We start from the raw sequence: 57671 nt of genomic DNA, 5'->3' as shown, positions 1-57671 counted from the left end.
CGGGTGTCCTCCGGGAATGGAACTCAGCGCGGAGGATATTCAGAAGCAGCTGGATCGAAGACGCCCCGGACAATCGCGGCACGTGACGCAGAGAAAAGAGAGCGACACGGTGGAAATTCTCTCGGGTCTCTACAAAGGCGTTACAACAGGGACGCCGATCGCGCTTTTGATCCGCAATGAAGATCAGCGCAGCAAGGATTATTCTGCGATTGAGAATGTGTTCAGACCGGCGCATGCCGACTATACGTATTACCGTAAGTTCGGCATCCGCGATCCGAGGGGCGGCGGAAGAAGTTCGGCAAGACTGACTGCGCCGACCGTTGCCGCCGGCGCTGTCGCCCGCAAGTGGCTGGAAAAGAACTTAGGTATTCAAATTCGGGCGTGCCTGACTAATTTAGGAGGAATACCGCTTGCTATTAAAGATTGGTCGGCGGTTGACGAAAATCCCTTTTTTACCGCGGATCCGCAGAAGGTTCCTGAGCTTGAAGCTTTTATGGACGCTTTAAGGAAGTCAGGCGATTCAGCGGGCAGTGAGGTTTACGCTGAAGCGCTTGGTGCTCCCGCGGGTCTTGGTGATCCGATCTATCGCAGGCTGGACGCCTGTCTGGCGTACGCCTTTATGGGACTGAACGCGGTCAAGGGAGTATCCATCGGAGACGGTTTTGACGTGATCGGAGCCAGAGGCACGGAAAACGCGGATCAAATGAATACCCGCTGGGAGAATGATTTTGGTTCCAACCACGCTGGCGGCATTCTCGGCGGAATTTCAAACGGTCAGCCGATAACCGCGAGAATCGCAATTAAGCCGACTCCGTCGGTTCGTACGGAACTTGATTCGATGACCGTCGACGGAGAGAACGTGCGCGTGTCGACAAAAGGACGTCATGATCCGTGTGTCGGTATTCGTGCTGCTCCGATTATTGAAGCACTTTTTGCACTGGTGCTGATGGATCAAGTTCTTGCTCAGCGCGGTCAATGCGGAAGAATAGGATGATTCGCTCGGTGAATCAGCTTCAGGCTATTTGGCAAAAGGCCGGTGATCACATTCAATCTCTGCCTCAGAGGAGGTTGTGAAAGGAACCGTTTGGTTTGTTTCGAGTCAAAAGATGCCAAGTAAGCCGGGGTTCCTTCATGCCCAAAGCGCTGAAGGAACCTCTCCGCAAAATATAGATAAGGGCTTCAGGTAATAACACAGGCCTCCGTTGAAGGTCAGTGCAAAGGAGGAGAGGGCCAAGGGATTTTGTAGATTGATTCTCGGCTGAATACCTTCTGAATCAGAGGCGTTAGAAGAGAATATTTTTTGTATTTTTGAGTTGCCCGTGCCGGTATGGCTGCAGGATGTATCAACGAAGTTTGTTGTAGTTGAGAGCGGCGCAAAGAAACAAGAGTTTGACCGGAGAAACTTTAGTCAGACACTTGCCTCTCTTCCAAAAGAAGCGGATTAGGTAAGATTGGTGATGTTGCTCTTAATCTTTTCTAACTCTTCTAAAGAGAGACAGCAGACCTTTGAGATTGTTTCCAAAGGTAGAAGGTTTGCAGCAATGAGTTTTTTGGCACAAGACAATCTCACTTCTCTTCTGCCTTCTTCTATTCCTATAGCTCTGCCTCTTGCGACAGAGCGGGCGTCAACTTCGGATAATTCATCTAGACTATCTCTATCCTTAAAGAGGCGCAGGCGTTCACCTAAAACTTCGTTTTTCATCTCGTCAGCTCCCTTACTGAAAAAATCATTCATTAATCTTCCGATCGGATCATCTCCTCGGAACCGGCCGTTGACAAAGATAATGCGAGTATCGTCTGTTAGTTGGGCTGGTCTGTTTACGGCGCCTTGAGCACGTTTGTTAACGGTTTTTCAGAAGGGTCGCGAACATTGCTGTTAGGAATGACTCTACTCGGTCTCTTTGATTTTCAGAAGTTCTTCGATAGGTAGCCCGCTGACTTCAGAGATCCTTTCTAGGGACATTTGGCCAAGCCGAATCAGTTTAGTTACGATTTCAAGTCTTTCTTCCGCTCTGCCTCTTGCGACGGATCGGGCATCAACCTCGGATAATTCTTCCAGACCTTTTTCGCTTTCCATGAACTACCTCGCACTCACGTGCGAGGTTTCATGGGAGCGTGCTCCCATTTCTAGCGTTTCTATCGCATTTTAGAGATTCGGATAATCCTCCGCATTAGGAGGCAGCTCAATAATAAAAAGCTCCGGGGTATGGCTAACAAGCTGTATATGCGGACACGCCTACAGATCGAACCGGATTAAGGCGTGTCAGTCGCATCGTTCACAATACCTGTTTGCTCTCTCCAAATTTATGAGTTTAATTTTTCATTGAAGGTCCGTTTGCTTACTTTTTTCTCGGCCAGCAGCTGACGCCTTTTGTGTTCGAAAGAACAGCAGGGTCAAATTCCGGATCCGTGATGCCATTGGCTTTCTGCGCGTTGTAATCTCTGAGCGCTGCAATTGCATACTTCCCGAGGAGAACAATCGCGATTAAGTTGACAATTGCCATAAGCGCCATGAAGAGGTCGGCCAAATCCCAAACAATGGAAAGGGATGCGATGGAGCCGACAAATACCATGACTACGACGCAGGCTCTGAAGATCGGAAGCGCTGCTTTGCTCTTAGAGATAAAGGGCATATTCATTTCGCCGTAGAAATAATTGCCGATAATGGAGCTGAAGGCAAAGAAAAGAACGACAATTGTCATGAAGAAATTTGTCCAGGTGCCGAGCTGACCGGCAACGGATTTCTGAACCAATTCAATACCGGTAATTTTTGCGCTTTCCCATTCCGGCGAGAGCAGAACCAGCATCGCAGAAGCGGTGCAGACGAATAGGGTGTCGAAGTAAACGCCCATGGACTGAATGAGACCCTGTTTGACCGGGTGAGTCGCGTCCGCAGCAGCAGCGGCATTCGGAACAGCACCCATACCGGCTTCGTTGGAGAAGAGACCGCGTTTAATGCCGGTCATCATGGCAGTACCGATTGCGGCGCCGGTCACTGACTCAAAATTGAAGGCTTTGGTGACAATCATGAGAAGCACGCGAGGTACTTCCGTGATGTTCATTAAGGTAATCACAAGCGCGAGCAGAAGATAAGCCCCCGCCATAAAAGGCACAATGTAGCTTGCGACCTTCGCGATGCGTGTCATGCCTCCGAAAATTACAAGTGAAGTCAGAATGGCAACGCCGATGCCGGTGTAGAGCGGGTCAATCTGGAAAGTTGTCGCAATTGAAAGCGACATTGTGTTAGCCTGCACAGAGTTAAAGATCAGACCATATGTGACGGAAATCAGGACCGCAAATACACCCGCGAAGAAAGGGGAACCCAGCGCGTTCTTGATGTAATAAGCGGGGCCTCCGAGAAAGCCTCCGCCCGGTTTGCGAATTTTATAGATCTGCGCAAGGGTAGATTCGATAAAGCCGCTTGCCGCACCGATTGTCGCGATAACCCACATCCAGAAAATAGCGCCGGGACCACCCGTGACAACGGCAATCGCGATACCGGCAATATTGCCGACACCGACTCGGGACGCTGTAGAAATGCAGAAAGCCTGGAAAGGAGAAATATGTCCGTTGGGCGGAGGCGTTCTGGATCCTTCGAGCACGCAGCGGAACATCTCCCGAATATTAGTGATTTGGACAAAACGCGAGGTAAAAGTAAACCAAAGTCCGATGCCAATCAGCATGATGATCAGAACATAAGACCAAAGAACGTCATTAATAGACGCGACAGCAGAAGCGAACCAATTCATTGACTATTAAAAAGGATAAGTATCAGGATTAACCACTAATTGTAGCAATCGCAAATTAGTGATACCGCAAATACGAACAATTTTTGTTCAGCTTTTTGTTTTCAGGGGGATTAATTTTTAAGGGATTGTGTCCTGTTCGATTTTCTTATAGTCCAATTTTCCGTGACGAGGCTCCGGATTTTTTCGACAAAAAACTTCTCGTAATAGAGCAGGTTGGTTTGAGGAGCAGATATCGAAAAAGTTCCGGGCATGCCTGAGCTTTTGAGGTTCCCTAAACATCCTGTGAGCTTTAAGTCGATAAAGAAGTAAGTCTCGGTTATAGCGTTAGGTATAGATAAATTTGCCGCGGTTTTCTATGACGGAATTTCCAACCTCATAAGCTTTAACAATGCTGATTCGACGTACGGATTTAGCGTTTACAGTAATTCTGATCACTTCGGAGTCCATCCTGCCTGCACAGCTGAATATGCGCAGGAGATAAATGTTGTAGAGCTTTTCGCCTTTCGGGCTCTTGCCGTCTTCGCTGAAAAACGGAAGTTCTTCGGATTTGGCGCCGAGGTTATGGAGGAATTCGGAGATATTGAAGCGGACAATGTCAATGAGGCACGTTTGCTGAGGCAGTTCGCTGACCGACAATGAAACTTCACGACTGTAACGAAATACGGAGTCAGGCCGGAAAGCAGAAAGTTCAAACCTGCGTGAAGCGTCTCGGATTAAATCCTCAGCGCGCAATGGCAGCTCCTCTGAACGCACAAAGCCGAAATTTTCTTTGGCCGAACCGACGCGCTGATTATTCATGAAAATAAAAAGCCGTCTGTCCGGTATCCATCTTCTAAAAATAACGTTTGAGAGCCAGTCTCTAAAAATTTCTTTGAAGCGATCTTTAAAGATGTAGGCGATTACAAGCGCAAAGAATAGGTTGCGGCTCAGCGAGCCGTAGAGATCCTGGTAGAAGAAGGCGACGATCGTCGCAAACAGCATGGAGAGAGCGGCCGCTGATCCGTAGATGGAATGAGTCAGCAGGGGCGCTCCTGCCTTATATCGGATGTCAAGATAAAGACAGCTGTGCACAAATTTCTTCAGATGAGACCAGCGCAGAAGAAATGCGGATTCTTTGCTTTCTCCTTCAGGAATTTCATAAGGGAAATGCATTTGACGATAGTCTTCGATGTCTCGCCAGTGAGAGAGTATCTTTGTTCGGTTTTCTCCGACGAAGACAGCGCTCAGATCTCTGAGGCAGAAAGCGGTTTCCACCGTGAGAAATTCGTCAAGGCAGTCAAGCAGATGCCCTACATCCTTGTCATGCGTCTGAGAGGATTTAACTTTACGAAATTCTTCAAGGAGCTGCCCGACAGTGCGCAGACAGTCATCAACTTCGTCAGCTGTCGGTTCCGAGGTTCCCATTAAAGCCCGGCATCTTTCCTGCAGAGCGGATTTAAATCTCAGACCGAACCTTTTATAAGCGGTGCTGAGCTGATTGATGTCGGAGCAGGACTGCAGCGGTTCGGAAAGTTCGTCAAAGAGCGTCTCCAAGCTGGGACTGGTTTCAGAGAGGCTCAGGTAGCACTTCAGATTGCGCTTGAATTCTTCCTTTTTGAAATTGTTTTCTGTGATCTGAAGCGCACCCGGAAAGATAAAGAAATTGTCGACTCGGTATTTGAGCTTCTTGGATTGAGCGGCGATACGGATTTTTTGTTTGATTTCGATTTGTTTTCTGCCGTGCAGTTTGATCGCGTCTGTCAGCATGGCGTGCTCCTTGGCGAGTTGACTGAAGGAGAAGAAAAGCGCCGCAAAGCTTTCTTCGGCTTTGCGGCGCGATCGGGGATTACCTCGTTAGAAGAATCCGGGCGTGATGCCGAGCCATTTGAAGTAGGTAGCTCCTGCGAGCAATAGGCCCAGCCAGTAGAGAATCGACATTACGAAGCCGTAATAGAAGGATTCTCCCATCGTGTATTTGTTGGTGCCGTAAAGCATCGCGTTAGGCTTTGCGTTAAACGGAAGACTCCAGCAGACGTTGATGCAGAGCGCGACCGGGATTGCGAGCGAAAGGATGTCGATCTTTAATTCCTGAGCAATACCGATGACGATCGGCATGAAAATAATGGTTCTCATGTTCTTGCTTTGGAAGATGAAATGACTCGCGATAAAGATGCCGGTCAGGAGCGCATACAGGCTGAAGTAGCTCATTGAAGCCAAACCGAGTCCGTCCATCATCGCCTTGGTGAGCGTGTCCATCAGTTTGGTCGCGGTCAGACCTGCACCCAGCGCATAGGCGCCCGCCGAGAAGATCATCAGGTGCCACGGAATATCCACGTCGTTCCAGTTCAGCAGCTTAAACTGCGGCGCGAGCATGATGACGGCGCCGGTCATGGCAACAACCGTTGCATTGATGCCGTGGATCTTATCGGTTGCCCAAACGAGGAGCACCAGTCCGAAGATCGCGATGGCTTTAAGTTCATTGGCTTTGAAGGGACCGAGCTCATCGTAGGCTTTTTGGAGCGACTCCATGCCGCCCTGAAGTTTGGGCTGCGAGTCTTCCTTTGAGACCGGGAAGATGAAGCGCACGCCAAGCGCGTAGCCGATGATGCCGAATCCGATGACAAGCGGCAGACCGGCCATCAGCCAGTCAAAGTAATAAATGGTGCAGCCTGCGCCCGCGAGCAGCGCGATTGCAAGAAGGTTGGCGCCGGATCCGGTCATAAACGCGTTGCAGCTCGCATTGATCATGACGAGGTTATAGAGCACCAGATTACGGGAGAAATTGTTGGTGGAATCGGTGCCGGACGCTCCGTAAACCGCAGAGATCACCATAAAGAGAGGCATCATGAGTGCGGCTTTTGCGGCTGTCGCGTTTACAAAGGCCGCCAGCAGGACGTTAATGCCGAGGAATGTCAAAAAGATTGCCGAGGCGTTTCGGCCGAATCTCAGAATCAGCCAAAGCGCGACGCGTTTCACGAGCTGCGTCTTAACCAGAGCGCTCGCAAGCACGAACGCGGAAACGTTCAGCCAAATGACCGGATCGCCTAGAGTGGCCATGGCCGGCTTTGCTTTTAAAATCCCGGTCAGCACGAGTCCGCAGATTAAAAGCATTGAGGTCACGTAGTTCGGAAGCGCTTCGCTGATCCAGAGGAAAAGCGCAGTCGCAAAAAGCGCGAACATCACCTGCTGTTTCGCGTTCAGGATAGGAATTTGGAAGACGTACGCGAGAAGGACGAACAGAATCGCGGCGATCGGCAGTCCCCATGTTCTGAAGAAAGCTCCGGTCTTTGTGAGCTTTTTCTTGGGGAGTCGGTTTAGCGAATAACTGTTCAGATCCAACGGATCGAATTTGGTCTGGACGGTGTTCGTTGTCATAGTTTTTGCGGCGGTCGTTCAAGACCGCCGTTCCGGTTAAATCTGGTAAATCTTTAGTTCATGCCGAGAACTTGTTTGGCCGCCTTTAAGTAATTTGTGTTGGGCAGGTCGGCGATGCCAAGTGCTTCGGTGGCTTTCTTCATGCCTTCATAGTTTTCGCTTTCGCAGCAGGCAGTTTCAACCATAGCGCCGTTGAACCAAACCTGGGCGTATTCGCAGATGATGCCTTCAACGGAGAATCCGTAGCGTTTCTTTTCTACGCGCACAACCGCAAGTTCGGGGTTGTCTTTAGCCATAGCGATGAACTCTTCAAGCGTGTAAACGTCCTTGGTCAGTTCAAGCGGTACCTGCAGATGCTTGAGAATTTCCGCAAGTTCTGCCTGCTTGACCGGGAACTGGAACTTTCCTCTCGGCTGGAAGATTTCGTAGCCTTCGGGTGTTTCACCGACTTTGGTCTTGATGTCGAGCAGTTCGTCACGAACTTTGACGTTGGCTTCGTTGGTGCGGCGGGAGAGGAAATAGACTTCGGTCGGCATTATGCGGGCAGCGTAAAGTGTGGCTTTGCATTTCCACATGTGTTCCTGAACGCCGGAGATGATGTCTTTACCAAAGACACGGAATTCAGCGCGGGGGATGATTTTGGCGGCTTCGTCAGCGCTGATGGCTTTGTTTTTGTCGTAAGGATTTGTCATTTTGAGGCCTACTTGTTCCAGGTGGTGAAAGGATGAGCAACGAGGTTGGAATTGAAATAACGGGGATCAGAAGAAACTTCTTCACCGATCCATTCTGGTTTGACAAACGCAGTGTCTTCTGAAGGGATTTCAATTTCAGCAACAACCAAACCTTCGTTAACGCCGTGGAATTCATCGATTTCCCAAGTCAGACCGTTTCCGGCGGGAATCTTGTAGCGGGTCTTTTCAATGATGGGTTTTTCAGCAAGTTCGTCGAGCATCTTGACGCAGTCGTCATACGGGATCGCATATTCGAACTCGAGACGAGTGCAGCCGACCGTCAGTCCTTTGACTGTGAGGAATGCTTTGTCATTGATGGTGCGGATGCGGACAGTGCGTTCCTTAACGCTGTTCAGATAGCCCTGACGATAATGTGTACCGACAGCGCCCTTACGCCATTCGTCGCCGACGACGAGGAATTTTCTCTCAATTTCTTTTGCCACTTTATGCTCCTTGCTAAATGAATAAGTCATTGGTTAATAACGATGAGTACATTCTGAGCTTGCGGCAGAAAAATAAAAAATTATCAAATCATATACGTCTTATAAGCAATTCTTATGAGTGAATCGATTCACTTTGTTCTTTCGGCTTCATATGGTCCGAGAGAAGAGAAATGAATTCAAACGCGGCGGGCGAGAGTTCACGTTTATCGTTGTAGCCGAGGAAATAATCGGCGGTGACGGAAAAGTTTTCAACGCTGAGAAGGCTCAAAGCCTCTCGTTTGAGTTCGTGACTGACGGCAACGAGCGGGAAGGCTGCGGCGCCGAAGCCGCACGCAATCAGGCGTTTTGAACTTTCAAGACTGTTGACTTCAATGGCAGGCGCCGTGAGAAACTCATAGACGCCGACGCTCTTAAACCACTCTTCAAGTTTGGAGCGCATACGGCTTCCTCTTTGCCGCATAACGAGATAGTTTTCTGCGAATTCTTTTGGGGACAGCGGTCTTTTCAGGGCTGCGAGCGGCGACGAGGGGCTGCAGACGCAGACATAAGGCTCCTTCATAAGCAGCTTCTGCCGACAGTGTTTAAGGCCGCTGACATGACGGCTTAAAGCAACGTCAGCGACACCTTCTTCGACAAGGTGCGTGACATAGGCGGAGTCTCCCATTTCCAAGCGAATGGAAATCAGCGGGTATTTTTTGTAGAACTCGTTAATGACCGAAGAGAGGAAATAGTTGCCCATGACTGCGCTTGCAGCGATTGTCAGTTCACCGGTAAGAAGGTGGTTCAGGTCATTAAAAACGTTTTCGATTTCTCGGAAGATGCCGAAGAGTTTCTGCGTATAGCTAAAAAGGATTTTTCCTTTAGCCGTCAGTCTGATCTGGCGTTTGCTTCGATCAAAAAGCGGGTTGCGCAGTGCGTGTTCAATGCCCTGAATCTGCTGAGAAACCGCGGGCTGAGTCATGTAAAGGGCTTTGGCGGCCTCAGTGAAACTGCCTAAACTTGCGACCACATGAAACGTCTTGAGGTGTTCAAGATTCATTCGGGAAATGCTGACCTGTTTATTGTGCATATGGACAACCTTTTGCAGTAGGGAAACTCAATTAAGGAAGAGGTCGGTCATAAGTTTAATTGATCAGCAGTATCGATTTTCAATCGACAGAAGCCAAGAGGCTAGGATAGGAGTGGAAACCATATCCGAATTTGAGTCCGCTATTTCTTCGGACTGGAGCCGCACTTAATTTCGTGTCTAATGAAGTCGCCAGGTTTTTAACCGGCTCACTTCATCAGCGTGTCACTTTTGAGTGATTTATCATGAAAAATGAAATTAAAAAGCCTCCGACAGAATCCCAAACCTTTGCTGAGTACTACGAATCGTGGTTACGTATCTACAAAAAAGGTGCCGTCAGGGAAGTTACATTTAATAGGTATCAAATGACGCTTTTGTGGGTTAAGCGATTGATCCCGAATCTCGTTCTTAGGGATTTGACCCGACTTAACTATCAGGATCTCCTGAATCGGTATGCGGAATGTCATGAAAAACAGACGACCATTGATTTTCATCATCAGCTTAAAGGCGCTATTTTGGATGCGGTCGACGATGGATTAATTGACCGTGATCCTACGCGTAAAGCCATTATCAAGGGTCGTGCGCCTCGTTCAAAAAAGGCGAAATTTTTAAATCAGTTTGAGCTGCATAAGCTTCTTTCCGCACTTGATTTATCCGGGTCTCTTAATTGGGACTGGTTTATCCTCCTAGTCGCAAAAACCGGAATGCGTTTTTCAGAAGCTTTGGCGCTGACGCCCTCTGATTTTGACTTTTCCAGACAAACGGTATCAGTAGGGAAGACCTGGGATTACAAACACGGGAAAGGGTTTGTTCCCACAAAAAACAAGACATTCAGCCGAAAAATTCAGATTGACTGGCAGTTAGCGACCCAATTTGCGGCGATGGTTAAGGATATGCCTGAGAACAAGCCGATTTTTATTCATAAACGCATTTTCAACTCCACTGTAAACGGTCGTCTTAAAAAGCTTTGTGTTGTTTCCGGTATTCCGGTTATATCGATTCACAGCTTGAGACATACACATGCCTCACTGCTTTTATTTGCCGGAGTGTCGATTGCGAGTGTTGCCAGAAGGCTTGGGCACGCCAGTATCAATACGACGCAGAAGACTTATTTACACATTATTAAGGAACTTGAGAATAAGGATGTTGACCTTGTTGAATGTAAGCTAAAATCTAAATCCTATTTGTTTTACTACTGTTACGAGCTAGCAGTCCCAGTCTATGGGGTTAGTTCATGTATGTGACGAGTTACTAAACCTGTCGTTTGACACAAAATGGGTCTAACACAGTAAAATTATTATAAAAATATTGGAGAAAATTGCATTGAAGTACTGGGCTAAATATAAGAAAGAAGGGCATTCCGGTTCAGTTCATTTATTGGCTTATCACTCCCTAGATGTCGCAGCGGTAGGTCACACGATCGTTCAGCGAAATCTTTTCAACATAGCAGATAACTTGAGAGAGCTTGGTCTTCAAGGGGAGGGCGCGGCAGATTTTTTGGCTGGCTTTTGAGTTGTCATGATTTGGGAAAATTTGCATTTTCCTTTCAACAGTTGGTTCATTTTGAGGATCAGCCTAAGGACTGGGAGAAAATTGTGTTCCAGTCTCACCGGCACGACACATTAGGATTTTGTTTATGGAAACAATTAGTCAATCTACCCGATGATCTAAAGCAAATTCTTCCTCCCTCGGACTTGGATGTTTGCAAGACTTTAAGGGTACTTGAGCCTTGGATGGCCATAACGACAGGACATCACGGAGTTCCTCCGAATTTTGATCCTTATTTAACGAATTTTACTTCGGACAATAAACAGGCAGCGCTTGATTTTCTGAAGCAAAGCTTGAAAATTTTTCCACATTGTCTCATACCGCTTTCATTTGGCAGCAGAGAAAATAAAGAAAAAATTAAACGTTTTTCCTGGATCATTTCCGGGGTGGTTGTACTTTGCGATTGGATCGGGTCAAATAGTCGATACTTTTCTTGGAGTAGTGAGCCGATGCCGCTTGAGGACTACTGGCAGATAGCTCTACAGGAAGCGGAACAAGCAGTTCAGAAAATTCCAACAGCTCCACAGCCAGAAAAATACCAAGGTGTTAACTTCTTGTTCCCGTTTATTTGTCGCCCTTCTCCTTTACAGCAGGCTGTAGAGAAAATTGAAATTAATGATGTCGAAGGCCCAAAACTATTTATTTTAGAAGACTTGACAGGCTCAGGAAAGACAGAGGCAGCTCTTATCTTAGCAAATCGATTGATAAGTGCAGGAGAGGCTCAGGGGATCTTTTACGGATTGCCAACTATGGCTACAGCGAATGCTATGTATTCTCGTTTGATCGATGTTGTTCCTAAATTGTATGAAAGGGGTGAAGTTCCGAGTCTCATTTTGGCTCATAGTCGAAATAAGCTTATGAACACGTTTACATCCTCAGTTTTTACAGATCAATTTGCTAAATCAGATGAGTGCAACGGAGAGATCGATAATCATGCAGGGTGTTCTGCGTGGTTTACTGACAGCAAAAAAAAGAGTTTATTGGCGGATATAGGGGTTGGAACGGTTGATCAGATTTTAATGTCGGTTTTGCAATTTAGGCATAACAATCTCAGATTATTAGGACTTAGAAATAAAGTAGTTATTGTCGATGAGCTGCATGCGTATGACGCGTACATGGCAAAGGTGTTGGAGGAATTAATAAAGGTTTTAGCTTTTCTTGGCAGTCACATTATTCTGTTGTCAGCCACGCTTTCAATTCAGCAGAGGGCTGGCTATATAAAAGCATTTAAATCAGCTTTTCCAAAAGATACGAAGTACGGCTCTAACCAATTAACTCCTCACTATCCCTGGCTAACATACATTTCTTCGAATACAGAAAAATCGCTTCCTATTGCTTCAGCGCGTTCGCTACGATTCGAAATTTCTTGGCTGTACGAGTTGTCTCAGTGTATTCGTTTTATTCATGAAACAGTTCGGGCGGGAAAGTGTATTGTATGGATACGAAATACTATTGACGATGCTCTAAGTGCGTATCGAGAATTAATTCACGATCCTGAAATCAACGCCGAAGACGTTCTTCTGTTTCATAGTCGCTTTGCCTTCGTTGATCGTCAGCGGATAGAGAACCAGGCCCTTGAGTCACTGGGGAAGAGGAGTTGTGCAGAACAGAGGAGCGGAAAAATTATTATCTCGACACAGGTCATTGAGCAGTCATTGGATATTGATGCAGATGAAATGATTTCCGACTTGGCTCCCATCGATTTACTGATTCAGCGCTCAGGTCGACTCCATAGGCATATTAGAGATAGAGAAGGGAGAGTCGTATCAACAGGAGCGGATACAAGAAGTTCTCCCATTCTGCATATATTCGCGCCGAGATGGAATGAAAATCCGTGTGAAGATTGGTACTCTTCTACGTTCAGGGGGGCGTCATATGTCTATCCTAATCATGGAAAGCTGTGGCTGTCACAAAAAATTCTGAGAGAAAATAGCGTGGTCAAACTTCCGGAACAGGCGAGAGAATTAATTGAATCAGTGTATGGATGTGACGTTCAATATCCGGAAGGTCTTAGAGAATCTGAAGAAAAGGAGCTTGGCAAATATTTTGGGGATAGGGCATTTGCTGCTCAGAATTTAATTCGTTTTGGAGCGGGTTATAGAGCTGGAGAGAATGTCGGAATGGACGATCCAACGGATTTAGTTGCGTCGGATGATAATTATTTTTCAGGTCATGTTTCCACACGCAACTCGGAAAGATCTATAAATCTATGGTTGGCCAGGATAGATGACGGAGAAATTGTTTCTTATGCTGGAGGTGTTAGCCCTCAGGATTGGGAGGCGAGTCGGCTGACAGTCAGAGAAGGATGGCTTAAAAACAATATCAATCATGAAGATTTTGTTTCGGATGAATTGCTGGAGCAATGGTGTCAGAAATATAAACAGAGAAAACAGACGAGTCAAATTCTTCTCATTAGTGATTCATGCGTGTTTTACAGCCCTAAAGAAGGGTTAATCGGGAAGAGTAACAAATAGCGAGGAGATTGCAGTGATCGGATTTTCATTGATTACAGATAAATGGCTGCCGGTAGTGTATGTGGATGGCAGCAGGGGAAAGATTTCCCCGTTGGAACTGTGCGACGAACGAATCGAGAATATCGACTGTACTCGAGCCGATTTGCAGGGTGCAGCTTGGCAGTTTTTAATAGGATTGATGCAGAGCACCATTGCACCGGAAGACGCTGATGAATGGCTGGATGTGTGGGATGAAGGCATAACCGAAACCCAGCTTCAAGAATTTGAGAAAGTTTCTCCTTATTTTATTTTTAGAGAACAGTCGCCTTCCTTTATGCAGGATTTTGATGATTTGGAAGGAAATATTCTACCTCTTGCGTCCCTTTTACCGGAAACTCCTAGGGAGAACACGGTAAAGCTTAATAAAGATTTTTTTATTAAGGACGGAAGTTATAAAAACTTTTGCCCTCATTGTGCGGCGCTTTCGCTTTTTTCTCTGCAACTGAATGCGCCTTCCGGTGGTCAGGGACATAGAACGGGGCTGCGTGGAGGAGGACCGTTGACGACTTTGATGGAACTTCATGAAGTTAATGGGAGTTCAAGAATTCCGCTTTGGCGTAAGTTATGGGCAAATGTCATACCTCAGGATTCATCAGGTCTTTCAATTCCGGAGGAGTTTGACGAAAAAGTTTTCCCCTGGTTAGCGAAAACTAGAATAAGTAAATCTGTATCAGCCGAGACGACTCCAGAGCAATGTCATCCTCTTCAAAGTTATTGGGGTATGCCTCGTCGTATTAAAGTTGATTTTAATCATTGTGAGAGCGGCTGCTGCGATATTTGCGGACAAGATAGCTCAGAGCTTCTCAATCAAATGATTGTCCAAAACTATGGGACTAACTATGTCGGTTGGATACATCCCTTAACGCCGTATAGACGCAACACTAAAACTCAAGATGTCAGCAACTCAGTCAAGCCGCAGCGCGGTGGTTTGGTATGGAAGGATTGGCTGGGACTTAGCGTAACAAATTCTGAAAAAGATCGAACAGAAATACCCGCTGCAGTAATTCGCATATCGGTAGTAAGTTCAGTTGTTAATCATGTTGGAGTTTGGGCATTTGGCTATGACTTCGATAACATGAAGGTCCGAGGCTGGTATGAACATCGCTTGCCTATGCTATTGAAGCAAGAATTGGTTGTTCCAATTCGTTTGGTTATTGAGCAAGCGATGCTGGCCCTTTCAGCGCTGAAGAAATCTCTTTCAATGATTAATCGCCAGTGTAATTACTTGGATTCAGAATTTTGGAGCGGTACGGAAAATCAATTTGTTTCTTTGGTCAAAGAGCTTGAGAATAGTTCGGAACAAAAGCAAGCGATCGATAGATTCAATGCATCAATTAAGCAATTTACTTTAAATTATTTCGATCAGAAGACTTTTACTCTGCAAATGAACCCTGCGGAATATAAGAGTTCGATGGATGGTCGTAAATTTTTAGTGTCTTTGCTTTATAAAAAAGCAAATTCGAAAAAGAAGGGAAAATAAATGAAGGAATATAAGGAAGGCAGCCGGTTTTATGACGATTTGCGACGTTGGCATAAAAAATTGGAAGATCAGAGAGATCTTAGGGCTAGTCTGAGACGAAGCTCTTCTCTTGTCGATGTGTATATGTCGGTAGGATTTAGAGATTTACTGAAAACTGTTAAATACATGGATGCGAGGAATTCCGAGTCGGTGTTTCAGTCTTTGGCCGTGATAGCGGGGCTTGCTTCATATGTAAAGAATAACGATGAAAGCCAGTCTTTTGCCTCGCAGATGGGAAGGGCAAAACAAGGTCAGCGCCCGATAATGAGTGAATTACGTTTTCGCCGTTTGATGTCGATAGAAACACCGGAAGCTCTGTACAGAGAGCTTAGGCGGGCAATCAAGCTTGCAGATGGATCGATTAATCTTAATTCTTTGGCGAATGACGTCCTGCAGTGGTTTAAGGAACAGAATTTCAAACGATTAGGACGGGTTCCAGCTACCGGAGTGAAATCGACTTTACCTGTTCGATGGAGCATCGAATATTATGACGCTATTGCGCCGAATGAAACAAATGCATCAGAGGAGAAATGAAATGACAAAATTTATTCAACTGCACTTATTAACAGCTTTTCCTGCTGGAAATTTAAATCGCGACGACGTTGGAGCGCCTAAAACAGTTGTGTTTGGCGGTGCAACACGGCTTCGCATCTCTTCTCAGAGTTTGAAGCGTGCTTGGAGAACGTCGGATATTGTCGAGAAAGAAGTTGGTGATTTTCTTGGAACCAGAACTGTGCGAGCCGGTACAGAAGCTGCCAACGTTATGATTAAAAACGGTGCAGACCAAGATTCGGCAATAAAATTTGGCGAACAGGTGGCCAATCAATTAGGAAAGGCTAAAAAAGAAAATAAAACAAAAGAGAAGGAATCTCCCTTCATTAGGACAGAGACTGAGCAACTTGTTCATCTTAGCCCTAGGGAGTTGGATAATATTGCAGAACTTGCCAAGCGCAAAGCTTCAGGGCATGAAGTAACAGATAAAGACTTGGCCGCCATATTGACCTCGGAGAATATGGCTGTAGATATTGCAATGTTTGGTCGAATGTTAGCAAGCAGCCCGAAGGAAAATGTCGAGGCAGCGTGTCAGGTTGCTCATGCTATTGGCGTTTCTGCCAGTGTTGTTGAAGATGATTTTTTCACAGCTGTAGACGATCTCAAGCAATTATCGAATGAAGATGCAGGTGCGGGACATCTGGGCGAAACAGCTTTCGGCTCAGCAATTTTCTATTCTTATATATGCATTGATTATGAGTTGTTATTAAAAAATCTGAACGGAGACGAAGAACTGGCCAGAAAGGCGGTTCGAGCATTTGCTCAAGCGGCGATGGAAGTTCCTCCGACAGGAAAACAGAATAGTTTTGCTACTCGAGCATACGCTTCATGGGTTCTGGCAGAAAAGGGAGAAGCTCAGCCGCGATCTCTGGCCGCCGCATTTTGCCGCCCCATTTATGGCGAAAACATGCTGTCGGACGCAATCGAGAGGGTTGAAACTTTCCGCGACAATATGAATTCCGTTTATGGCCAAACGATCCCATCGAAGAGTTTCAATGTTCTCACGAATTCAGGAAGTATGGAGTCTGTTCTTAACTTCATTACTGAGTGATGTCTATGAAAAAATATTTGTTTTTTCAGTTGATTGGACCGATGGTCTCATGGGGAGAAGCAGCTCCGGGAGGAGATCGGCATTCGCTAAACACGCCGACAAAATCCGCACTTTTGGGATTTATGCAGTCGTGTTTAGGAATCCCCCGTGAGCAAACAGACAACGTCGAAAAATTTTGGAGCAGTTATAACTTTATCGTCTGCGGGAGTGAAAACCCTGTATGGTCATCTGATTACCACACTATTCAGGTTCCTAGGTTTGATAAGAAAAAGCAATATCCAACTCGAAAAGCTGAACTCGAAAATGATCAGTTGGAGACAATTTTGTCACAAAGGGATTTTTATAGTGATGTATGGTATGTAGTGGCCGTGCATGCACATTCCGAAGCGCCGTATAAACTGGAGGATTTGAAACTAGCCATGGAGTGTCCGAGATTTATCCCATATCTTGGACGAAAAGCAAATCCAACAGGACTTTATCTCAATCCGACTATAGCTGAGGGCGATATTAAGTCGCAGTTCAGTTTGTATGTAAATGGGTGCCGTAAGGACTTTGAAAAATTAGGTCTGCGCATTCCTGCGCTTCAGAGAATCGGTTATTGGGAGGGGGAAGTGGAAGGGCTGACTCCAAAAAGGGTTATGAAAAGACGAGATGTACCTGTGAGCAGAAAACAATGGCTTTTCAGGGAGCGGAGTATCAATTGCGGAGAAGTTTTTCCTGAGGAGAAAATGTAATGTATTTCTCTAAAATGACATTAGATCTTCGGGATGCCGATTCAAATATCATTACGAATCTGGTTGAAAGAGGAGATTATTTTTTTCACCAGGCGTTATGGGACGTCTTCCAAGATGCTCCCGTTAGATCTTTTTTGTATCGCAGAGAAGATCGCAACGGGCAGATTTGTCTGTATGTTCTTTCCGAGGCATATCCAAAAGGATCAAATGTTTTCACTGTTCAGACAAAGGAATTTTTGCTGAACATGAAGGCTGGTACAAAACTGTCTTTTTCACTTAGGGCAAATCCAACGGTTTCCCGTCAGGGTAAACGGTGCGATGTTTTCATGGATGCTAAACACAGAATGAGGCTAGAAGGCATGTCAAATTATCGTACCGATTGTGAAGAGGCTGCTAAAGGCTGGCTTAAAAGGCAGGCACAAAATTCTGGTTTTAAGTTGTTCACAGTCAGTGTTGATCGATATTGTCAAAAAAGGGTGGTAGGAAAGCAGCAGCTAATCCAGTTCTCAACAATAGACTATAGCGGTAGTTTGATTGTGACGGATCCGGGCCTCTTTCTTGCAAAACTCAGAAAAGGTTTTGGAAGAGAAAAAGCATTTGGATGTGGTTTAATGCTGGTCAGACGGAGCTGATATGGAAGTCCCTCCTCTTTCTCCAATTATGTTGAAGGACCGTGTTTCTATGATCTTTTTGAGATACGGACAATTAGATGTAATTGACGGAGCATTTGTATTGGTTGATCAAAACGGCGTACGAACCCATATACCTGTGGGTTCGGTTGCCTGCATTATGCTGGAACCCGGTACGAGGGTTTCTCACGCAGCGATTAAGTTGGCTGCTTTAGTGGGTACATTGCTGATTTGGGTAGGCGAGGCAGGAGTTCGACTTTATTCTTCCGGTCAACCAGGCGGAGCGCGAGCTGATAAGCTCTTATATCAAGCGAAGTTAGCTCTGGATAGTGATCTGCGATTGAAGGTTGCTAGAAAGATGTATGAAATGCGTTTTCAGGAACCATTGGATAACAAATTATCAATAACGCAGTTAATGGGAATAGAAGGTTTTCGGGTTAAAGAAATTTACCGAAGTCTTGCTAGAAAATATAATATAGCGTGGCATGGCAGACGTTATGACCCCAAGGATTGGAATAAAGGAGATTTAGTAAACCGATGTTTAAGTGCGGCCACTTCATGTCTTTATGGAGTAACAGAAGCGGCTGTTCTTGCAGCGGGATATGCGCCCGCCATCGGTTTTATCCACACCGGGAAGCCTCTTTCCTTTGTCTACGATATAGCCGATATTGTTAAGTTTAATGAGATTGTACCTAAAGCATTTGAGATAGCGTCTCAAAATCCCTCTGAACCGGATAGGGTAGTCCGCTTAGCGTGTCGGGACATATTTAGACAAAGAAAATTAACAGAAAGATTAATTCCATTGATTGAGGAGGTATTATCAGCGGGCGGTGTTCCACTTCCTGTTGCAGACGACAATATGCGGCAGCCCGCGATTGCACTTCCTAAATCATTAGGTGATCCCGGTCACAGGGGAAAACTTTAATGACGATGGTTGTCGTGGTTACAGAAAATGTACCCCCAAGATTAAGGGGGAGATTAGCAATTTGGTTGTTGGAAGTAAGAGCCGGCGTGTATGTAGGCAGTGTATCTCAGAAAGTTAGAGATATGATTTGGAAGCAGTCGCAGCAGTTGTGCGGTGATGGAAATGTTGTAATGGCATGGCAAACAAATCATGAATCTGGCTTTGAGTTTAAGACTTTTGGAGAGAATTCCAGGCAGCCCATAGAGATGGATGGGATTCGGCTAGTAAGTTTTAAACCCAAAATTTAAAAAAGTTCTTTAAAAATTAGTCTTAAAATCTGATACCATACTTAAGTGAGTTCCCCGCGCAAGCGGGGTTGAACCGAAAAAGGAATCCATATAAACATTGTCCATAAACGAGTTCCCCGCGCAAGCGGGGTTGAACCGGTTTTACTAAATCATTTGTTGAGCATGGCTATGAGTTCCCCGCGCAAGCGGGGTTGAACCGCACTAAGGTTGCTCTGAGGAGATGTGGAATCGGAGTTCCCCGCGCAAGCGGGGTTGAACCGACATCTCATCAGAATCAGGCACAGTCTCAAAAGAGTTCCCCGCGCAAGCGGGGTTGAACCACCACGCAGATTAGTAGCAATAGTCTCGCCATTGAGTTCCCCGCGCAAGCGGGGTTGAACCGAACTGAACAGGGGCGCACTGGAAACTCGCCCCGAGTTCCCCGCGCAAGCGGGGTTGAACCGCAATCTAAAATTACTCATATCATCCGGACCGTCGAGTTCCCCGCGCAAGCGGGGTTGAACCGCAATAACAAACTGATCCTCGAGGGGTTGATCATGAGTTCCCCGCGCAAGCGGGGTTGAACCGAATAGCAAATTCCTCAGGATGTTCCTGAGATAGAGTTCCCCGCGCAAGCGGGGTTGAACCGCTCCCGCAATACGTCATTGACGCAGGCGTCGAGAGTTCCCCGCGCAAGCGGGGTTGAACCGTTCGGATTAAGTCCTGCGGCTATTACTAAGTGGGAGTTCCCCGCGCAAGCGGGGTTGAACCGACAGGGACGGTCGCCGCTTAGTGCTGAAATTCGAGTTCCCCGCGCAAGCGGGGTTGAACCGGATGTATCCGGCTAATCAACCCCTCCCTTTCCGAGTTCCCCGCGCAAGCGGGGTTGAACCGGGCACGTTCAGCTACATGGGCATCGATCAGTAGAGTTCCCCGCGCAAGCGGGGTTGAACCAATAGCGTGATAATGAGGGCGGGAGTAATTAGAGAGTTCCCCGCGCAAGCGGGGTTGAACCTCCCCTAATGCAGTGATGATTTTGATGTCTCTAGAGTTCCCCGCGCAAGCGGGGTTGAACCGTTAGTTTTGAGACGTGCGCCTATGTGGCCCGCGAGTTCCCCGCGCAAGCGGGGTTGAACCGTTGCTATCTCAGGAACATCCTGAAGAATTTGCGAGTTCCCCGCGCAAGCGGGGTTGAACCGTCTGGCATCTGGCTCAGAAATTCGACGGTCTGCGAGTTCCCCGCGCAAGCGGGGTTGAACCGCGCAATTTCAAGATGGGTGTTGCTCAAAATCAAGAGTTCCCCGCGCAAGCGGGGTTGAACCGCGCTTTACCGACGACACCGATAGAAATCGTCAGAGTTCCCCGCGCAAGCGGGGTTGAACCGGAGGGATTGAACAGGGGCGCACTGGAAACTCGCGAGTTCCCCGCGCAAGCGGGGTTGAACCGGACTAATCATGTTGACACGTATGCACATTCAGGAGTTCCCCGCGCAAGCGGGGTTGAACCGTCGTTGCGCTGATTAAAAAACGCGTCAAGGAGAGTTCCCCGCGCAAGCGGGGTTGAACCGCATCCGCTATATGGCTTGCGGAGAATATGGAAGAGTTCCCCGCGCAAGCGGGGTTGAACCGGTCCAGCGGAACCTAATGGCCTATCAGTCTCAGAGTTCCCCGCGCAAGCGGGGTTGAACCGAGTTTTCACGTTGGTCAAGTAAACCCGGTATAGAGTTCCCCGCGCAAGCGGGGTTGAACCGCTGGGCACTCCCGCTATCACTTTTAATCCTCTGAGTTCCCCGCGCAAGCGGGGTTGAACCTCCTATTAACTCGCTGCCGTTCCGTGCCTACAACGAGTTCCCCGCGCAAGCGGGGTTGAACCGGCAGAATTCAAATAACGGAATGGCAAGGGCTGGAGTTCCCCGCGCAAGCGGGGTTGAACCGAGTTTTCGCGTTGGTCCTCTAAACCCGGTATAGAGTTCCCCGCGCAAGCGGGGTTGAACCGAATCCAAACTGGTGACCGCATATTTGACGAATGAGTTCCCCGCGCAAGCGGGGTTGAACCGGCGTCGGCTGATTAGCAGGATACAAACGTTCAGAGTTCCCCGCGCAAGCGGGGTTGAACCGCGATTCTGGTGTCGGTGATGTCCTAGGTTTCGGAGTTCCCCGCGCAAGCGGGGTTGAACCGAAATTTTTACGCAGGGTAATGCGCAGGATGATGAGTTCCCCGCGCAAGCGGGGTTGAACCGGACAGGGCCGAGTAACGAGCGCAGAGTTTCAACGAGTTCCCCGCGCAAGCGGGGTTGAACCGTTGACACCCGACGCAAAAAGAGATAGACTTGGGAGTTCCCCGCGCAAGCGGGGTTGAACCGCAGTTTGAAATTACTCATATCATCCGGACCGTCGAGTTCCCCGCGCAAGCGGGGTTGAACCGGCATGTATAACGATGTGACTGGTAATTCTGCCGAGTTCCCCGCGCAAGCGGGGTTGAACCGGAATTTTCGCGTTGGTCTAGTAAACCCGGTATGAGTTCCCCGCGCAAGCGGGGTTGAACCGTTGACACCCGACGCAAAACGCGGTAGACTTGCGAGTTCCCCGCGCAAGCGGGGTTGAACCGTTACGCTTAGCAACCTCAACATTAGGTTCGACCGAGTTCCCCGCGCAAGCGGGGTTGAACCGCGGCCAGACAGATAGAACGAATCAAAGAAGGAGAGTTCCCCGCGCAAGCGGGGTTGAACCGGATTCAAGTACAACGCCGGAAAAGACGAACTCAGAGTTCCCCGCGCAAGCGGGGTTGAACCGAAAACGTCGCGGCCTAATGGCGATCAAAGGATGAGTTCCCCGCGCAAGCGGGGTTGAACCGCGAAGTGGTATTACAACCGAGTGAATAAGACCGAGTTCCCCGCGCAAGCGGGGTTGAACCGCCAAAAACCTGCACGTTGACCTTCCCTTTGAAGAGTTCCCCGCGCAAGCGGGGTTGAACCGTACCACTCCCGCAGCCACATCCTGAGCCGCGTAAGAGTTCCCCGCGCAAGCGGGGTTGAACCGCGTTTCATTGCGCTCACCGGAACTCCGTCGCCGAGTTCCCCGCGCAAGCGGGGTTGAACCGGCGCTTTTGTTTATGAACTGTCTTTGCTTGAAGAGTTCCCCGCGCAAGCGGGGTTGAACCGCCTTCGCCGCTTCCGTCGATAAAGCACTTGCAGAGTTCCCCGCGCAAGCGGGGTTGAACCGGACTAAAGAAGCTGGCATCAGAGGACGCTCCCGGAGTTCCCCGCGCAAGCGGGGTTGAACCTTACTCCGGCTCATGCGGTTTTGGTGTTATGAAGAGTTCCCCGCGCAAGCGGGGTTGAACCGGTGTTTTACTTAGGTAAAAATATAGGTTAATAGAGTTCCCCGCGCAAGCGGGGTTGAACCGAATTGCAAATTCCTCAGGATGTTCCAGAAATAGAGTTCCCCGCGCAAGCGGGGTTGAACCGCGCCTCAGAAAGCGCCGCCCAGGTGAACGCATCGAGTTCCCCGCGCAAGCGGGGTTGAACCGTCTAATCCTATGCTTGGTATTCCGTCTCGTTTCGAGTTCCCCGCGCAAGCGGGGTTGAACCGGATTTTTAAGATGAAAAAAGTTTTGATTTCTGTGAGTTCCCCGCGCAAGCGGGGTTGAACCTTTACCTCTCAGTGATTGATACAACAACAAAATGAGTTCCCCGCGCAAGCGGGGTTGAACCGTTTTAATTTCTGTTTATGACAGGGTTGCCGATGAGTTCCCCGCGCAAGCGGGGTTGAACCGCCAGAAGGCAATGCATTCTGATGCGGTTTCTAGAGTTCCCCGCGCAAGCGGGGTTGAACCGCTTGGATCGCCTACAAAGAACGTTGGATAGTGGGAGTTCCCCGCGCAAGCGGGGTTGAACCGATCAAGGCGCATTTTATTGAAGGAAAAAATGTGAGTTCCCCGCGCAAGCGGGGTTGAACCTGGCGTTGGAGCATCCTGAGGAATTTGCAATCCGAGTTCCCCGCGCAAGCGGGGTTGAACCGCATTTCCAGGTAGACCATACCGCCGATCGAAAGAGTTCCCCGCGCAAGCGGGGTTGAACCGACTCAGGTTCCCAGTTTTGTTGCGGCTATGGAGAGTTCCCCGCGCAAGCGGGGTTGAACCGCATTAAATAACATCCGAATTTACGGACGTGTGAGAGTTCCCCGCGTGAGCGGGGTTGAACCGTTTTTGTCAAAGACAAACTGCCCGGAGATCGTGAGTTCCCCGCGTGAGCGGGGTTGAACCGAGAGGCATAAGGATATGCGCCGCATATTTGATGAGTTCCCCGCGTGAGCGGGGTTGAACCGCCATTCGTTGCCGCTCTGCTCAAAATGCGTTCGGAGTTCCCTGAGCGACCGGGGTTGAACCGGCAAATTGGAGCCGGAAGCATCTTTCACGAGTTTTATCGTTAAATTTTGAATAAAGTTCGACCCACATTGGCTTAACCGCTAATTTTTACCGTTTAAGTAGCACTAATACTTGGGTAATTGAAAACCACCGCAGGCTCGACACTACTTTGGAAAAAGCCCTGCAGTTTCTTGACAAGCTCAAGGCTCGTGTTGCTGAAGAGAACCGCCTGGAACAATTGGCTAAAGACCGGGAGCTCGAATTGCAGGCTCGTAAAAGGATGGACAAACTTTCTGAATTGGCTCGATCAAGTAATGATTTGCCGGGTTGTTTCCATCTCTACAATGTTGGAGCCGCACTTATCCGTAAAGTTTGGTGCGACTTAAAGATGCCGGAGTTTTTTCGGTATCTTCAAAAGGATCGTAATGTTGGCCATTCGTACGACAAAGCGGCTTATCTACTCACCGAGCAGCGATTGTTGGCTCCGGCCAGTAAGCTTCAGAATTTCAAGAACAAGGACTCAAGCATTATTGATCACTCCGAGATTGATCATCTTCAGGATTTATATTGAGTTCTTGATCTATTGAAAGAGGACAAAGAGAGCGTTGTCAGCCATCTCAACCGAGAAATTCAAAAGAGGATAAAAAGGAAGATCACTGCCGCCTTCTATGATGTAACCACCTACAGTTTTGAAAGCCGCAACATTGCTGATTACAAAGACTTTGGCCAGAGCAAGGATCATAAGGTCAATGAAGTCCAACTGATGCTTGGACTGGTTATGGATGAGAATGGCATCCCCATTGATTATGAACTCTTCAACGGAAGCACTAATGAATTCGGAACCATGGTACCGTTGATTAAGAAGATCAAAACGACTTACGGCATCGATCAATTGATAGCAGTTGCTGACCGAGGGTTAAATTCAAGTGAGAACCTTTTTGCGCTCAGACAAATAGGCTGTGATTTTGTAGTTGCACAAAAGTTTAAGAATGCCTCAGCCGATGAGAAAAAGACAATCCTAGACCAAAACAATTGGCAGCAGAGTACATGCGACGAAAATGGAGAGATACTTTACCACTATAAGACGATAGAGGTTAATAAGCCGCTATACGAAACCAGAATCAGCCCTACGACAAAACTAAACTACAAGACAAAAAAAGTAATTGACACTATGAATTTGCATTGGATCGTCTCTTACAGTCCGCGCAGAGCAAAAAAAGATAGGGCAGACAGAGATAGAGCGATTGATGAGGCGCTAGATGCGATTAAGAATCCGGGCAAACTACGTCTAACCGGCTATAAGTCATTGGTTAAAGTGCCAAGAAAAGACGGTACACCGCAATTAGATACCGAAAAAATAGAAGAACAATCTCAATGGGATGGGTATTACGTTATTTGCACAAATCTTGAAATATCACCCGAAAGAGCCACTGAGATTTACCGAAAGCTCAGGCAAATTGAAGATTGTTTCCGCGTCAGCAAATCTCAATTGGAGACTCGGCCATGCTTTATATGGACAGATTCTCACATATATGGCTATTTCTTGAGTTGCTTCATAAGCTTGGTGTTAGAAAAATATATGCTTTACAGTCTCAAGCAGGAACTAGGAGATCAAGTCACTCATGGGAAGATGTGTTCTGCCTTACGTCAATCCCAAGTCGTCTACGATGATATCAATCCACAGCAGCCGCTATTTCTTAGGTTATACGAACTGGGGCTGTTTGATGAAATGAGTAAGCACTTTGGTCTGCAGGTCCTAAGTCGCGTAGAGAAGCCCGTAGGCCTAAAAAAGAAACTTCATTTACCCGGACTGAAAGTTGCAGCGACCACGTCGTAAAAATCGTAAGCTCGGAGAAGTCCCGCTGCACGGGGATTCCAGGGATTTTATGCGGTCGTAAACTGTAAAACTCGGGAAGATATCTTGTTTGCGTTTAAGACAGCGATACGCGCGTTGTTAATTTGTCGTGCTTGACTGCTTCATGCAGACGAGGATTGGAAACTCTCGGAGAGCAGTCTGAATTTAGTCTGAGAATAAAAACCTTTCGGAAAGGAATGCATGCAAAACGTCGGCTCGTATGCGGAGCTTTAGGCAATTCATGCATAAAAACGCATTAATATCGATAAAAAACCGGTATTAGACTTCCTGAAGTCCAGCTCGTAAACTCAGTTAAGCACAACAAAAATTCCTTCGGAGAATCAGTATGAAACGCAGAAGTTTGATGCTGGGCGCCGCGGCAGGGTTCGGCGGTTTGTTTTTTCCTCTGCAGGGCTTTGCCTCGGGCAGGGGGCCTGCAGACACTCCAATCGCAGACATTACGCTTCCAAATTTAACCGCGGATGCGGCAGCTCCGGTGGTTTACTATTCACCGGTGGTCAACTCCGATGCCTTGCTCCGCCTTCTCAAGGCGATCGATCCGGATTTCAAAGGAAAAGTCGGTATCAAACTGACATTTGAGAACTATCGGGATCGAGCGGTCAAGATCAATCCTGACTTGATCAAGCCGCTTGTCAGTGAGGTTAAGGGAACGCTGATTGACAGCAATTATTTTGATTCTGCAAGAAACGACGCCACTTCACACTTAGAAACCGCCAAACAGAACGGATTTGATAAGGTCGGGCCGATCGATATCTTGGACGCTGAAGGAGAAATCGCGCTACCGGTTCATGACGGCCTCCATCTTAAAACCTTCATTACCGGCGCTCATCTTTCCAATTACGACACTTTGATTTCGATTGTTCGGTTCAAAGGTCATAACCTGCTTCGGTACGGCGGAACGATGAAAAATCTTTCCATATGTCTGGGTACGCCGCGCGGTGCGGCACAAATTCACAGCGGCGGCAAGGTGACCGAGTATTACTCTTCTGCCGGCGAAAAGACGACGAGCGAAGCCATGGCTGACGCTGTGAAAGCGGCTCTTGACTATAAGCCCGGAAGATGGATCTTTTTCAATATTATTGATGGGTTGGACCCGCAGAGAAGAGACAGTTGCAAAGAAGCCAAGAATATCGGCGATATCGGTATCTTAGTGAGTCGTGACCCTGTCGCCTGCGATCAGGCAGCCGTCGATATGGTGTACGGTTTTGCGCCGAACGAAGAAGTTCGCAGGAAATGGGAGAAGGAACACTACACCGATACGCTTTCGGCGGCTGAGAAAATCGGTGTCGGCTCTACAACGTACCGACTTCAGGTTGTGAAGTAGCTCAATTTTTCAGATAGCTCGAGGTCCTATAATTTGGGACCTTTTTCTATTTATACGAGGTCTCGGATTAAGTTTTTCCCGAACAGTCGGAAAAAGTTCGGTAAAAATATCTAATCAGTCGTTAAACGGTGGCATACTCAAAAGATTACTTCAAAACAATCTAAACCAAGAGAAAAATGACAGACTCATCGCCTAAGACTCTTTATGACAAGATTTTTGACGAACACGTTGTCCGAACCGAAGAAGACGGAACAGCAACGCTTTATATTGACCGCCATCTGGTCCATGAAGTGACCAGCGCTCAGGCCTTCGAAGGTCTGAGAATGAATGACCGCAAGCTGTGGCGCTCGAGTTCGGTGGTTGCGACGGCGGATCACAATACGCCGACGACCGGCTGGGAGCAGGGTCTGGAAGGAATTACCGACCCGGTTGCCAAACTGCAGGTTACGACTCTGGATCAAAATATTCGAAATAACGGCTGCGCCGCGTATTTTCCATTCCTCTCGAGAGGTCAGGGTGTGATTCATGTCATGGGCCCCGAAGAAGGCGCGATTCTTCCCGGTATGACAGTCGTTTGTGGAGACTCTCACACCAGTACTCATGGCGCCTGCGCTGCGGTGGCGTTTGGCATTGGTACGAGTGAAGTAGAGCACGTTATGGCGACCCAAACGCTTCTGACCAAGAAGATGAAGAATATGCGAGTGTACGTTTCCGGAAAACTCTCACCGGGCGTTTTCGCTAAAGACCTTGCGCTTTACATTATTGGCAAAATCGGTACCGCCGGAGGCACCGGCTGCGCAATTGAATTCGCGGGCCCCGCAATTGAAGCCCTCTCGATGGAAGGCCGTATGACGCTCTGCAATATGGCGATTGAAGCGGGTGCTCGCTGCGGTCTTGTCGCGGTTGACGATAAAACCGTTGAATACATGCGCGGACGTACGCTTGCGCCCGAAGGAGAACTCTTTAAACAAGCCGAAGAATACTGGCGGACATTGAAGAGCGACGAGGGGGCTCACTTTGACATTGAAGTGGAAATCGATGGAAACGCCGTTCCTCCGGTTGTCACGTGGGGTACTTCTCCGGAAATGGTCGCGCAGATTACCGACAGAACTCCGGAACCCTCCGAGCAGCCTGATCCTGTTAAACGTGAAGGTTGGGAACGCGCTTATGTGTACATGGGACTTGAACCCAAGCAACCTGTGACCTCCATTGCGCCCGACCATGTCTTTATCGGCTCCTGCACCAACGGACGAATTGAGGATATTCGCGCGGCGGCCTACGTGGTGAAGAAATTGGGCAGGAAGGTTGCGCCGACCATTAAGCAGGCGCTCGTGGTTCCCGGCTCCGGCCTCGTGCGTGAGCAGGCGGAAAAAGAGGGACTGGATCAGATCTTTATTAACGCAGGCTTTGAATGGAGACGCCCGGGCTGCTCCATGTGCCTTGCGATGAACGCCGATAAACTCAATCCGGAAGATCGCTGCGCCTCAACGAGCAACAGAAACTTCGAAGGCCGCCAAGGCAACCGCAGCCGTACACACTTGTGCTCACCCGCGATGGCAGCGGCTGCCGCTATCGAAGGCCGTTTTGTCGATATCCGCAAAATCTTCTAAGGAGCTATCAGCATGAACAAATTCGTTACTTTTACCGGTATTGTCGCTCCGCTTGACCGCTCCAACGTGGATACCGACGCGATTATTCCGAAGCAGTTTTTAAAATCAATTTACAGAACCGGCTACGGCCCGAATCTGTTTGATGAATGGCGTTATCTGGATAAAGGCGAAGTCGGCAAGGATCCGTCGGAACGTACGCCGAACCCTGACTTTGTTCTGAATCAGCCCAGATACAAAGGGGCCGATATCCTGCTTGCCAGAAAAAATTTCGGCTGCGGATCTTCCCGTGAACATGCGGCTTGGGCGCTTTCTCAGTACGGATTCAAAGTCATTATTGCGCCGAGCTTTGCCGATATTTTCTACAACAACTCATTTAAGAACGGACTTCTTCCGCTTCCGCTTCCCGAATTTGTGGTGGATCATCTTTTCAACGAAGTGCAGGCCAATAACGGCTATCGCCTGACAGTTGATTTGGAAAAGCAGGTTGTGATTGAGCCTAACGGCACCGCCCACAGCTTTGACGTTCCTGAGTTCCGCCGCTACTGTTTGCTGAACGGTTTGGACGATATCGGCATTACGCTTCAGCATAAGGACGAAATCGCCGCTTTCGAAAGAGCGCGCCTCAAAGCCAAACCCTGGCTCGTCAAAACTATCTACTAAACAATGATCGATGCGCCGCCGATCGCGGCGCGGCTTAATAGGAAAAACAAATGAAAAAAATCGCAGTATTGGCCGGTGACGGCATCGGCCCGGAGATCATGGCACAGGCCCTGAAGGTGCTGACCGCAATGAAGCTTCCTTTCGAATATGAAGAAGCGCTTGTCGGCGGAGCGGCTTATGCGGCTTTCGGTCATCCGCTTCCCAAGGAAGTCGTGGAGCTCGCTAAGAGAAGCGACGCTGTGCTTTTCGGCGCTGTCGGCGACTTCAAATACGACACGCTGCCGCGTCACTTAAGACCCGAGCAGGCGATTTTGGGACTCAGAAAGGCGCTCGGTCTTTTTGTCAATCTTCGTCCTGCGGTTTGCTTCCCTGAGCTGACTGCGGCTTCCTCTTTGAAGCCTGAATTGGTTTCCGGTCTGGATATTCTGCTTGTCCGCGAACTGACGGGCGACGTTTACTTCGGTCAGCCCCGCGGCAAACGCATCAGCCCTGACGGCGCATTTGCCGGCGCAGAAGAAGGCTTTGATACGATGCGCTACGCCGTTCCGGAGGTAGAACGCATCGCTCATGTCGCGTTTAAAGCGGCAATGGGACGCAATAAACATCTTGTCAGCGTGGATAAGGCCAACGTGCTCGAAACCAGCCAAGTTTGGCGTGACACTATGATCCGCGTTTCTAAGGAATATCCGGAAGTCACACTCGAACATATGTACGTGGACAACGCGGCTATGCAGCTCGTGAAAGCGCCTAAGAAGATCGACGTGATGGTTACCGGCAACCTCTTTGGCGACATTCTTTCCGATGAGGCCGCGATGCTGACGGGTTCCATCGGCATGCTGGCTTCTGCGGCGCTGAATGAAAAAGGTCAGGGCCTTTTTGAACCGTCTCACGGTTCCGCTCCGGACATCGCCGGCCTGAACATCGCAAATCCTTTAGCGCAAATTCTGTCAGCGGCCATGATGCTCCGCTATTCTTTAGGAATGGAGGAAGAAGCAGTACGCATTGAGAATGCGGTTAAGACGGTACTTGCGCAAGGCTATAGAACCGGTGACATTTGGAGCGAAGGCTGCAAAAAAGTTTCCTGTTCTGAAATGGGCGACGCGGTTGTCGCGGCTTTGTAATTAACAATACCTAACGAGACAAAGGGGAAAAATAATGCTGAAACTAGGCATGGTTGGTTGGCGCGGAATGGTGGGCTCCGTTTTAATGGACCGCATGAAAGCCGAGGGTGATTTTGAATTTGTACAGACGACTTTCTTTTCGACCAGCAACGCCGGTGGAAAAGCTCCGGAAGTCGTAAATGCCGATCCGGTTCTGAAAGACGCCGATGATCTCGACGCTTTGGCAGCGTGTGACGTTGTCATTTCGTGTCAGGGCGGCGACTGGACTAAAGCGCATTTCAAACCGCTTCGCGATAAGGGCTGGAACGGCTACTGGATTGACGCAGCCTCTACGCTTCGTATGGAAAAGGACGCCATCATTGTTCTTGATCCGGTCAACATGAGCGTCATTCAGGAAGGTCTTCGCAGCGGCGTTAAAAACTACGTCGGCGGAAACTGCACCGTGAGCCTGATGCTCATGGCGCTTGACGGTCTGATTCGCGCTGATCTGGTCGAATGGATTTCTTCCATGACTTATCAGGCTGCTTCCGGTGCCGGCGCACCCAACATGAGAGAGCTGCTTGAACAGATGGGCGCTCTTTACGGTGTGGCCGCCGAAGATCTGAAGGATCCGCGCTCCGCGATTCTTTCAATCGATCGCAAAGTGACTGAAGAGCTTCGTTCTCCGGACTTCCCGGATAAAGCGTTCGGCGTTCCTCTGGCCGGTTCTCTGATTCCCTGGATCGACCGCGAGGTTGAGCACGGACAGAGCCGTGAAGAATGGAAGGGCGGCGCCGAAGCCAACAAGATTCTTGGCAAACCCGCGATCGGTGAACCGGGCTGCATGCCGGTTGACGGCCTGTGCGTACGTGTCGGCTCTATGCGCTGCCACTCTCAGGCGCTCACCATCAAACTCAAGAAAGACGTCTCCTGCGAAGAAATCGAAAGATTGCTCGCCGAAGCCAATCCTTGGGTCAAAGTTATTCCGAATCACAAGGAAGAGACCATTCATGAGCTCACTCCTGCTAAAGTATCGGGCACGCTGTCCGTTCCGATCGGCCGTATTCACAAGATGAATTTCGGTCCGGAATATGTCACCGCTTTCACGGTTGGCGATCAGCTGCTTTGGGGTGCGGCCGAACCGCTTCGCCGCATGCTCAGAATTTTGGTTGATTTCAAGGCATAAAAGGAATACATGAGAGTCGCTTTAGGACTCGAGTACGACGGCCGATATTTCGAGGGCTGGCAAACCCAGCCGTCCGGACAGACAGTCCAGGACTACCTCGAGTCGGCCGTTGTTCAATTTACGGGTGAAAAAATTAAGGCTGTCTGCGCGGGAAGAACCGATGCGAAGGTTCATGCGTGCGGACAGGTTGTTCATTTAGATACGGAAGCCGACCGAAAAGAGGTTTCCTGGATTCGCGGGCTTAATTCGTATCTGCCCTCGGAAGTTGCGGTTCGCTGGGCGAAAGTTGTTCCTGAAGAGTTTCATGCGCGCTTTTCAGCTGTGAGCCGTACTTACGAGTATTGGATCGCCAACGAGCCGGTTCGCTCCCCGCTCTTGGCAGGACGCGCAGGCTGGGTTTTTAGGCCGCTTGACGAAGTCAAAATGCACGAAGCAGGGCAGCTGCTTTTAGGCGAGCATGACTTCAGCAGCTTTAGAGCGGTCGGATGTCAGAGCAAGACGCCTGTCAAAACCATTGAATTTCTAAACGTTGAGCGAAGAGGGCGCATGATCCGAGTCCATATCAAGGCCAACGCGTTTCTTTATCACATGGTGCGCAACATCGTCGGCTGTCTGGTTTATGTGGGACAGGGCGCAAGACCGGTTGAGTGGATGGGGGAAGTGCTTGAGGCGCGCAGCCGACAGGCAGCCGCTCCGACTTTCTATCCTTCCGGACTCTATCTTGCCGGCGTCGGCTATCCTGAAAAGTTCGGACTGCCTGCTGAGGGCAATTCTCCTTTTTAAGCGGTCAGCGCTGAGCGAAAACTTAGATTAAAATCAATCGAATTTAATTGACAAGACAACATCATGAGCTGGTTTGAAAAACTGCTCCCGCCAAAGATCAAGCGTTCGGAAGGCGAAAGCGCCAAAAAGGACATGCCGACCGGCGTCTGGACGAAATGCACAAACTGCGGGACAACGCTTTACTCTCAGGAGCTGAAAGCGAACCTGAATGTCTGCCCGACATGTAATTTCCATATGCGTGTCGGCGCGCGAGACCGCATTGACATGATTCTGGATCCGGAAAACCGCGTGAAAATTGGTGAGGACGTTCGCTCGATTGATCCGCTGAATTTCACGGACAGCAAGAAGTATCCGGATCGTCTGAAGCAGGCTCAGTCTGCCACCGGAGAGACAGACGCTCTCGTGGTGGAAGCCGGTTCCATTCACTCCATTCCCGCTGTTGTCGCGGCTTTTGAGTTCAAGTTCATGGGCGGATCCATGGGTTCTGTGGTCGGAGAAAGATTTGTACAGGCGGTTCAGTACGCGATTGACAACCGCTGCGCGTTCATCTGCTTTACGGCTACCGGCGGCGCACGTATGCAGGAAGGTCTCAATTCGCTCATGCAGATGGCTAAGACGACCGGCATGATCGCAAAGCTTGCCGAGCACCGTCTGCCGTTTATTTCTGTTCTGACCGATCCGACAATGGGCGGCGTCTCCGCTAGCTTCGCGTTTATGGGCGACGTTGTTATTGCCGAGCCAAAGGCCCTGGTCGGTTTTGCCGGCCCTCGCGTTATTGAGCAGACCGTTCGCGAAAAGCTTCCCGAAGGCTTCCAGAGAGCCGAGTTCCTTCTCCAGAAGGGCGCGATTGACATGATTGTCGAACGTAAGGACCTTAAATTGGAGATTGCGAAACTCATTGCGCTTTTCCAAAAAGAATCGGCTGATTCCATCATTTAACGAGTTTCTGATAAGGACCGCTTCAGGCGGTCCTTAAGTTTTTTCTGCGGCACTAAACAATGAATTTTGATACTTTGGATCAATGGCTTTCTCACATCGAGAAGCTGCATTCTCAGACCATCGATCTCGGACTTGAGCGCATGAATGAAATGATCAAGCGCCTCGGGATTCATTTTGACTGCCCCGTCTTTACAGTGGGCGGTACAAACGGTAAAGGAAGCACCTGCGCTTTTTTAGAGTCGGCGCTTCTGGAATCGGGCTACAGCGTCGGGGTGCACACTTCTCCGCATCTGATCCGATTTAATGAGCGCGTACGCCTGAACGGCAAAGACGCCAGCGACGAAGACCTGATGCTCATGTTCTCAAAAGTAGAGCAGGCTCGAGGCGAAATGACGCTCTCTTATTTCGAATACACGCTTCTTGGCATTCTGCTCTTGTTCATGGAGAAAAAGCCGGATGCGCTGGTGCTGGAAATCGGCTTGGGCGGAAGACTTGACGCGGTCAACACGATTGAGCCCACGGTCTCGATTATCACAAGTGTCGGCATTGACCACACTGCTTACTTAGGTGAAACAAGAGACAAAATCGGCTGGGAGAAAGCGCATATATACCGTCCCGGCAAATCCGCAGTCTGCGCTGACGACGACCCTCCTGCGTCCTTAGTGAACTATGCGAGGGAAATCGGCGCGAAACTGCTCGTGCGCGGCAAAGATTTTGCTGCGATACACGTTCCGGGCAGAGACACTTGGGACTTTGTCGGCTCAAAAGGAAAACTGAAGGATCTTCCGCTTCCGACCATGCCGGGAGAGCATCAGCTCTCCAACGCGAGCGGTGCGATTGAAGCGCTGCAGTGCGTGAGCGACCGCCTTGAAGTCGGACGTGACTCGATCTGCGCGGCGCTGCTTGCGACTAAAGTCACCGGCCGCTTCTCTAAAGTGAGTACGAAGCCTGATATTTATCTCGACGTCGGCCACAATCCGCATGCGGCCAAAGAGCTTGCTAAAACGCTTCAGCAGATTCCGGGACCAAAAGCAGCTGTGTTCGGGATGCTCTCGGACAAAGACAGAAAGCAGGTCTGCGAGATCATGAAAAACACGTTTGATGTTTGGTATCTGTGTGATTTAGAAGGACCGAGAGGCGGAAAAGCAGAAGATCTTAAGGCCTTTTTGGAGGAAAGCGGCGTGCTTGCCGAGAGAATCAGGACTTTTGACAATGTGAAGACCGCATTGGAGACAGCCGTCAACGAGCGCGGCGGGACTGATAAAATAACCGTTTTCGGATCCTTCCTCACAGTTGCCTCCGCAATTGAAGACTTGAAGGTTCCCGTTGGCCGAGATTAAAGGATGTACCTGAATGCAGTTCTGGAAAAAAGATAAAGCTCCGAAGACGGAACACGTTGAGCCCGGCATGGATCAAAATGCAGCTCCCTCCACTCAACCGATTAAGTTTTCCGATGAGCCGATGTTCGGCTCTCAATCGATTCCGCTGTCTGAAGCTCAGATTCCCGGAAAAAGAGGAGCGTCTCAGGGCGAGTTTGTAACTTACCCGGCGGTATTTGCAAAGCATCAGGATACGCAGGCAGCCGCTCAGCCGCAGCCTCAGCCTCAGCCGAGTGAAGTTCCCCAGCCTGCGAGCGCGCCCGCTCAGCAGCCGAGCGAGCCCCAGCCGCAGGCAGCTGAACCTGAAAAGCCGGTAGCCGAAAAGAAACCGCCGCTCTTCAGACGTAAGCCGGAACTCGATTCAAACCGTAGACAGGAAGAGGCGGACGCGGAATTTGCGAAGAAACAGAAATGGATTAAGGCAAGACGCCGCTTTGTCGGCGCTCTGGTGCTTCTTGTTACCGCTGCGATCGCGATTCCTCTGCTTTTTGATAAAGAGCCGCCGCCCGCAAATGTAACGATTCCCCTGAGAATTCCGAAAGAAAATACTGTTGAAGTCTCTAAGATCACGATTCCTTCTGCGATTACGCATGATGCGGCTGAAGCTTCCAAGGCTGAGCCTCAGCAGCCTCAGCAGAACGCGGTTCAGCCGAGCGCAAAACCTGCGGTGAAGCCTGAGCTCAAGAAGGCAGAGGTGAAACCGGCGGAAACGCCTAAGGCCGAAGTGAAAAAGCCTGAGCCGCCTAAAGCGGAAGTTAAGAAGCCCGAGGCTAAGAAACCGGAAGCTCAGAAACCTGAGCCTAAGAAGCCTGAAGCTAAACCGGAAGCGCCCAAGGCGATGCCTAAAGGACAGTTCTACATTCAGGTGGTCGCGCTCTCAAATCAGGACAAGGCCCAGCAGATTGTCAACAGCATGAAAAAGGCCGGTGTCAACGCGTTCCTCTCTCCGGTCTCAACCGCGAACGGCAAGATCTGGAGAGTTCAGTCGGGCCCTTATAAGACAAAGAACGCGGCAACGGAAGCAAGCGCTAAGTTAGGTATGGCCGGTCTCAGCGCCGGAAAGGTTCTGCAGGTGAAATAAAGTGGATTTTTCTTCCCTTGGTCTTGGCGAACTCGACTGGCTGTTTGTCATCATCATTGTGATCTCGACACTCCTTGGCGTCAGCCGAGGAATGGTCAGAGAGATATTCGCTCTTGTCGGCTGGATCGCTGCATTCTTTATCTCGATCTACTATTCGGCCGCGCTTGCTGAGGTGCTTCCTTTCCAGAACCATATGGGTCTGATGGTCCGTACTTTCGTCTCGGTGATCCTGATTGTGATCGGATGCGTTTTTGTATCTGGCTTAATCGGTAAAATAATTCGTAATTTATTAGCGTCCATTTCGATTGGAGCAGAGGACCGTCTGCTTGGCTGCCTGTTTGGTTTTCTTCGCGGGGTACTGATTGTCGGTCTTTTGGTTTTCATCGGCGGCACGTCGCATTTTCTTTCGACACAGCCGTGGTGGAAAAATTCTGCTCTGGTGCCCGTAGCGGAAAAGGGGATCGTGTGGTTCTCTCCTTATATTCCTCAGAGCCTTTTGGATTGGCGTAAAGAATAATATTTTTAATCCTTTGGAGATAAGACAATGTGTGGAATCGTGGCACTGTACGCGTCCGGTCCTGTGAACCAGCGTCTCTATGACGCACTGCTGCTGCTTCAGCATCGGGGTCAGGACGCGGCCGGTATTTGTACCGTGGAAAATCGGACCTTCCATATGCATAAGGGCATGGGACTGGTGCGGGACGTGTTCAGAACCCGAAACATGCGGGATCTGCTTGGCAACTGCGGTATCGGCCAGGTCCGTTACCCGACGCAGGGCAACGCTTCAAGCAACAAAGAGTCTCAGCCTTTCTATGTCAACGCGCCTTACGGAATCGTGCTCGCGCATAACGGTAATCTGACGAATGCGAAAGAGCTTGCCAAAGAGCTTTATGAGCTCGATCGCCGCCACATCAATACCACAAGCGACTCTGAAGTGCTTCTCAACGTGTTTGCCAATGAACTGCAGAACACGACTCAGGGCAACCACCTGACAGAAGACGCACTCTTTGGCGCGGTGGCAAGCATGCACAAACGCCTTAAAGGTTCCTACGCAGTGGTCGCCTGCATTGCCGGTCACGGCATGATCGCCTTCCGCGATCCGCACGGCATTCGTCCTCTGTGCATCGGCTCGAACATCGCCGAAGACGGTACGACCGAATACATGTTCGCAAGTGAATCCGTCGTGCTTGAAGGCAGCGAATTCACGCTGCTTGGCGACGTGGCGCCCGGCGAAGCGGTTTGGGTGGACGAGCTTGGAAAGATCCATAAGCGTCAGTGCGCGGAAAAGGCAGAACTGAATCCCTGCATTTTTGAGTACGTCTATCTCGCTCGTCCTGATTCCGTTCTCGACGGAATTCCGGTTTATGACGCGCGTCTTCGTTTAGGCGAAAACCTCGGCAAGGAAATCAAAAAGCAGATTCCTCTTGAGGATATTGATGTCGTAATGCCGATTCCCGATTCCTCCCGTCCTGCCGCGGCTCAGCTTGCTAAGGCCCTCGGTTTGGAATACCGCGAAGGTTTCATTAAGAACCGTTATGTCGGCAGAACCTTCATCATGCCCGGTCAGGCGATCCGCAAAAAGAGCGTTCGTCAGAAGCTGAACGCCATGAAGGTGGAGTTTGTCGGCAAGAACGTCCTGCTCGTTGACGACTCGATCGTTCGCGGCACCACGATTACGGAAATTGTCCGTATGGCTCGCCAGAGCGGCGCAAGAAAAGTCTTTATCGCCTCCGGTGCGCCTCCCGTCCGCTATCCGAACGTTTACGGCATTGATATGCCGACTTCTTCGGAGCTGATCGCAGGCGACAATCGTCCGACCGAAGAGATTCGTATGGAAATCGGCGCTGACGCGCTGGTCTACCAAACGCTCGAAGGGATGATTGATGCCGTCGGGCACTTTAACCCGAATATCAAGGCGTTTGACTGCTCGTGCTTTGACGGGAAATACGTTACAGGTGATGTAACACCCGAATATATCGCTGAACTCGAGCGAGAAAGACTCGAAAGCAAACAGCAGAAGAAAAAAGCGGAGTCGGAAGACTAAGTCCGAGACTGCAGAAGGAGGCTTCGGCCTCCTTTTCTTTTTAACGTTTTTATCAATACTAAAGTCCTGCTCGGCTGGCTAGAATATTTTTCAATCGGAGAATATTTTGCCAGCGATAAAAACCATAAAAACTTTTGTCCTTGCGGCGGTCTTTATGCTTGCCGCAGCAGCTGACGCATGTGCAAAACCGAGCGTGACGATCGGTCTGATCGATACGTTCGCTCCGGATTTTTATATTTATACCTACTCTCCGACGATTGATCATCTGATTAAGTCTCTGCCCGAATTTGATTTCCGAATCGTTGAAATTAATCCGGAACGCGTGGACGAAGATATCAGGAAATTTGAGCCGGGCTTTATTGTTTCTTCGGCTTCGACTTACGTGTCTCTGATGGAATCCAAGGGCGCGCATCAGGTTGCAACGCGTGAACCTAAGTCCTCGCCTGACGTCAGTCATACAGTCGCTTCCGCTTTTATTGTTCCGACGAGCAGTGAGATCAAGGAGCTTTCCGACGCCAAGGGAAAGGTGGTCGCGGTCACTTCCGCCGACAGTTTTCCCGGTTGGCTCATCGCAAAAGGGGAGCTTGCGCGCTTTGGCAATCCGGAGAAATTTTTCCGGCGCGTGGTGGAGTCCCATCACTTATATCCGGACGTGGTCGCGCTCATTCGGGCTGAAGCCGCGGAAATCGGCGTGCTCGCGGCCTGTGAATTAGAAAATCTGATTATTTCAGGCGCAGTGCGCCCGGGCGAGTTTAGAGTGCTGAATGAATCCAAGAGTCATCTCGGGTGCGCAAAAAGCACGGACTTGTACCCGGATGCGGTGTTTTCTTCGCTGCCCGGGGTTCCTTCGAGTATTTCCCGCAAAGTGGCAGTCGCGCTGCTCACGATGCCTGACGAAGGTCAGGATTTCCAGTGGACGGTCGCCAATGATTTCGTGCCGACTTATCAGCTTTTGCGCAAGCTGGAAATCGGTCCTTTTAAGCCGGTCAGCATCTGGTCTTTAGACGCGTTTCTTGCCCACTATCGCTATCCTCTGCTGATCGGTTTTCTGCTGCTTGCACTTTGGGTTTTACATAGCATCTACATCAACTGGCTGGTGAAAAAGCGAACGGCTCAGCTTCGGTATGCGCTCGTTGAAATGGAACGTTTCCATAGGGAAGCTCAGGAAAATAAGATCAAAGTAGATTCGATGGAGCGCATGAGCATTGTGTCGCAGCTCTCAAGTATGTTCGCGCATGAAATCAAGCAGCCGATCACGAATATCTCCTACTATGCCGGAAGCCTCGTCATGTTTCTGCGCAGAAAAGGCATGCTCGAGGGGCCGGCCAAGGAAATCATTGATGCGATTCAATCCGAGGTTGAGCGCTCTTCAGGCATTATCGAACACGTCCGCAGTTACGCTAAGGCGCGAAAGAAAACGGTTGAGGTGTGCGATCTGAAAGACATTGTCGACCGCGTTCTGCGCTACAGCAGAGATATAAAAATCGTCAGCACAGTTAAAAAGGGCTGTGAAATTCAGGCGGATCCGTTTGAAATTGAATTCATTGTCGTGAATTTCATCAAGAATGCGTCAGCCTCGGCTTCTGCGGTCAGGCGTCCGAAGATCCTCATCAAAGTCGAGGAGGAGCCTGAACGCTGGCGCCTTTCCGTGATTGACAACGGTCCCGAGATATCAGATGAAGATTTCTTAAAGATCGGACAGATCGGCTACAGCTCGAAAGAGGACGGACTGGGCTGGGGTTTGGCGATTGCATCCGCAATGGCAGAGTCCAACGGTGGGCACTTGGAATTTAGAAAAGTTAAAGGCGGAGGGCTCGAAGCGGTTCTCCTGCTTTCAAAGTACAGGAAAGAATGATGCGCAGTGAACCTATTGTCAGGCTAGTGGATGATGACGCGACCGTTCTGACGGCACAGTCCATGTTTTTAAAGATGGCAGGACTCAAAGTTGTCTGCTACAGCAGCGCGGCCGAATTTTTAGAAAACGACGACAACAGGATTGACGGCTGTCTGGTGCTGGACGTTCGTATGCCGAACATGTCGGGGCTGGAGCTGCAGGACGAAATGATTCGGCTCAAAATCGATCTTCCGATTATTTTCCTATCTGCGCACGGAGACATTGAGATGGCGGTTCAGGCGGTGCATAAAGGCGCAAAAAACTTCCTCGTTAAGCCGCCCAAACTTGAAACGCTGCTTGAAGAAATTGAATCGGCGATCGAGCTCAATATTTCCAATCGTAAAGATCAGGCTTTCGGACGAGCGCTGATGCAGCAGTGGAATCAGCTGACGGAAGCCGAGAAAGAAAACGCCCGAATGGTTGCCAAGGGACTCACGAATCAGGTCATAGCCGGGGTAAGAGGAATTTCCGAGCGTACGGTCCGCTCACAGAGAGCGAGTGTTTACGACAAACTTGAAGTGGAAAACGCCGCTGAGCTGGCAGCGTTTCTGCATGATCTGGATCATTACAAGGGTCTCTTATGAAACGGCGACTGCTGCTGCAATCCGGTTTAATGTGCCTGCCGCTTTCTGCTTTGGCCAGAGGGAACCTGCCGCAGGAGTACTCTGATGTGATCGTTGTCGGCGGCGGCTCCGGCGGCCTTACGGCCGCGCTCAGCTGCAGGGAATACGGTCTGAAGGTCACGCTGCTTGAGAAAATGGCGTTTCTTGGCGGCGATACGCTGCATTCCGGCGGCTACTTCAACGCGGTGACCGATGAAGCGGTAAAGCGCGGAGAAGACAGTGTGGAGCTTTTTAAGCAGCAAATCCTGAAATCGGCCGCGGGATACGCGGATGAGGATGTCGTTTCGGTCTATGCGGCAAGCTGCGGCGCCGCGCTTGAATGGCTCAAATCTCAGGGTATGAAATTTTTGCCGGTTCCGCACTTGGTTTACGGAGGCCTCTGGGGACGCTCCTACAAGCCGCTTCAGCCTTCGGGGACCGGCTATGTGCAGGTACTCTCCAACGCCTGTCTGAGAAAGGGCGTGGATGTGCGCACTTCTGCCGCGGTGACCGGTCTTGTGACGGACGATGAAACGGGCAGGGTGGTTGGCATTCGAGTGACGTACCGCGGAGAGCAGCGTCTGCTCTTTGCCAACCGCGGAGTCGTGCTTGCCTCGGGCGGTTTCGGTGCGAACCGTCAGATGCTGGCTCAGTCCTCTCCGCTCTTTGCTGAAATGGGGAGCGACAGCCATCCGGGAGCGACAGGAGAAATGATTTATACCGCTTCAAGTGTTGGCGCTCATCTGAGAAATATGGAGTTTATCGAATGCGTTCCGGGCGGTATTGAGGAAAGCTCGGAGCAGGTTCGGCTTGATTATGATCCGACCGTCGTGATGCTTGTCGATGAGAACGGCAACCGATTCGTGGAGGAAACGAGTCCGAGGTCCGAGATCTTTAGCGCTTACCGCAGCAAAAATATTCGGCGCTGTTTTACGATCGCCGATTCCGATGCGGTGGAGCGGATCGGTTTGGCTCGCAGAAAGAGTCTTTACCGCGGGCTTTACAGCGGTCGTTCATGGCGCCGCGAAACTTTGGAAGCACTAGCCGAGGCGCTGCAGGTGAACCCCGATCATCTGATAGCCTCAGCCGCGGAGCTTCAGGAACGCGGCGTACTCAACAAGCCGCCGTATTGGGCCGTGAGGGTGTTTTTTAAAATTCATACTACGCTCGGCGGCGTCGCGATCGACACAAAGGCACGTGTGCTCGGTGCGCATCGAGCGATTAGCGGTTTGTATGCCTGCGGACAGATGATCGGCAACCTTCACGGGAAAAACAGACTTGGCGGCAACGGCATTAACAGCGCCGTTTGTTTTGGAAGAATCGCCGCGGAATCGATCCTTAAGGATTCTTAATTGAATCTTTAATTTTGTTGCATTGAATTGATTCTGTCAATGGCCGTTTGCTTGTTGAGGGAAAACAGCCGCAAAAACTAAAATTTTCTCATCGCGGCCCATTTTGGGTACGCATCTCAAGGAGAAATCAATGACAAAATCCATCACCGCTTCCCGTCGTTCCTTTATGAAAGGTGCCGTAGCCGGTGCTGCAGCTGCCGCTGTCGCGCCTGCGTTTGCCGCACCCGCAGCCAACCTTCCCGCAAAATGGGACGGTGAAGCTGATGTCGTAGTTGTCGGCTTTGGCGGCGCCGGTGCGACTACCGGTATCGTTGCCGCTCAGAACGGCGCTAAAGTTATCATTCTGGAAAAGAACCCCCAGAACCATCATCTGAGCAACACCCGCATGTCCGGCGGTATCTTCCACTGCCCGTTCAAAGATGGTGATCCGAAAGCTCTGAAGGATTACGCTCAGGCGATGTTCTCCGGTGAAAACATTGACTGGAAAGAAGAAGGCGAAATCCCTGAATACTCTGAAGTTCTGGCTCAGATCTGGGCTGATCTTTCTCCCTCGAACCTGGACTTCCTCCAGTCTCTTGATCCGGCCTTTATCGGCGGCAGCCAGCCCGGTTTCAACAAGGCTTCTTTCCCAAATTTCCCCGGCGCTAAAGAGTGCAAATACAATGCCTATCGTGCTACATATACAAAGCGCATGAAGAACTTCAATCAGAAGTCGGTTGACAGCCCGAAAGAAGAAACCAGCTCCGGTGAAGCTTTCTGGCGCTGCCTGGAAGAAGGCGTCAAGAAGCAGGGCGACAAGATTCAGGTTGTTTGGGAAACTCCCGCTGTTGAACTGCTCAAGAACGCCAAAGGCGAAGTGGTCGGTGTTAAAGCCATGCATAACGGCAAACCGGTCTTCTACCGCGGCAAGAAAGCGGTCGTTCTCTGCTCCGGCGGCTACGAATACAGCAAACCGATGCGTCAGGCTTTCCTTGAAGGTCCGGGCGTTGACGGCTGGGCTTTCTACGGTACGACATCCAACACCGGCGACGGTATCGCTATGGGTATGGCCGCAGGTGCCGGTCTGCAGAAAGCAGGCAAGTCCGCTGCCCGCGTGATTGTTCCGACTCAGGTTCGCTGCAACGGCATGCGTCTTGGCTCCATTACTCCGGCTGTGGGTTCCGCCAACTCCATCGTGGTTGACAACTACGGCAATCGTTATGAAGCAGAAACCAAGGTGACGGACAATCCGAGCCGCTACTTCTTCTACAAAGCCGCGGTTCACTTCGACATTAACTCTCTGTCCTATCCGAGAACTCCGTCCTGGATGATTTTCGATGAAAAACTGCGCGCTTCCAAACCGCTCGTCGGCCTGGGTATCTCCGTTGTCGGCTACGGTCTGGTTGACTGGGACGAAAAGAATGAAAAACCGATCGCTTCCGGTCTGATTCTCAAAGCCAACAGCATTGAGGAACTCGCCAATCTCATCAAGAACCATCCGGAAAACAAAGGCCGCATGGTCCCTGAAAATCTGACCACGACAGTCACGAAGTTCAACAAGTTCTGCGACGACAAGAAGGACGCCGACTTTGGCCGCAGACCCGCAACGCTTGGCAAGATCGAGCAGGGTCCCTTCTATGCGATGCCGCTTGTTGCCGGCGGCCCGAACACTAAGGGCGGTCTTCTTGCTGACGGCGACAGACGCGTTCTGGCCTGGGACGGCACACCGATTCCGCGCCTCTACAGCGTCGGTGAAATCGCATCCGCACTGAAGTTCGTTTATCAGGGCGGCGGCAACCTGACAGAATGTCTGGTTTACGGCCGTCACGTCGGTAAGAATGTTGCCGGACTTCCGGACACCACTCTGTAATACGCAGCTGTAATCAAGCCTCGGGCGAATAGCCCGAGGCTCTAAACAAGGATAAAAAGAATATGCGCCTCATTGCTTTTTCCGCCATGATCCTGTCTCTTTTCTGCCTGACTGCTCAGGCTCAGCAGGGACAATTTTTAGCTGACCGCCATGTCGCCCGCGGGATGAAATGCGAGTCCTGCCACACTCCGGACAATAAGGTCAAGACCTCCGGAGACCTGGATGTCTGCGCGACCTGTCACGGAGACTATCCCGCGATGATCCAAAAAACCGAAGGCCGCTATGAAGTTAATCCTCACGCTCAGCATGAAGGCGCGCTTCCGTGCTCAGAATGTCATAAAGGCCACAAGGCTGGAGTGAACTATTGCGGCGGCTGTCATAACTTTGTGTACAAGGTTCCCTAAAGATAGATGATTTTTCCCTCCTTGTAGGACTTAGCTCTGTGATACTTCCTGTTACAGAGCTTTTTTCATGTCCGGATTCCTGTTCGATGGCTCGGAGCGAGGGATTAATTGGCTAAAGCCTCCGAGAATTGATCCCTCTCATCCCATGGGAAAGAAATGGCATCATAGCTGGTGAGCGCCGTTCTAAATTTAGAGTTGTCTTTTGTCGATGAATTTCTATAAATGACATAGAATTTTGCCGATGCCCCCCTTTGAGCTTTGGTGTCAGCCCAAGAGAACAGCGCCAAACGTGCGGCGTCATTTGTAGGATCTTTTACAAGTTTGATAAGTCTTTCTCCGGCATTCTTAGACTTCGGAATTGCGAAATCAAAGTAGTTTTGGAATCTAGACCGACCGACTAAAGAGAGCCTTGGTGTGTATCGAATACCTAAGGAATCCAACCAGGCTGCAGCATCTTCAAAGAAGAAGGGTTCTACATTTGGTTTGGCCGAATAGAAGAGGTCGTCAACGGATAACACAGCCTGTAATAAGGAATGTTTTGCCCAACAAAAGGTTTCCTTTTGTGCTTCAACGTAAAGTTCCTGACCTTTAAGTTTTACACCGAAACCGTTTAACGTTTGGTTTAGAAGAGTAAAGCGATGTCCCTTTAAAACATCACATCCGCACATTTCTAAATCTTGTATTGTTGATCCAAGGTCTGAGAGAGTGAAAGTGTTACTGTTTGCACCTACTACATACAATTGGATAAAGTCGTTGTGTCTATTCAAAAAAGGCGTAGTGACTTCCGTCACACCTTGAACTGACTTTACAAGAGTGTTTTCCTTGAGCCATCGATAATACTTATCGATAAGACTTTCTATTTCACTGTTCTGGGTTAAATACGAATCCATATTCAAATGGCAGAGTTCCAACTACTTTGCAAAAGTTTAAGAAATCTTGGAATGTTTGTATAGGATTTTCTTTTTTTGAAAAGATCTCCTTTGGTAATTCTATGGCGTATCTATCACCGTATTCCTCCCTGTAAATATGCAGGTGAGGAGAGCCTATTCTCGTTCCATCCGGATTTAAGTGAGGAGCGCCATAATCCAGCCTTGCCAGAACATAGCAATTTCTTGCTCTTGTCTGGAAGGTGTAATAAAGGACAACATTCTTTTGACTTATAGTCAAAATAAACTTCTCCCTTCGATCGTTTGAAAAAAGATCGAGTTCAACTTTTCCGCCGGTTGAAGGAAACTCTGCTAAGTTTTTTTCTTCGCAATGCTTTGGAAGGTTAAGTAAATAATCAGCTAATCCTTGTTCAAGCCCATTCATCTTAAATTTCTATTGATTTTGTCGATTGTTGCGTCAACGTGTAGTGCAAGAGCAACTCGAGTATTTTTTAAGGCAATATCAATCTTACAAGCTGCAGCGTCAGTTTGTGTCGCAATGGAAGTTTAGTGTTTGTGCGTCGTTCGCAAAATCTTTACTTTACACAGAACGACGCAAAGATCGGTATTAATAAAAAACCGACTCAGCTGAGCCGGTCCGCGGTTTAGGCTTCTTGTCAGAGTGCGTTGCTCAGACGCTTAAAGAAGCGGTAAGTCGGTGTGCGGTAAAAGTCGTAGGATTTGAAGTAATTCTCGATTTTTTCAAGGCACTTCTTTTCGTTGTAGGGCTGTCCTTCTTGGAACGGTACAAAGCAGGGGCCCTGCATCAGGACGCCTTCGGCGCTCTTGGCGACCGCATAGTGGTGCCGCACCTGCGGGTCTTTAGCTTCTGCCTCTTTTATTCGGCGCGCTTCAAGCAGATCAAGCGCTTCAAGTCTGTCACTGAGCGTCGCCTGAGCGGGTTCAATGGGAGACACCAGTGTGGCGTAAATCTTGCCGCGGTCAACGCTTACGTCTTTGAGCTTCAGAAGGCCGACTCGATCCAGCGGGAAGTGTTTCATCATCTTCATATTGGAAAGAAAGATCTGCGTCGAATCCATCACAATGTAATTGGTGTGCCTTTCCCGCAGAATGCCTTTGACGGAACAGCCGTTTTTAGTGATCTCGTGATAACCGGTTTCGTCTTCCCGAGTGATGTCGATCAGTTCAGAAGGTGAGTAGGCCTGCGCATAATCATGCAGCAGAGAGACATTTTTCTCATAATTAAAAATGTGAGAGGCGACCGCCTTGGTTTTGTCCGTCACGTGTCCTTTGGTTTCTGAGCTGCCGCGCAGATTTTCTACGACGACATACTCGCTTCCGGTTAATTTAATTTCGTAGCTGATCCGAGGTGTTTCTTTTTTCCAAACCTTGGAGCTGACGCCGTTTTCCGCAAGGTTGTACTCTTTAAATCCGCCTCCGAGCTGATTTGAAATGGTCTCAAAGAGTTCGGACGCGTCCTGGGTTCCCTCGGCAAGCTTGTAGTAGGCGTGTACCGAAGTCAGCACCTTATCCTTGTTGAAGTTAAAAAGCACAGTTTCAAGCGGTCCGCTGCCTAAACAAGGTCCGAAGACCACCAGCTGGCTTTCATTATTGTCGTAAACGCTTTGGCTTTTAAGCCGGCAGGCATAGTCATCCGAGCGATTGGCCGTCTTGTAAATTGTGCTGTAGGTGTCTTCGCCGAGCTTGAAGCTTTTCCAGTGCGGTGCGCGGTAGGCGGCAGCCGATACCGCGGACGAGCACAGAGCACAGGCAAGGAAAAGTGTTGTTTTTCTTGTAATCATCATAAAGAGTCGAGGCGGAAAAAATAACCGATTTGTTTCATTAATCAGAATTTTAGGCGCATTCGGTGTTTTCGGGATTGAGAGATGTTGGCGGCGAATGAATTAATCACATCTTTATGGCGAAAATGGGTAGGGAAATCCCGACTAAGTGTAAATTCTGTTACATACTAATCACGATTAAATCGGCCCTTGCGGTTTATTAGAACAACGTAGAGAGAAAAATCGTGATTAAAACTTTGATAAAACCGACTGTTATGGCAATTCTTATGACGAGCGGTTTCCTGGCGTTATCCGGCTGTGATAAGAAAACCGATGTCGGCAGCTCTGCCGGTCCTAGTCCTGTTGTTGTCGTTAAAGTTTCACGTCATGATGTTCCTGCCGACATGGTTTGGGTCGCAAAAACTGACAGCTCGCGCGCGGTTGAGATCTACAGCCGAGTGAACGGTTTTCTCGACAGCCGCCAATACACGGAGGGCGGCACGGTTAAAGAAGGTCAGGTGCTTTTCCTGATGGATAAAAAACCGTTTGAAGTCCAGCTGAGAGAAGCCGAGGCCTCTCTTGCGTCAAGTGAAGCGGCGCATCAGGTCGCAAAACGCAATTTAGACCGTATCAGACCGCTGGCCAAGCTGAAAGCGCTCAGTCAGACCGACCTTGATCAGGCCGTCGGAAATTTCCAGACGACAAGTGCTGCGGTGTCTAACGCTAAAGCTCAGGTTGAAAGCGCGAAACTGAATCTCTCGTACTGCACGATTACTTCTCCCGTAACCGGTTATGCAAGCTCTGCGCTTCAGACGGACGGGACTTATATCAATACATCAAACGCGCACTTGGCGACCATCTATACCATGTCTCCGATGTGGGTGACATTCTCCATGTCGGAGAACCAGGAAGCGCAGATTCAGAAAGAAGTGAAAGCGGGTATTTTGAAAACACCGCCTAATCATGATTACGAGGTTCAGCTTGAGCTTGCGGGCGGTGAAATTTACGGTCACACCGGCCGTGTCACATTCTCGAGCCCGAACTTCAATCCCGATACCGGAACGTTTGAACTGAGAGCTTCCTTTGACAACCCGGACAATGTTCTGCGTCCTCAGCAGTACGTTCGCGCGATTGTGAAGGGCTCTAAGTACGTCAATGCGATTGTCGTGCCTCAGATTGCGGTTCAGCAGGGCAGTAAGGGACATTTTGTATGGGTCATTACTAAGGATGACAAGGCTCAGCTTCGTCCGGTTGAAGTCGGCAGCTGGATCGGTCAGGACTGGCTGATCACAAACGGTCTGCAGGACGGAGATCGGGTCGTTACCGAAGGGATGATGCTCTTGGCGACAGATGCGCCTGTTAAAGTTCTCAAAGAAGTAGATCAGGCTAAACCGGACACGAGCGTTAAATCCTCTGATTCTGCCTCCGACGCTGTCAACTAATCATCGGGAGGCGGCATATGTTTTCGAACTTCTTCATTAAACGACCGATTTTCGCGATCGTCACCTCTCTGGTGATTGTTATCGCCGGTCTGCTATCAATGTTCCAGCTGCCGATTGAGCAGTATCCGAACATGGCGCCGGTACAGATCACCGTAACGGCTAATTATCCCGGTGCGGACGCCAGAACGGTGGCCGATACGGTCGCCGCTCCGATCGAAACGCAGATCAACGGCGTTGACAACATGATTTACATGCAGAGTACGTCGTCTTCGTCCGGTTCGATGATGCTGACGGTGTTCTTTGAGATCGGGACGGACCCGGATATCGCTCAGGTTCAGGTCCAGAACCGTGTCAACATCGCTCAGCCGTATCTGCCTTCAGAGGTCATTACCAACGGCCTGACGATCGAAAAGCGTTCGTCTTCGATTTTGATGCTGGTTGGTATCTACAGTCCTGATAAGAGGTACTCGCGCGACTACATCAACAATTACGCCAATGTTTACGTAATGGACGCGATCAAGCGCGTGAAGGGCGCCGGACAATCAGCGATTTTGGGTAATGCGGATCAGGCGATGCGTATTTGGCTTAACCCCGATCGAATGGCTTCGCTGGGCATTACAACTTCTGATGTGACATCGGCGATTTCCGAACAGAACAGCCGGTTTGCAGCAGGCAACATCGGTGCTGCTCCCTCTCTGCCCTCAACGATTCAGACCTTCCCGATCATCGCACCTTCTCCTTCAGTTGATCCGAAGGGCTACGAGGACATCATTGTCCGATCCAATCAGGACGGCAGCGCGATCGTGCGTGTGAAAGACATCGCAAGAGTCGCGGTGGGTTCAAGAAGCTATGAGGCAACCGCCAATATGAACGGCGTGCCGGCGGCGCTGATTGCTGTGTATCAGCAGGCAGGCGCCAACGCGCTCGACGTATCTGACAATGTGCGCAAAGCGTTAACGGAACTCAAGAAGAGTTTCCCGGAAGGGCTTGAATATAAGGTTGCAATGGATACCACGGATTTCGTCCGTATTTCTATTGAAGAGGTGATTAAGACCTTATTTGAAGCTGTTCTGCTGGTTATTGCGGTTATCTATATCTTCCTGCAGAGTTTCAAATCTACAGCGATTGCCTGTACGGCCATTGTGGTCGCTTTGACGGGTACCTTTATCGGTATGCTTGCGCTGGGCTTCAGCATCAACCTGCTGACGCTCTTCGGCTTGGTGCTCGCGATCGGCTTGGTGGTGGACGACGCCATTGTGGTGGTGGAGAACGTCGAGAGAAATATGTCGGAAAAGGCGATGAACCCGGTGGACGCGACGATCGCGGCTATGTCTGAGGTTTCCGGCCCGATTATCGCAACCGTACTGGTTCTCGCGAGCGTCTTTATTCCTGCGGCATTCATGGCGGGAACGACCGGTATGCTCTATAAGCAGTTCGCGATCACGATTGCGATTTCCGTCACGATTTCCGGTTTTGTGGCACTTACGCTGACGCCTGCGCTTTGTGCAAGCTGGCTGAGTCATTCCGAACCGAAGACAAAAGGATTCTTCTATCAATTTAACCGTCTCTTCGGTATTTTGACGGTTAAATACGGCGGCTGGACAAGGGCGCTCTTTAGAAGAACACTTTTAGTGGTGGTGCTTTTTGGCGCGATGATGGTCAGCATTTTCTCGATCTTCCGAGTGCTGCCGACAGGCTTTGTGCCCAGCGAAGACCAAGGTTATGTGGTTGCGGCCATCATGCTTCCGCCGTCAGCGAGTCTGCAGAGAACCTCGACGATGATGCAGACCGTGGATAAAGCTTTCGAACCGATCAAGGGCGTTGAGACCAGAAACTCCGTCTCCGGTTTCTCGCTGATTGACGGCGGTATGAAGACCAACGCCGGTACGTACTTCATGACGCTTTCTCCGTTCTCAGAACGATATAAGAACGCGAAGACAGCGGAAAAGATGAATGCGAACGCGATTATGCAGGATATGCAGCGCATGGGCATGTCTTCTCAGCTTTCCGGTTTGGTGGTCCCGATTAACCCGCCTGCGATTCCGGGCTTGGGTACTACGGGCGGTTTTGAGTTCTGGATTCAGGACACCGCGAGCGGCTCTCCGGTGCAGCTTGGCGAGAACCTGGAAAAATTCCTTGCCGCCGCGCGTCAGCGTCCTGAGCTGACGGGTCTTACTTCGACATTCAGCGCTTCCAATCAGCAGCTAAAGATCACGTACGACAAAGACAAGGCAAAGCTTCTCGGATTGGATACGCAAAGCGTGTTCGACACGCTTCAGAGTCAGTTCGGTTCTGCCATTGCGAGCCAGTTCAGTCAGTTCTCCCGCGTGTGGTTTGTGATTATTCAGGCTGAACCGCGTTATCGCGAAAGCCCGGATGATATTTCCAAGCTCTATGTCAGCAACAACAAGGGCGAGATGATTCCGCTGAGTTCCGTGATTACAACGGAATACACGAGCGGACCGACGCTGTTGCCGCACTTTAACGGATTCCCAGCGGCTCAGGTGATTGGCAATGCGGCTCCGGGCTACTCTTCCGGCCAAGGTATGAAGGCGTTGGAAGAAGTCGCTGCCGAAACACTTCCGCAGGGCTATACCTACGGCTGGAGCGGCATCAGTTATGAACAGCAGTCTTCAGGCTCATCGTCAGCGGTGGTGTTTGCTTTCGGTCTGCTGCTCGTGTTCCTCGTGCTTGCCGCGCAGTATGAAAGCTGGGCGCTTCCGGGCTCCGTCATTCTGGCGGTTCCGTTCGGCGTGATCGGCGCACTGGTTGCGACATGGGCGAGAGGACTTGAGAACGATGTTTACTTCCAAATCGGTATGCTGGTGATGATCGGTTTGGCGGCAAAGAACGCGATTCTTATCGTCGAGTTCGCGGTTGAACTCAGAAACAAGGGTATGGATTTGGTGCGTGCGGCTATTGACGCGGGCGAGCTTCGTTTCCGTCCGATTATCATGACGTCTCTTGCGTTTATCGGCGGCACACTCCCGCTTGCGGTTGCGACAGGCGCGGGCGCCGCTTCGAGACACTCTCTCGGTACCGGTATTGTGGGCGGCATGATTGGCGTGTCTACACTTGCGCTGCTCTTTGTCCCGATCTTCTATGTTTGGTTTGAAGGATGGGCGGAACGCCGCGGCGCTAAGAGCGCGGTGAAACTTGCCGCTAAATTAGCTGAGCGCAATATTCCGATCACTGACAAACTGCGCCTTGCAATCCTCAAAGGACCGGGTACCGTGTATGACCCGAAAGCTGATGTTAAGGTATCACCCGACGGCACTCTGACGATCACCAACTCTCCGGATTTCAATCCGGAAGCAACCGAGGATCAGAAGGTCGGCATTGAATCCCTGACTGACAAGCAGCGCGAGGATAATGTCCATGCCGAAGACGCGGTTTCGGATGAAGAAGCTCAGCGCGCGCTCAAACGCAAGGACAATAAGATCGCGGAAAAGCTGGAGCAGGCCAATGAACAGTCGCAAAAGGCTGATGCTAAAGACGACGGCAAAGAAGGAGGAAAACAATGAAAAGAAGATTCCTGATTTTGGCGGCGGCCGTGTCGTCCGCGCTGTTTCTTTCCTCTTGCGCGGTCGGTCCCGATTATGAAAGACCGGTTGTGCCGGTTCCTGAGAACTTCAGGAACATCCACGGGCAGGTTGACGCCTCTAACTGGCTGACCGCCCGCTGGTGGCGGCAGTACAACGATCCGGCTTTGGATTACCTGGTATCCAAAGCGATCGCGAACAACCGCACTCTGCAGCAGACTATGGCGAATGTAGAGAAGGCGGCCGCCCAGGTGACCGTATCCCGCTCGAGTCTCTTCCCGCAGCTCTCCTACAGCGGTGACGGCGGAAAGGCCCGCCAAAGTCTCAATACTGTGACGGGCGCCATGATGGACGGTAAAGCCATTACAACCTATGAGGGTTTGGCAAACGCTTCCTGGGAAATTGATCTCTGGGGACGCATCCGCAGACAGACTGAATCTGCGGTTGCTTCCTATCGGTCCGCACAGGCTGCGCATAAAGCCGCGATCGCTTCTGTGATCGGTTCGGTGGTCAGCACTTATTTTTCAATTCTTGCCGCTGACGAACAGTATCGAATTGACGTCGCGACAGCGGAAAGTTACTTTGAAACGTACAAGCTCTTCAAGCTTCGCTTCCAGTACGGCAATGTTTCCGAGATGGAAGTCGCGCAGGCGCGTTCTCAGTGGGAAAGCGCCATGGTTCAGATTCCTCAGATTCGGCAGAACCGCACGGAACTGATCAATTCTCTATCGATTCTGACCGGTATCGCTCCGAAGGCGATGCCTCAGTTCAAGAAGCTTGATGAACTGAGCACACCGGTGATTGCGGCCGGTATTCCGAGTGATCTTCTGACGCAGCGGCCGGATATTGTTGAGGCTGAAGAGACGTTAAAGGCAGCGAACGCGGATATCGGAGCGGCTAAAGCGCTTTATTTCCCGACCATTTCGCTCTCAGCGGGATTGGGCTACGCCAGTGACGAGCTGCATAATTTATTTAAGAGCCCATCGCACATGTGGAGTTATACCGGTTCGTTTACCGGTCCGATCTTCCGCTGGGGCGCCGTTACGGCAGGTGTAAAGAGTGCTGAAGCGCAGCAGAAAGCGATGTTGGCGGCTTATCAGTTAGCGGTCGCGCAGGCGTTTGCCGATGTGGATAACGCGCTCAGCAGCCGTGAGAACGCGGTCATTGAGCTTCGCACGAAGAGGGCGCTGGTCAAGAGCCTTCAGGAATATCAGAAGCTCGCGACCGCTCAGTATCAGGGCGGCTACACCGGTTACGTGACAGTTCTGCAGGCTGAGCAGTCTCTGCTTCCGCAGGAAATTCAGCTTGCGGAAGTTAAGGCAAGAGCGTTGAGCTCCATCGGTCAGATCTATCAGTCCCTTGGCGGCGGCTGGATTGATCAGGCGCTGATTGAAGAAGAGCAGGCGATCAAAGACTTAGAAGAAGCCGAAAAGCTGAAGAAGGAACAAGTCCAGGCGGCTCCGGAGACTTCCTCCTCAGTTCCGCTTCCTTTGAGAAAGCCGGATTCTCCGGAAGAGATTCCGAATCCGGAAATAAACTCCGATGCTGTTCCGATTCCGGTGGCTGAGCCCCACAAATAAACAGACAGACAAGCCTGATTGTCCTAACAGATGATCAGGCTTTTACTTTATGAAGCGGGTAAGGATGCGGCAAGCCAGGGTGCAAGTCTGATAATTTCCGGGTGCAGTGTCTCTTTATAAAATCGATCGCAGATGACTAAAATTTCGTCCCGCATCTGCGGGTCGATGTCTTTGCGGTATGCGAGAATAAGCTGGCGCTGCATCACGGGGTTGGGCATCGGCAGAATTCTGATGCGCTCAGTAAGTTCCAGGTGCTGAATTAAAGTCGCAGGCCGTATAAAAGACCAGCCGAGGCCTTCAGCGATCAGCTTCAGCATGACGCGCCGTCATCCACTTCAATTTTGACGGGAAGATCTACGGAAAGAGCGCCCAGCAGTGATTCCGTGATTTTGTGTCCGCCGGAGGAGCGGATATAACGCAGCAGCGGCAGACCGCAGAACTTTAAATCCTGCCAGCTGACAGCCTTTGCTCCAAAATCCATAGACAGAGGAACCGCAAGGACGGAGGGTTCGGAAAACAGTTTCTGCGTCAAAAATTCGGACGCGTCCGGCAGTCTGCTTGTGATCGCCCAATCAATGTCTCGGTGCTTGAGTTTGCTGTAGAGACGCTCCGAGGTTCCGGTGACCATAACGATAGAAGATAAACGCGAGGCGAGATTCTCAATGACAGATGCTCCGAGATTGCGAGCAAGGCTTTCAACAATTCCGAATCGCAATGTCGGCCGAATCGAGCAGCCTGATCTTAGCTTTCCGAGTGTGCGCGCAAGATGCTCTCGCTCCTGCCGAAGCTCTCTGAAAAGCAAAGCGCCTTCTTCCGTCAGATGATTCGGCTTTTGGCTTCGGTCGTAGAGCTGAAAGCCGACTTCTTTTTCAAGCTCCTTTAGGTGATAAGAGACAGAGGATTGGGAGATTTTGAGAACGGAGGCGGCTTCCTGAATATTGCCCTGTTCGACGACGGCAATAAAAACTTTGGTGTGCGTTCCGAAAAGCATGACGTTTCTCCGGGTACATAATTCTTTGTTTCGATAATAAATTTTTGCATAAAACATCGAATAATTAAAAAATTATTATCGAATTTTTCTAAGTTATTTTCCGATTGCCATCGCCTGAGATAAAAATATTTTTGTCCTAATTCAATTCATCAACCAAGGAGACAAACCATGGACGAGAAACATCGCGGAAAAATTAAGAAGAAACCGGCGACCGAGGTCGTGAAATACCTCATCGGTCCCGCCATCGCACAGGATTTAGAGAGAAGTTATCAGACGATTCTCGATATCAACAAAGCGCATGTCATTATGCTTGCGGAGCAGGGCATTATTAAGCAGGACGTCGCGGCCTCTATTCTTGAATGCACGCAGCGTATTGCCGCGATGCAGGAACATCCGGAGTTTGAAATCAATCCCAATGTGGAGGATCTGTATTTCAACCTCGAGCGCTATCTTCTGGAACAGACCGGGCCGGAAATCGGCGGACAGCAGCATACAGCGCGTTCCCGCAACGACCTCTTCGCCTGCGAGCAGAGAATGGATATCAGAGGTTTTTACCTCAAGCTCTGTGCTTCATTTAATGAACTGCGCCAAAGCCTCTTGGATTTAGCCGACAAAAACCGCGACGCTGTCATGTCAGGCTACACTCATATGCAGCCGTCAGAGCCGATTACTTTCGGTCACTACCTTTCGGGTATTCTCAACGCGCTGGAACGCGACTTCAGAAGAATTGAAAACGCTTGGGAATCTCTGAACATCTGCCCGCTTGGCGGCGGTTCCATGGGTTCAACGACCTTCATGATTAATCGCGAAAGAACCGCGGAGCTTCTCGGCTTTGATGAGCCGATGCAGAATTCGATCGACTGCACCGCTTCCCGTGACTACTGCATGGATATTCTTTCTGCTTTCGCGATCGCATCGAACACCCTGTCGCGTTTTGCCTACGACCTTTATATCTGGTCGACACCGGAATATGGCTATGTTGAAGTGGATGACTCCTGCGCGGTCTGCTCTTCGATCATGCCGCAGAAGAAGAATCCGATGACTCTGGAGCATGTTAAAGGCAAAGCCGCGCATCTTGAAGCGTTCTTTGTATCCGTGTTCAGTGTTCTCAAAAATATTCCGTTCACGCACTGCCGCGATTCCTCTACTGAGGCGATGCGCTTTGTCTGGACCGGCATGCAGGAATTTGAAGCCGATATCGCGCTCATCAATGTGACCGTGAAGACACTGACGCTCAAGCGGGAACGTATGCGCGAAAACGCCGTCGGCAATTTCTGTACGGTTACCGAACTTGCAAACTACATGGTGCGCCACGACGGAATTTCTTTCCGTTCCGCGCACGGCGTGGTTGCGATGCTGGTGGGTTATATGCAGGAGAAGCAGAAGTTCGCCAATGAAATCACAACAGACGATTTGAATCCGATCTATCAGACACTCTTAGGCCGCACGACTACGCTGACCAATGAGCTGATTCAGGAAGCGCTTGATCCGAGTAAGAACGCTCAGGCCAAGAAGACGATCGGCGGCTCCAATACGGATGAAGTGAAACGTCAGCTGGATCGCTTGGCGCTGCACCTTGAAAGAGACAACGCAAAACTCACGCTGAGAAAGACTCAGGTTCAGGAAGCTAAAGAGAATCTGGAGCGTCTCACCAACGAGCTTGCGGCTCTTGCTAAATAGGAGGCGCTATGTTTGCAGCTGAATTTCTAGTCGTCATTTTGGCGATGATTATCGGTGCGCGATGGGGCGGCATCTTCTTTGGTATGGCGGGCGGCATGGGCCTTGCGGTCCTTGTATACGGATTCGGACTTGCGCCCTCTAATCCTCCGATCAACGTGATGCTGATCATGACCGCGGTGGTGCTTGCAGCGGCAACGCTTCAAACCGCAGGCGGTATGGACGTGTTAGTTCGCGTGGCCGAACGCATGCTCAAACGTGATCCGAAGCATATCGTTTTCTTTGCGCCGCTGATTGCCTGGCTCTTCACTTTCATGGCAGGCACCGGAAACGTTCTCTATAACCTTCTTCCTGTTATTTCAGAAGTATCCAGAGAAACCGGCATTCGTCCCGAACGACCGATTTCGATTTCCGTTATTGCCTCTCAGCATGCGGTGCCTTCAAGCCCGATTTCCGCGGCGACGGTTGCGATGGTCGCTTTCCTCGCACCTCTGGGTGTGACGTATTTCGATATTTTGGTCATTATTGTTCCCGCGACACTGATTGGTTTATTTATCGGCGCGCTTTCCGTCTACAAGAAAGGATTGGAGCTCGATCAGGATCCTGAGTATCAGAAGAAAGTTGCGGAAGGTCTTTTCAAAGATATGGATGCGGGTGTCGCGGAAACAAAAATGAAGGAAGTCTCCTCTAAGGCGAAACTTTCCGTCGCGATTTTCCTTATTTCCGCACTTGCCGTGGTGCTGATCGGAACATTCCCGGAACTGCGTCCGCACGTCACAAATGCGGCAGGCAAATCGATGACGGTCGGCATGACCCAGATGATTGAAATCGTGATGCTGATTTCTGCCGGACTTATGGTGATGTTCTGCAGCGCCGATCCCGGAAAAATCACGAGCTGCTCGGTCTTTAAAGCCGGCATGATGGGCGTTGTGACAATTTTCGGATTGGCATGGATGTCTGATACATGGATTGCAAACAACCTTCCGATGATTAAGAGTGAAGTTGCTGAAATCGTCGGCAGCAGACCTTATCTCTTTGCGATCGCGATGTTCATTGTTTCTGCTCTGACCTACAGCCAGGGCGCCACAGTCGGTGCGATGGTTCCGCTTGGTATCGCGCTCGGCATTGACGGGCATACCTTGGTTGCAATGTATCCTGCGGTCTGCGGTTACTTCATTATTCCGAGTACTGGCGTTCTGCTTGCGGGCGTCGCCTTTGACAATACCGGAACGACAAAGATCGGCAAGTGGGTTGTCAACCACTCGTACATCATCCCCGGATTTGTCGCCACGTTCGCTTCAGTGGTCGCGGGTTTTGCGATTCGCTACATATTCTTCTAAGATTTTTTCTTAGTTTTAAAGGCTCGGTTTTCGGATCGGGCCTTTTTTCTGTTTAGGATTGAATCGTTCTTTGCGTAAAGGAGAAAAAGATGGAAAAGTACTCTCGAAATCCGACGATTGACACGATGCTGAACCATGCATCATGCCGCAATTTTACTGATGAAAAAGTTTCCGACGAAGATATCGCTGCTATTTTCAGAGCGGCTCAGAGTGCGTCCACATCGTGTTTTCTTCAAGTTACGTCGATTATCCGCATTACGGAACAGGCGCTTAAAGAAAAGGTTGCGGTGCTTGCCGGTAATCAGAAACATGTTGCGCAGGCGCCGGAACTCTGGATTTTCTGCGCGGACTACCATCGCAATCAGGTGGAATTTCCTGAATCGGATTTAGGCTGGAATGAACAATTTCTTGTCGGCATTCAGGATGCGGGCATTATGGCGCAGAACGCCTTTGCCGCATTGGAATCTTTAGGCTTGGGCGGCTGCTACATCGGCGGCATCCGCAACGGCATCCAGGAAATCGATCGCCTCTTGGCGCTGCCGAAAAACGTGTTCCCGGTATTTGGGCTTGCGTTTGGTCATCCGGCTGAGCATGCGGGTCTTAAACCGCGTATGCCGGCTGCCGTCACGTTTATGGAAAACAGCTATCGTGAGCCTGATCCCGAAGTAATGAAGCGCTATAACGAGTTGATGCGCAAATACTACGAATCCAGAAGCTCCAACGCTAAAAACGTGGATTGGACTGAGAATATGATCGGCTATATGAAGAAGGAAAGACGCACGTATATGAAGGATTACGTGCAGGACAAAGGCTGGGATTTGAAGTAAAACCTGAATTCCCAAAATTCTAGGAGCTATTTTTACAAATAGTCTCATCTTCAATTTAACCAATTGATTTTATACC

At 49.9% G+C, this 57671-nt stretch carries 47 protein-coding genes, 1 pseudogene and 1 CRISPR repeat array (1 of these 49 running past the window's edge); of the genes and pseudogenes, 35 read left to right on the top strand and 13 right to left on the bottom strand.

All coding sequences use genetic code 11. The annotated features are described in order from the left end of the window. Positions 1–994: the 3' portion of a chorismate synthase gene (gene aroC, locus NFR90_RS07265; RefSeq protein WP_160335750.1), read on the top strand. Its footprint begins 83 nt before the window's first position; only the last 994 of its 1077 coding nucleotides appear in the window; its start codon lies beyond the left edge, outside the window; its stop codon occupies positions 992–994. Positions 995–1441: 447 nt separating this feature from the next. On the opposite strand, the gene NFR90_RS07260 is transcribed toward aroC, so the two are convergent. From NFR90_RS07260 to NFR90_RS07225, 8 genes are all read right to left on the bottom strand, one after another. Further along, the gene (locus NFR90_RS07260; RefSeq protein ID WP_160335749.1) at positions 1442–1735 is read right to left on the bottom strand and encodes a hypothetical protein; all 294 of its coding nucleotides are present in this window, start codon (positions 1733–1735) and stop codon (positions 1442–1444) included. A 153-nt stretch (positions 1736–1888) separates the two neighbouring features. Further along, positions 1889–2077, bottom strand: coding sequence for a hypothetical protein (locus NFR90_RS07255; protein WP_160335748.1), 189 nt, complete (start codon positions 2075–2077; stop codon positions 1889–1891). A gap of 262 nt (positions 2078–2339) precedes the next feature. Next, positions 2340–3749, bottom strand: coding sequence for an alanine/glycine:cation symporter family protein (locus tag NFR90_RS07250; protein ID WP_160335747.1), 1410 nt, complete (start codon positions 3747–3749; stop codon positions 2340–2342). A gap of 324 nt (positions 3750–4073) precedes the next feature. After that, positions 4074–5495 carry a hypothetical protein gene (locus NFR90_RS07245; RefSeq protein ID WP_251451890.1) on the bottom strand — a complete coding sequence of 474 codons (1422 nt, stop codon included), beginning with the start codon at positions 5493–5495 and terminating at the stop codon, positions 4074–4076. Between the two features lie 87 nt (positions 5496–5582). After that, positions 5583–7103 (bottom strand): SLC13 family permease, encoded by a 1521-nt coding sequence (locus NFR90_RS07240; RefSeq protein WP_251451887.1) that lies wholly within the window; start codon positions 7101–7103, stop codon positions 5583–5585. Between the two features lie 53 nt (positions 7104–7156). Further along, positions 7157–7795 carry a hypothetical protein gene (locus tag NFR90_RS07235; protein ID WP_251451884.1) on the bottom strand — a complete coding sequence of 213 codons (639 nt, stop codon included), beginning with the start codon at positions 7793–7795 and terminating at the stop codon, positions 7157–7159. A gap of 8 nt (positions 7796–7803) precedes the next feature. After that, the gene (locus NFR90_RS07230; protein ID WP_160335743.1) at positions 7804–8277 is read right to left on the bottom strand and encodes a CYTH domain-containing protein; all 474 of its coding nucleotides are present in this window, start codon (positions 8275–8277) and stop codon (positions 7804–7806) included. 112 nt (positions 8278–8389) lie between these two features. Beyond that, entirely contained in the window at positions 8390–9346 is a 957-nt protein-coding gene (locus NFR90_RS07225; protein WP_251451880.1) for a LysR family transcriptional regulator, read from the bottom strand. 242 nt (positions 9347–9588) lie between these two features. On the opposite strand from NFR90_RS07225, the gene NFR90_RS07220 reads away from it, so the two are divergent. The 28 genes and pseudogenes from NFR90_RS07220 to NFR90_RS07085 all read left to right on the top strand — a co-directional run bounded on the left by NFR90_RS07220 (position 9589) and on the right by NFR90_RS07085 (position 43528). Continuing rightward, positions 9589–10587: a site-specific integrase gene (locus tag NFR90_RS07220; protein WP_251451877.1), complete on the top strand. Its 999-nt coding sequence runs from the start codon at positions 9589–9591 to the stop codon at positions 10585–10587. A 64-nt stretch (positions 10588–10651) separates the two neighbouring features. Continuing rightward, a pseudogene (locus NFR90_RS11695) lies at positions 10652–11262 on the top strand (CRISPR-associated endonuclease Cas3''); the annotation flags it as partial. Between the two features lie 78 nt (positions 11263–11340). Further along, positions 11341–13365 (top strand): CRISPR-associated helicase Cas3', encoded by a 2025-nt coding sequence (cas3, locus tag NFR90_RS07210; protein ID WP_371873873.1) that lies wholly within the window; start codon positions 11341–11343, stop codon positions 13363–13365. Positions 13366–13378: 13 nt separating this feature from the next. Next, entirely contained in the window at positions 13379–14884 is a 1506-nt protein-coding gene (gene casA / locus NFR90_RS07205) for a type I-E CRISPR-associated protein Cse1/CasA (RefSeq protein ID WP_251451868.1), read from the top strand. Beyond that, positions 14885–15457, top strand: coding sequence for a type I-E CRISPR-associated protein Cse2/CasB (gene casB / locus NFR90_RS07200; protein ID WP_251451866.1), 573 nt, complete (start codon positions 14885–14887; stop codon positions 15455–15457). Between the two features lies 1 nt (position 15458). Continuing rightward, positions 15459–16526, top strand: coding sequence for a type I-E CRISPR-associated protein Cas7/Cse4/CasC (gene cas7e / locus NFR90_RS07195; RefSeq protein WP_251451863.1), 1068 nt, complete (start codon positions 15459–15461; stop codon positions 16524–16526). Positions 16527–16531: 5 nt separating this feature from the next. Continuing rightward, complete coding sequence (cas5e, locus tag NFR90_RS07190) at positions 16532–17260, top strand: type I-E CRISPR-associated protein Cas5/CasD (protein ID WP_251451860.1); 729 nt, start codon at positions 16532–16534, stop codon at positions 17258–17260. After that, positions 17260–17892 (top strand): type I-E CRISPR-associated protein Cas6/Cse3/CasE, encoded by a 633-nt coding sequence (gene cas6e / locus NFR90_RS07185; RefSeq protein WP_251451857.1) that lies wholly within the window; start codon positions 17260–17262, stop codon positions 17890–17892. Before cas5e ends, cas6e begins: the two co-directional genes overlap by 1 nt. 1 nt (position 17893) lies before the next feature. Next, positions 17894–18814 carry a type I-E CRISPR-associated endonuclease Cas1e gene (cas1e, locus tag NFR90_RS07180; RefSeq protein ID WP_251451853.1) on the top strand — a complete coding sequence of 307 codons (921 nt, stop codon included), beginning with the start codon at positions 17894–17896 and terminating at the stop codon, positions 18812–18814. Next, a complete protein-coding gene (gene cas2e, locus NFR90_RS07175; RefSeq protein ID WP_251451850.1) occupies positions 18814–19101 on the top strand; it encodes a type I-E CRISPR-associated endoribonuclease Cas2e in 288 nt (95 codons plus the stop codon). The genes cas1e and cas2e overlap by 1 nt, the downstream gene beginning before the upstream one ends. 47 nt (positions 19102–19148) lie before the next feature. Then, positions 19149–23467: direct repeats of the CRISPR family, unit length 29 nt; unit sequence GAGTTCCCCGCGCAAGCGGGGTTGAACCG. A gap of 147 nt (positions 23468–23614) precedes the next feature. After that, positions 23615–24016: a hypothetical protein gene (locus NFR90_RS07170; RefSeq protein ID WP_251451847.1), complete on the top strand. Its 402-nt coding sequence runs from the start codon at positions 23615–23617 to the stop codon at positions 24014–24016. Between the two features lie 12 nt (positions 24017–24028). Continuing rightward, the gene (locus tag NFR90_RS07165) at positions 24029–25282 is read left to right on the top strand and encodes an IS1634 family transposase (RefSeq protein WP_251451844.1); all 1254 of its coding nucleotides are present in this window, start codon (positions 24029–24031) and stop codon (positions 25280–25282) included. Positions 25283–25646: 364 nt separating this feature from the next. Further along, positions 25647–26645, top strand: a complete 999-nt coding sequence (locus NFR90_RS07160; RefSeq protein ID WP_251451841.1) for a DUF362 domain-containing protein — start codon at positions 25647–25649, stop codon at positions 26643–26645. 176 nt (positions 26646–26821) lie between these two features. Continuing rightward, a complete protein-coding gene (gene leuC / locus NFR90_RS07155; RefSeq protein ID WP_251451839.1) occupies positions 26822–28255 on the top strand; it encodes a 3-isopropylmalate dehydratase large subunit in 1434 nt (477 codons plus the stop codon). A 12-nt stretch (positions 28256–28267) separates the two neighbouring features. Further along, positions 28268–28915, top strand: a complete 648-nt coding sequence (gene leuD / locus NFR90_RS07150) for a 3-isopropylmalate dehydratase small subunit (protein WP_251451836.1) — start codon at positions 28268–28270, stop codon at positions 28913–28915. 50 nt (positions 28916–28965) lie between these two features. Then, positions 28966–30036: a 3-isopropylmalate dehydrogenase gene (gene leuB, locus NFR90_RS07145; protein ID WP_251451833.1), complete on the top strand. Its 1071-nt coding sequence runs from the start codon at positions 28966–28968 to the stop codon at positions 30034–30036. Between the two features lie 37 nt (positions 30037–30073). Next, the gene (gene asd, locus NFR90_RS07140) at positions 30074–31201 is read left to right on the top strand and encodes an aspartate-semialdehyde dehydrogenase (RefSeq protein ID WP_251451893.1); all 1128 of its coding nucleotides are present in this window, start codon (positions 30074–30076) and stop codon (positions 31199–31201) included. A 9-nt stretch (positions 31202–31210) separates the two neighbouring features. Continuing rightward, on the top strand, positions 31211–31984 hold the full coding sequence (truA, locus tag NFR90_RS07135) for a tRNA pseudouridine(38-40) synthase TruA (protein WP_251451830.1): 774 nt from the start codon (positions 31211–31213) through the stop codon (positions 31982–31984). Positions 31985–32047: 63 nt separating this feature from the next. After that, positions 32048–32923: an acetyl-CoA carboxylase, carboxyltransferase subunit beta gene (accD, locus tag NFR90_RS07130; RefSeq protein ID WP_160335730.1), complete on the top strand. Its 876-nt coding sequence runs from the start codon at positions 32048–32050 to the stop codon at positions 32921–32923. A 59-nt stretch (positions 32924–32982) separates the two neighbouring features. Continuing rightward, on the top strand, positions 32983–34263 hold the full coding sequence (gene folC, locus NFR90_RS07125; RefSeq protein WP_251451827.1) for a bifunctional tetrahydrofolate synthase/dihydrofolate synthase: 1281 nt from the start codon (positions 32983–32985) through the stop codon (positions 34261–34263). A gap of 13 nt (positions 34264–34276) precedes the next feature. After that, on the top strand, positions 34277–35383 hold the full coding sequence (locus NFR90_RS07120; protein WP_251451824.1) for an SPOR domain-containing protein: 1107 nt from the start codon (positions 34277–34279) through the stop codon (positions 35381–35383). A 1-nt stretch (position 35384) separates the two neighbouring features. Continuing rightward, entirely contained in the window at positions 35385–35900 is a 516-nt protein-coding gene (locus NFR90_RS07115) for a CvpA family protein (protein ID WP_160335727.1), read from the top strand. A gap of 27 nt (positions 35901–35927) precedes the next feature. Continuing rightward, on the top strand, positions 35928–37427 hold the full coding sequence (gene purF / locus NFR90_RS07110) for an amidophosphoribosyltransferase (protein WP_160335726.1): 1500 nt from the start codon (positions 35928–35930) through the stop codon (positions 37425–37427). Between the two features lie 106 nt (positions 37428–37533). Beyond that, on the top strand, positions 37534–39282 hold the full coding sequence (locus NFR90_RS07105) for a sensor histidine kinase (RefSeq protein WP_251451821.1): 1749 nt from the start codon (positions 37534–37536) through the stop codon (positions 39280–39282). Beyond that, complete coding sequence (locus tag NFR90_RS07100) at positions 39279–39905, top strand: response regulator transcription factor (RefSeq protein WP_251451819.1); 627 nt, start codon at positions 39279–39281, stop codon at positions 39903–39905. Before NFR90_RS07105 ends, NFR90_RS07100 begins: the two co-directional genes overlap by 4 nt. Then, positions 39902–41275: an FAD-dependent oxidoreductase gene (locus NFR90_RS07095; RefSeq protein ID WP_251451817.1), complete on the top strand. Its 1374-nt coding sequence runs from the start codon at positions 39902–39904 to the stop codon at positions 41273–41275. Before NFR90_RS07100 ends, NFR90_RS07095 begins: the two co-directional genes overlap by 4 nt. 130 nt (positions 41276–41405) lie before the next feature. Beyond that, positions 41406–43124, top strand: coding sequence for an FAD-dependent oxidoreductase (locus NFR90_RS07090; RefSeq protein ID WP_160335722.1), 1719 nt, complete (start codon positions 41406–41408; stop codon positions 43122–43124). Positions 43125–43186: 62 nt separating this feature from the next. Further along, positions 43187–43528 (top strand): cytochrome c3 family protein, encoded by a 342-nt coding sequence (locus NFR90_RS07085; RefSeq protein ID WP_160335721.1) that lies wholly within the window; start codon positions 43187–43189, stop codon positions 43526–43528. A 104-nt stretch (positions 43529–43632) separates the two neighbouring features. On the opposite strand, the gene NFR90_RS07080 is transcribed toward NFR90_RS07085, so the two are convergent. From NFR90_RS07080 to NFR90_RS07070, 3 genes are all read right to left on the bottom strand, one after another. Next, positions 43633–44418 (bottom strand): DUF1828 domain-containing protein, encoded by a 786-nt coding sequence (locus NFR90_RS07080; protein ID WP_251451815.1) that lies wholly within the window; start codon positions 44416–44418, stop codon positions 43633–43635. Then, a complete protein-coding gene (locus tag NFR90_RS07075; RefSeq protein WP_251451813.1) occupies positions 44390–44839 on the bottom strand; it encodes a DUF6978 family protein in 450 nt (149 codons plus the stop codon). The genes NFR90_RS07080 and NFR90_RS07075 overlap by 29 nt, the downstream gene beginning before the upstream one ends. Before the next feature lie 232 nt (positions 44840–45071). Next, positions 45072–46220 (bottom strand): hypothetical protein, encoded by a 1149-nt coding sequence (locus NFR90_RS07070; RefSeq protein WP_251451811.1) that lies wholly within the window; start codon positions 46218–46220, stop codon positions 45072–45074. 221 nt (positions 46221–46441) lie between these two features. Between NFR90_RS07070 and NFR90_RS07065 the strand changes: the two genes are divergently transcribed. The 3 genes from NFR90_RS07065 to NFR90_RS07055 are packed head-to-tail and all read left to right on the top strand — an operon-like array spanning position 46442 to position 52760. Further along, complete coding sequence (locus tag NFR90_RS07065; RefSeq protein ID WP_251451808.1) at positions 46442–47638, top strand: efflux RND transporter periplasmic adaptor subunit; 1197 nt, start codon at positions 46442–46444, stop codon at positions 47636–47638. Between the two features lie 17 nt (positions 47639–47655). Next, positions 47656–51162 carry an efflux RND transporter permease subunit gene (locus NFR90_RS07060; RefSeq protein WP_251451805.1) on the top strand — a complete coding sequence of 1169 codons (3507 nt, stop codon included), beginning with the start codon at positions 47656–47658 and terminating at the stop codon, positions 51160–51162. Continuing rightward, complete coding sequence (locus NFR90_RS07055) at positions 51159–52760, top strand: efflux transporter outer membrane subunit (RefSeq protein ID WP_251451802.1); 1602 nt, start codon at positions 51159–51161, stop codon at positions 52758–52760. Before NFR90_RS07060 ends, NFR90_RS07055 begins: the two co-directional genes overlap by 4 nt. A 47-nt stretch (positions 52761–52807) precedes the next feature. Here NFR90_RS07055 and NFR90_RS07050 read toward each other — a convergent pair whose 3' ends face one another. Together NFR90_RS07050 and NFR90_RS07045 are read right to left on the bottom strand one after the other, a co-directional pair. Beyond that, positions 52808–53077 (bottom strand): type 2 periplasmic-binding domain-containing protein, encoded by a 270-nt coding sequence (locus NFR90_RS07050; protein WP_251451799.1) that lies wholly within the window; start codon positions 53075–53077, stop codon positions 52808–52810. Next, positions 53071–53751, bottom strand: a complete 681-nt coding sequence (locus NFR90_RS07045; RefSeq protein ID WP_251451796.1) for a LysR family transcriptional regulator — start codon at positions 53749–53751, stop codon at positions 53071–53073. Before NFR90_RS07045 ends, NFR90_RS07050 begins: the two co-directional genes overlap by 7 nt. A 168-nt stretch (positions 53752–53919) precedes the next feature. Between NFR90_RS07045 and argH the strand changes: the two genes are divergently transcribed. From argH to nfsA, 3 genes are all read left to right on the top strand, one after another. Beyond that, complete coding sequence (gene argH, locus NFR90_RS07040; RefSeq protein ID WP_251451793.1) at positions 53920–55431, top strand: argininosuccinate lyase; 1512 nt, start codon at positions 53920–53922, stop codon at positions 55429–55431. Between the two features lie 8 nt (positions 55432–55439). After that, positions 55440–56768, top strand: coding sequence for an anaerobic C4-dicarboxylate transporter family protein (locus NFR90_RS07035; RefSeq protein ID WP_251451790.1), 1329 nt, complete (start codon positions 55440–55442; stop codon positions 56766–56768). 89 nt (positions 56769–56857) lie between these two features. Then, positions 56858–57595, top strand: a complete 738-nt coding sequence (gene nfsA, locus NFR90_RS07030; RefSeq protein WP_251451787.1) for an oxygen-insensitive NADPH nitroreductase — start codon at positions 56858–56860, stop codon at positions 57593–57595. Positions 57596–57671 lie beyond the last annotated feature (76 nt).

This window comes from Parasutterella muris, from assembly GCF_943193095.1.
In the GTDB taxonomy this organism is placed as follows: domain Bacteria; phylum Pseudomonadota; class Gammaproteobacteria; order Burkholderiales; family Burkholderiaceae_F; genus Parasutterella; species Parasutterella muris.
This window is presented reverse-complemented; position numbering and strand designations above follow the sequence as displayed.

Bases quoted from the DNA above. Each gene is read 5' to 3' on its own strand.
- NFR90_RS07260 (WP_160335749.1), bottom strand. From the start codon at position 1,735: ATGAATGATTTTTTCAGTAAGGGAGCTGACGAGATGAAAAACGAAGTT.
- NFR90_RS07255 (WP_160335748.1), bottom strand. From the start codon at position 2,077: ATGGAAAGCGAAAAAGGTCTGGAAGAATTATCCGAGGTTGATGCCCGA.
- NFR90_RS07250 (WP_160335747.1), bottom strand. From the start codon at position 3,749: ATGAATTGGTTCGCTTCTGCTGTCGCGTCTATTAATGACGTTCTTTGG.
- NFR90_RS07245 (WP_251451890.1), bottom strand. From the start codon at position 5,495: ATGCTGACAGACGCGATCAAACTGCACGGCAGAAAACAAATCGAAATC.
- NFR90_RS07240 (WP_251451887.1), bottom strand. From the start codon at position 7,103: ATGACAACGAACACCGTCCAGACCAAATTCGATCCGTTGGATCTGAAC.
- NFR90_RS07235 (WP_251451884.1), bottom strand. From the start codon at position 7,795: ATGACAAATCCTTACGACAAAAACAAAGCCATCAGCGCTGACGAAGCC.
- NFR90_RS07225 (WP_251451880.1), bottom strand. From the start codon at position 9,346: ATGCACAATAAACAGGTCAGCATTTCCCGAATGAATCTTGAACACCTC.
- NFR90_RS07220 (WP_251451877.1), top strand. From the start codon at position 9,589: ATGAAAAATGAAATTAAAAAGCCTCCGACAGAATCCCAAACCTTTGCT.
- cas3 (WP_371873873.1), top strand. From the start codon at position 11,341: ATGCCGCTTGAGGACTACTGGCAGATAGCTCTACAGGAAGCGGAACAA.
- casB (WP_251451866.1), top strand. From the start codon at position 14,885: ATGAAGGAATATAAGGAAGGCAGCCGGTTTTATGACGATTTGCGACGT.
- cas7e (WP_251451863.1), top strand. From the start codon at position 15,459: ATGACAAAATTTATTCAACTGCACTTATTAACAGCTTTTCCTGCTGGA.
- cas5e (WP_251451860.1), top strand. From the start codon at position 16,532: ATGAAAAAATATTTGTTTTTTCAGTTGATTGGACCGATGGTCTCATGG.
- cas6e (WP_251451857.1), top strand. From the start codon at position 17,260: ATGTATTTCTCTAAAATGACATTAGATCTTCGGGATGCCGATTCAAAT.
- cas1e (WP_251451853.1), top strand. From the start codon at position 17,894: ATGGAAGTCCCTCCTCTTTCTCCAATTATGTTGAAGGACCGTGTTTCT.
- cas2e (WP_251451850.1), top strand. From the start codon at position 18,814: ATGACGATGGTTGTCGTGGTTACAGAAAATGTACCCCCAAGATTAAGG.
- NFR90_RS07160 (WP_251451841.1), top strand. From the start codon at position 25,647: ATGAAACGCAGAAGTTTGATGCTGGGCGCCGCGGCAGGGTTCGGCGGT.
- leuC (WP_251451839.1), top strand. From the start codon at position 26,822: ATGACAGACTCATCGCCTAAGACTCTTTATGACAAGATTTTTGACGAA.
- leuD (WP_251451836.1), top strand. From the start codon at position 28,268: ATGAACAAATTCGTTACTTTTACCGGTATTGTCGCTCCGCTTGACCGC.
- leuB (WP_251451833.1), top strand. From the start codon at position 28,966: ATGAAAAAAATCGCAGTATTGGCCGGTGACGGCATCGGCCCGGAGATC.
- truA (WP_251451830.1), top strand. From the start codon at position 31,211: ATGAGAGTCGCTTTAGGACTCGAGTACGACGGCCGATATTTCGAGGGC.
- accD (WP_160335730.1), top strand. From the start codon at position 32,048: ATGAGCTGGTTTGAAAAACTGCTCCCGCCAAAGATCAAGCGTTCGGAA.
- folC (WP_251451827.1), top strand. From the start codon at position 32,983: ATGAATTTTGATACTTTGGATCAATGGCTTTCTCACATCGAGAAGCTG.
- NFR90_RS07120 (WP_251451824.1), top strand. From the start codon at position 34,277: ATGCAGTTCTGGAAAAAAGATAAAGCTCCGAAGACGGAACACGTTGAG.
- purF (WP_160335726.1), top strand. From the start codon at position 35,928: ATGTGTGGAATCGTGGCACTGTACGCGTCCGGTCCTGTGAACCAGCGT.
- NFR90_RS07100 (WP_251451819.1), top strand. From the start codon at position 39,279: ATGATGCGCAGTGAACCTATTGTCAGGCTAGTGGATGATGACGCGACC.
- NFR90_RS07095 (WP_251451817.1), top strand. From the start codon at position 39,902: ATGAAACGGCGACTGCTGCTGCAATCCGGTTTAATGTGCCTGCCGCTT.
- NFR90_RS07090 (WP_160335722.1), top strand. From the start codon at position 41,406: ATGACAAAATCCATCACCGCTTCCCGTCGTTCCTTTATGAAAGGTGCC.
- NFR90_RS07085 (WP_160335721.1), top strand. From the start codon at position 43,187: ATGCGCCTCATTGCTTTTTCCGCCATGATCCTGTCTCTTTTCTGCCTG.
- NFR90_RS07080 (WP_251451815.1), bottom strand. From the start codon at position 44,418: ATGGATTCGTATTTAACCCAGAACAGTGAAATAGAAAGTCTTATCGAT.
- NFR90_RS07075 (WP_251451813.1), bottom strand. From the start codon at position 44,839: ATGAATGGGCTTGAACAAGGATTAGCTGATTATTTACTTAACCTTCCA.
- NFR90_RS07070 (WP_251451811.1), bottom strand. From the start codon at position 46,220: ATGATGATTACAAGAAAAACAACACTTTTCCTTGCCTGTGCTCTGTGC.
- NFR90_RS07060 (WP_251451805.1), top strand. From the start codon at position 47,656: ATGTTTTCGAACTTCTTCATTAAACGACCGATTTTCGCGATCGTCACC.
- NFR90_RS07055 (WP_251451802.1), top strand. From the start codon at position 51,159: ATGAAAAGAAGATTCCTGATTTTGGCGGCGGCCGTGTCGTCCGCGCTG.
- NFR90_RS07050 (WP_251451799.1), bottom strand. From the start codon at position 53,077: ATGCTGAAGCTGATCGCTGAAGGCCTCGGCTGGTCTTTTATACGGCCT.
- NFR90_RS07045 (WP_251451796.1), bottom strand. From the start codon at position 53,751: ATGCTTTTCGGAACGCACACCAAAGTTTTTATTGCCGTCGTCGAACAG.
- argH (WP_251451793.1), top strand. From the start codon at position 53,920: ATGGACGAGAAACATCGCGGAAAAATTAAGAAGAAACCGGCGACCGAG.
- NFR90_RS07035 (WP_251451790.1), top strand. From the start codon at position 55,440: ATGTTTGCAGCTGAATTTCTAGTCGTCATTTTGGCGATGATTATCGGT.
- nfsA (WP_251451787.1), top strand. From the start codon at position 56,858: ATGGAAAAGTACTCTCGAAATCCGACGATTGACACGATGCTGAACCAT.